Source organism: Thermosipho sp. (in: thermotogales) (genome assembly GCF_020054775.1).
GTDB classification, from domain to species: domain Bacteria; phylum Thermotogota; class Thermotogae; order Thermotogales; family Fervidobacteriaceae; genus Thermosipho; species Thermosipho africanus.
The window spans coordinates 1-44,449 of record NZ_JAIHAP010000010.1 but is presented as its reverse complement, the minus strand read 5'-3'; the positions used below and the strand labels follow the sequence as shown (position 1 = coordinate 44,449).

The 44,449-nt window shown below is 31.1% G+C and carries 43 protein-coding genes, 2 pseudogenes and 2 riboswitches; of the genes and pseudogenes, 16 read left to right on the top strand and 29 right to left on the bottom strand.

What is annotated here, in order from left to right; translation table 11 throughout:
* The 4 genes and pseudogenes from JG780_RS03465 to JG780_RS03450 all read left to right on the top strand — a co-directional run.
* Positions 1 to 305: pseudogene (locus JG780_RS03465) on the top strand (hypothetical protein); the annotation flags it as partial.
* Between the two features lie 95 nt (positions 306 to 400).
* Positions 401 to 1,534 carry a sodium ion-translocating decarboxylase subunit beta gene (locus JG780_RS03460; RefSeq protein ID WP_287569209.1) on the top strand — a complete coding sequence of 378 codons (1,134 nt, stop codon included), beginning with the start codon at positions 401 to 403 and terminating at the stop codon, positions 1,532 to 1,534.
* Between the two features lie 14 nt (positions 1,535 to 1,548).
* Entirely contained in the window at positions 1,549 to 1,776 is a 228-nt protein-coding gene (locus JG780_RS03455) for a 4Fe-4S dicluster domain-containing protein (protein WP_114702373.1), read from the top strand.
* Positions 1,769 to 2,929 (top strand): 2-oxoacid:acceptor oxidoreductase subunit alpha, encoded by a 1,161-nt coding sequence (locus JG780_RS03450; protein ID WP_114702374.1) that lies wholly within the window; start codon positions 1,769 to 1,771, stop codon positions 2,927 to 2,929. The genes JG780_RS03455 and JG780_RS03450 overlap by 8 nt, the downstream gene beginning before the upstream one ends.
* A 70-nt stretch (positions 2,930 to 2,999) precedes the next feature.
* Here JG780_RS03450 and hutU read toward each other — a convergent pair whose 3' ends face one another.
* From hutU to JG780_RS03315, 27 genes are all read right to left on the bottom strand, one after another.
* Positions 3,000 to 4,649, bottom strand: coding sequence for a urocanate hydratase (hutU, locus tag JG780_RS03445; RefSeq protein WP_004103679.1), 1,650 nt, complete (start codon positions 4,647 to 4,649; stop codon positions 3,000 to 3,002).
* Positions 4,650 to 4,668: 19 nt separating this feature from the next.
* The gene (locus JG780_RS03440) at positions 4,669 to 5,892 is read right to left on the bottom strand and encodes a M20 family metallo-hydrolase (RefSeq protein ID WP_287569207.1); all 1,224 of its coding nucleotides are present in this window, start codon (positions 5,890 to 5,892) and stop codon (positions 4,669 to 4,671) included.
* Positions 5,889 to 6,440, bottom strand: a complete 552-nt coding sequence (locus JG780_RS03435) for an NUDIX hydrolase (RefSeq protein WP_287569206.1) — start codon at positions 6,438 to 6,440, stop codon at positions 5,889 to 5,891. Before JG780_RS03435 ends, JG780_RS03440 begins: the two co-directional genes overlap by 4 nt.
* 14 nt (positions 6,441 to 6,454) lie before the next feature.
* Positions 6,455 to 8,116 carry an outer membrane protein assembly factor BamB family protein gene (locus JG780_RS03430; RefSeq protein WP_287569205.1) on the bottom strand — a complete coding sequence of 554 codons (1,662 nt, stop codon included), beginning with the start codon at positions 8,114 to 8,116 and terminating at the stop codon, positions 6,455 to 6,457.
* A 1-nt stretch (position 8,117) separates the two neighbouring features.
* Complete coding sequence (locus JG780_RS03425; protein ID WP_287569204.1) at positions 8,118 to 9,287, bottom strand: class I SAM-dependent rRNA methyltransferase; 1,170 nt, start codon at positions 9,285 to 9,287, stop codon at positions 8,118 to 8,120.
* A 2-nt stretch (positions 9,288 to 9,289) separates the two neighbouring features.
* Entirely contained in the window at positions 9,290 to 10,378 is a 1,089-nt protein-coding gene (locus JG780_RS03420) for an iron-containing alcohol dehydrogenase family protein (RefSeq protein ID WP_287569203.1), read from the bottom strand.
* Positions 10,375 to 11,817, bottom strand: coding sequence for an aminomethyl-transferring glycine dehydrogenase subunit GcvPB (gene gcvPB / locus JG780_RS03415; protein WP_287569202.1), 1,443 nt, complete (start codon positions 11,815 to 11,817; stop codon positions 10,375 to 10,377). The genes JG780_RS03420 and gcvPB overlap by 4 nt, the downstream gene beginning before the upstream one ends.
* Before the next feature lie 19 nt (positions 11,818 to 11,836).
* Positions 11,837 to 13,156: an aminomethyl-transferring glycine dehydrogenase subunit GcvPA gene (gene gcvPA, locus JG780_RS03410; RefSeq protein ID WP_287569201.1), complete on the bottom strand. Its 1,320-nt coding sequence runs from the start codon at positions 13,154 to 13,156 to the stop codon at positions 11,837 to 11,839.
* Between the two features lie 20 nt (positions 13,157 to 13,176).
* Positions 13,177 to 14,487, bottom strand: coding sequence for a glycine cleavage system aminomethyltransferase GcvT (gene gcvT, locus JG780_RS03405; protein ID WP_287569200.1), 1,311 nt, complete (start codon positions 14,485 to 14,487; stop codon positions 13,177 to 13,179).
* Between the two features lie 117 nt (positions 14,488 to 14,604).
* A complete protein-coding gene (locus JG780_RS03400; protein WP_004103663.1) occupies positions 14,605 to 15,897 on the bottom strand; it encodes a nicotinate phosphoribosyltransferase in 1,293 nt (430 codons plus the stop codon).
* A gap of 15 nt (positions 15,898 to 15,912) precedes the next feature.
* Positions 15,913 to 17,367, bottom strand: coding sequence for an apolipoprotein N-acyltransferase (gene lnt / locus JG780_RS03395; protein WP_287569199.1), 1,455 nt, complete (start codon positions 17,365 to 17,367; stop codon positions 15,913 to 15,915).
* A gap of 11 nt (positions 17,368 to 17,378) precedes the next feature.
* The gene (locus tag JG780_RS03390) at positions 17,379 to 18,512 is read right to left on the bottom strand and encodes a DegT/DnrJ/EryC1/StrS family aminotransferase (RefSeq protein WP_287569198.1); all 1,134 of its coding nucleotides are present in this window, start codon (positions 18,510 to 18,512) and stop codon (positions 17,379 to 17,381) included.
* Positions 18,513 to 18,746: 234 nt separating this feature from the next.
* Positions 18,747 to 19,433 (bottom strand): SGNH/GDSL hydrolase family protein, encoded by a 687-nt coding sequence (locus tag JG780_RS03385; RefSeq protein WP_287569197.1) that lies wholly within the window; start codon positions 19,431 to 19,433, stop codon positions 18,747 to 18,749.
* Positions 19,434 to 19,475: 42 nt separating this feature from the next.
* Positions 19,476 to 20,636 (bottom strand): aspartate aminotransferase family protein, encoded by a 1,161-nt coding sequence (locus JG780_RS03380; protein ID WP_287569195.1) that lies wholly within the window; start codon positions 20,634 to 20,636, stop codon positions 19,476 to 19,478.
* Between the two features lie 4 nt (positions 20,637 to 20,640).
* The gene (locus tag JG780_RS03375; protein ID WP_287569194.1) at positions 20,641 to 21,840 is read right to left on the bottom strand and encodes an aspartate kinase; all 1,200 of its coding nucleotides are present in this window, start codon (positions 21,838 to 21,840) and stop codon (positions 20,641 to 20,643) included.
* 4 nt (positions 21,841 to 21,844) lie between these two features.
* On the bottom strand, positions 21,845 to 22,546 hold the full coding sequence (dapD, locus tag JG780_RS03370; protein WP_287569193.1) for a 2,3,4,5-tetrahydropyridine-2,6-dicarboxylate N-acetyltransferase: 702 nt from the start codon (positions 22,544 to 22,546) through the stop codon (positions 21,845 to 21,847).
* A complete protein-coding gene (locus JG780_RS03365; RefSeq protein WP_287569192.1) occupies positions 22,543 to 23,196 on the bottom strand; it encodes a 4-hydroxy-tetrahydrodipicolinate reductase in 654 nt (217 codons plus the stop codon). Before JG780_RS03365 ends, dapD begins: the two co-directional genes overlap by 4 nt.
* Positions 23,193 to 24,074, bottom strand: coding sequence for a 4-hydroxy-tetrahydrodipicolinate synthase (gene dapA / locus JG780_RS03360; RefSeq protein ID WP_012579388.1), 882 nt, complete (start codon positions 24,072 to 24,074; stop codon positions 23,193 to 23,195). The genes JG780_RS03365 and dapA overlap by 4 nt, the downstream gene beginning before the upstream one ends.
* Positions 24,067 to 24,780 (bottom strand): diaminopimelate epimerase, encoded by a 714-nt coding sequence (dapF, locus tag JG780_RS03355; protein WP_004103649.1) that lies wholly within the window; start codon positions 24,778 to 24,780, stop codon positions 24,067 to 24,069. Before dapF ends, dapA begins: the two co-directional genes overlap by 8 nt.
* Positions 24,777 to 25,745, bottom strand: coding sequence for an aspartate-semialdehyde dehydrogenase (locus JG780_RS03350; protein ID WP_114702389.1), 969 nt, complete (start codon positions 25,743 to 25,745; stop codon positions 24,777 to 24,779). Before JG780_RS03350 ends, dapF begins: the two co-directional genes overlap by 4 nt.
* Positions 25,746 to 25,813: 68 nt before the next feature.
* Positions 25,814 to 25,991, bottom strand: a riboswitch (Lysine riboswitch).
* A gap of 37 nt (positions 25,992 to 26,028) precedes the next feature.
* Entirely contained in the window at positions 26,029 to 27,171 is a 1,143-nt protein-coding gene (locus JG780_RS03345) for an aspartate-alanine antiporter-like transporter (RefSeq protein WP_012579385.1), read from the bottom strand.
* 86 nt (positions 27,172 to 27,257) lie between these two features.
* Positions 27,258 to 27,944 carry a succinate--CoA ligase subunit alpha gene (locus tag JG780_RS03340; RefSeq protein ID WP_249030989.1) on the bottom strand — a complete coding sequence of 229 codons (687 nt, stop codon included), beginning with the start codon at positions 27,942 to 27,944 and terminating at the stop codon, positions 27,258 to 27,260.
* An 82-nt stretch (positions 27,945 to 28,026) separates the two neighbouring features.
* On the bottom strand, positions 28,027 to 28,218 hold the full coding sequence (locus JG780_RS03335) for a hypothetical protein (RefSeq protein WP_211305589.1): 192 nt from the start codon (positions 28,216 to 28,218) through the stop codon (positions 28,027 to 28,029).
* Positions 28,219 to 28,226: 8 nt separating this feature from the next.
* Positions 28,227 to 28,352: a hypothetical protein gene (locus tag JG780_RS03330; RefSeq protein WP_258167430.1), complete on the bottom strand. Its 126-nt coding sequence runs from the start codon at positions 28,350 to 28,352 to the stop codon at positions 28,227 to 28,229.
* A 66-nt stretch (positions 28,353 to 28,418) separates the two neighbouring features.
* Entirely contained in the window at positions 28,419 to 28,550 is a 132-nt protein-coding gene (locus JG780_RS03325) for a hypothetical protein (protein ID WP_282956776.1), read from the bottom strand.
* 216 nt (positions 28,551 to 28,766) lie between these two features.
* The gene (locus JG780_RS03320) at positions 28,767 to 28,979 is read right to left on the bottom strand and encodes a hypothetical protein (protein ID WP_287569191.1); all 213 of its coding nucleotides are present in this window, start codon (positions 28,977 to 28,979) and stop codon (positions 28,767 to 28,769) included.
* 60 nt (positions 28,980 to 29,039) lie between these two features.
* Positions 29,040 to 29,221: riboswitch (cobalamin riboswitch) on the bottom strand.
* A 49-nt stretch (positions 29,222 to 29,270) separates the two neighbouring features.
* Positions 29,271 to 29,903: a queuosine precursor transporter gene (locus JG780_RS03315; RefSeq protein ID WP_004103639.1), complete on the bottom strand. Its 633-nt coding sequence runs from the start codon at positions 29,901 to 29,903 to the stop codon at positions 29,271 to 29,273.
* A 219-nt stretch (positions 29,904 to 30,122) separates the two neighbouring features.
* On the opposite strand from JG780_RS03315, the gene JG780_RS03310 reads away from it, so the two are divergent.
* The 12 genes and pseudogenes from JG780_RS03310 to disA all read left to right on the top strand — a co-directional run bounded on the left by JG780_RS03310 (position 30,123) and on the right by disA (position 41,557).
* A complete protein-coding gene (locus JG780_RS03310) occupies positions 30,123 to 30,887 on the top strand; it encodes an oxygen-binding di-iron domain-containing protein (RefSeq protein ID WP_287569190.1) in 765 nt (254 codons plus the stop codon).
* A 365-nt stretch (positions 30,888 to 31,252) separates the two neighbouring features.
* A pseudogene (locus JG780_RS10740) lies at positions 31,253 to 31,732 on the top strand (methyl-accepting chemotaxis protein); the annotation flags it as partial.
* 15 nt (positions 31,733 to 31,747) lie between these two features.
* Entirely contained in the window at positions 31,748 to 31,954 is a 207-nt protein-coding gene (locus JG780_RS03300; protein ID WP_004103623.1) for a DUF3783 domain-containing protein, read from the top strand.
* A gap of 24 nt (positions 31,955 to 31,978) precedes the next feature.
* Complete coding sequence (infB, locus tag JG780_RS03295; RefSeq protein WP_287569189.1) at positions 31,979 to 34,069, top strand: translation initiation factor IF-2; 2,091 nt, start codon at positions 31,979 to 31,981, stop codon at positions 34,067 to 34,069.
* 2 nt (positions 34,070 to 34,071) lie between these two features.
* Positions 34,072 to 35,448, top strand: coding sequence for a pyruvate carboxylase subunit B (locus tag JG780_RS03290; protein WP_287569188.1), 1,377 nt, complete (start codon positions 34,072 to 34,074; stop codon positions 35,446 to 35,448).
* Positions 35,445 to 36,263 (top strand): 2-amino-4-hydroxy-6-hydroxymethyldihydropteridine diphosphokinase, encoded by an 819-nt coding sequence (gene folK / locus JG780_RS03285; RefSeq protein ID WP_287569187.1) that lies wholly within the window; start codon positions 35,445 to 35,447, stop codon positions 36,261 to 36,263. Before JG780_RS03290 ends, folK begins: the two co-directional genes overlap by 4 nt.
* Positions 36,242 to 36,544 (top strand): flagellar protein FliT, encoded by a 303-nt coding sequence (locus JG780_RS03280; RefSeq protein WP_004103616.1) that lies wholly within the window; start codon positions 36,242 to 36,244, stop codon positions 36,542 to 36,544. Before folK ends, JG780_RS03280 begins: the two co-directional genes overlap by 22 nt.
* Entirely contained in the window at positions 36,541 to 37,179 is a 639-nt protein-coding gene (locus JG780_RS03275) for a class II aldolase/adducin family protein (protein WP_114702396.1), read from the top strand. Before JG780_RS03280 ends, JG780_RS03275 begins: the two co-directional genes overlap by 4 nt.
* 37 nt (positions 37,180 to 37,216) lie before the next feature.
* Complete coding sequence (locus JG780_RS03270; protein ID WP_287569186.1) at positions 37,217 to 38,896, top strand: acyl-CoA mutase large subunit family protein; 1,680 nt, start codon at positions 37,217 to 37,219, stop codon at positions 38,894 to 38,896.
* A 19-nt stretch (positions 38,897 to 38,915) separates the two neighbouring features.
* Positions 38,916 to 39,794, top strand: coding sequence for a pyridoxal 5'-phosphate synthase lyase subunit PdxS (pdxS, locus tag JG780_RS03265; protein WP_004103611.1), 879 nt, complete (start codon positions 38,916 to 38,918; stop codon positions 39,792 to 39,794).
* A 3-nt stretch (positions 39,795 to 39,797) separates the two neighbouring features.
* Complete coding sequence (gene pdxT / locus JG780_RS03260; protein WP_004103609.1) at positions 39,798 to 40,364, top strand: pyridoxal 5'-phosphate synthase glutaminase subunit PdxT; 567 nt, start codon at positions 39,798 to 39,800, stop codon at positions 40,362 to 40,364.
* A 104-nt stretch (positions 40,365 to 40,468) separates the two neighbouring features.
* The gene (disA, locus tag JG780_RS03255; protein ID WP_211305590.1) at positions 40,469 to 41,557 is read left to right on the top strand and encodes a DNA integrity scanning diadenylate cyclase DisA; all 1,089 of its coding nucleotides are present in this window, start codon (positions 40,469 to 40,471) and stop codon (positions 41,555 to 41,557) included.
* 14 nt (positions 41,558 to 41,571) lie between these two features.
* Here disA and encB read toward each other — a convergent pair whose 3' ends face one another.
* Positions 41,572 to 41,883: an encapsulin nanocompartment ferritin-likeEncB family encapsulin nanocompartment ferritin-like cargo protein cargo protein gene (gene encB / locus JG780_RS03250; protein ID WP_114702400.1), complete on the bottom strand. Its 312-nt coding sequence runs from the start codon at positions 41,881 to 41,883 to the stop codon at positions 41,572 to 41,574.
* A 55-nt stretch (positions 41,884 to 41,938) separates the two neighbouring features.
* On the bottom strand, positions 41,939 to 44,449 hold a 2,511-nt coding region (mfd, locus tag JG780_RS03245; RefSeq protein WP_287569185.1), incomplete at its 5' end, for a transcription-repair coupling factor.

Genomic DNA, 44,449 nt, shown 5'->3' with positions numbered 1-44,449 from the left:
TTGAAATTGAAAATTTTGAAGAAAGTCCTAGTTATTACTATTCACTTTACTTAAAAATAAAAGAAAACTTGGAAGATGCTAAGAAGATTAATAACTTTGTTGCTAGTTTATCAAGTATAAAAGATTTTAATTTTTTAAAAGTATTATCTAAAATAGCACTATGGATATGCGAAGAATTTAGTTGTGATTATAAATTTGCAAAGGTATTATCTTCAATATTATCTTCAAAAGTTGCAAATTATAATTATGAACTTACGTATTACTTTATATTGTTGAGTTTAAATGATGCTATAAAGCAAGAATGAAAATTTTTAAGAATAATGGAGGTTAATATTTCTTTCATTATTTTAGATAGTGATATATAATAAGATTAGAAATAAAAATAAAGGAGGAGTTGGACTTGTTAGAATCACTAATGGCTTTTTTTCAAAGTACGGCATTTATGAATTTAACGATTGGTAATATAGTTATGTTTGCTGTTGCGGGTATTTTAATATATATAGCAATAGCAAAAGATGCTGAACCATTGTTATTAATACCTATAGCTTTTGGAATTATTCTTGCAAATGTACCTCCAGATGTGACGGGAATTTTAAATCCTCCTACAGAAACTTCACCTGGCGGTGTGCTCTGGTATTTGCAACAGGGCTTGGTTCTGGGAATTTACCCTCCATTGATATTTTTAGGTATAGGTGCTTTAACTGACTTTTCATTTATGCTTTCTTATCCAATTACAATTTTCCTTGGTGGAGCGGCACAGATGGGGATATTTATAACATTTCTTTTAGCTAAATTTTTTGGTTTTAGTCTAAAGCAAGCTGCTTCGATAGGAATTATTGGAGGAGCAGATGGACCTACCTCAATATATATTACTTCTAAATTTGCACCAGAACTATTATCAATAATTGCAATTTCGGCATATTCATATATAGCACTAATTCCTGTTTTACAACCTATGGTTTCAAAAATGCTTACAACAAAGGAAGAAAGAAGAATAAGAATGAAACCACCTAGAAAAGTAACAAAAACTGAAAGGGTACTATTTCCAATTGTAACAACTATAATAGTTGCTTTGATAATTCCAAAATCGTTGCCATTGATAGGTATGCTTATGTTTGGAAATCTTTTAAGAGAGGCTGGAGTTGTTAAGAGATTAGTAGAAGCTGCAAGTAGGTATATTTTAGACACAGTAACAATTTTATTGTGTGTTTCAGTTGGTGCATCTGCAAGAGCGGATATTTTCTTAACACCTAAATCTCTTTTAGTATTTGGAATGGGCGCGGTAGCATTTGTTACTGCAATAACTTTTGGAATTTTATTTGCAAAATTGATGAACTTGTTTTTGAAAGATAAAATAAATCCATTAATTGGTGCAGCAGGAGTATCCGCGGTTCCAGATTCTGCAAGGGTTGCGCAAAGAATTGCACAAGAAGAAGATCCAACAAACTTTATTTTAATGCATGCAATGAGCCCAAATGTTGCTGGTGTTATTGGTTCAGCTGTTGCCGCAGGAATATTCTTATCATTAATTTAGTGAGGTGGTTTTAGATGGCAAAAAGAAGTTTTAGAGTAGATATAAATTATGATTGGTGTAAAAGCTGTGGGATTTGTTATCATACGTGTCCAACAAAAACTATCAAGGAGGGAGAACTTAAAAGACCGGTAGTTGAAGATCATTCTACCTGTATTGGCTGTCTTATATGTGAAAATTTGTGTCCAGATTTTGCTATAAACATTGTAGATATAACTGAAAAAGTAGGTGAAAAAAATGGGTAAACTTGTTTTTTGGCAAGGAAACGAAGCTGCAGCCTATGGGGCTTTAAAGGCAGGATGTAGATTTTACGCAGGATATCCTATAACCCCATCTTCAGAAATTGCAGAAACCATGGCAAGAGAGCTTCCAAAAGTAAATGGTGTCTTTATACAGATGGAAGATGAAATAGGGAGTGCAGCAGCTATAATAGGTGCTTCTCTTGCTGGTGTAAAATCAATGACTGCAACAAGTGGGCCGGGTTTTAGCTTAATGCAAGAAGCATTAGGATACGCAATAATGACTGAAACGCCTTGTGTATTTGTAAATGTGATGAGGGGAGGACCTTCAACAGGTTTACCAACTAAACCTGCTCAAGGCGATATAATGCAGGCAAGATGGGGAACTCACGGGGACCATGCCATAATAGCTTTGTATCCTTCAACTGTTGAAGAGGTATATAGATATATGATAGAAGCATTTAATTTAGCTGAAATATATAGAACTCCAGTAGTATTTTTGATGGATGAAACACTTGGTCATATGAGAGAAGCTTTTGAGTTGCCTGATTTAAAGAATGTTGAGATTGTAAATAGAATTTCTGAAAAAGAACTAGAGGAAGAAGAAATATTTGTTCCATATGTTGAAAGTGAATATGCAGAGCCAAAACCAACTGCATTAGTTGAAATGGGAAAAACAAGATTCCATGTTTCGGGCCTTGTCCACGATGAATCAGGTTTTCCAAATGCAGCATATGAAACAGCAGAAAAACTTATTAAGAGATTATCTAACAAAATTAAATTACATATTGACGAAATTTCAATATATGACGAATATTTAACAGAAGATGCAGAAGTTTTGGTAATTGCATATGGAATAGTTGCAAGAAGCGCAAAAGAAGCAGTGAAAATTGCAAGAAATGATAAAATGAGGGTAGGATTGTTTAAACCAATAACAATATGGCCACTTCCAGTTCACGAACTTAGAAAAAGGCTTTCAAAAGTTGAAGCTGTAGTAATTCCAGAAATGAATTTGGGACAATATGGAAGGGAAATTTTAAGATTGGTAAAACCAGGAACGAAAGTTAAATTTATTAATAAAGTAGGTGGAGAATTAATTACGCCTGAAGAAATACTTGATGGAATTAATGAAATTCTAACAGAAGGATATGATTACTAGCAGTTAAATAAAAGTAATTAAAAAAATGGCTTTGGGTAAACCCCAAAGCCATTTTTTATATTAAGAAATTTTAATCAAGCATTGGCATTCTTAAATTATGTTTTTTAGCAGTTTCGATTGCAATTTCATAGCCGGCATCAGCATGTCTTACAACTCCCAAACCAACATCATTTGTTAAGACTCTTTCAAGTTTTTTGTGTGCTAGGTCTGTTCCATCTGCAACTATAACCATACCAGCGTGTAAGGAATAACCAATACCAACACCACCACCATGATGGAATGATACCCATGTTGCACCACTTGCTACATTTAACATGGCATTTAAAATTGGCCAGTCTGCAATTGCATCACTTCCATCTTTCATAGCTTCAGTTTCTCTATATGGACTTGCTACTGATCCAGTATCATGGTGATCCCTTCCAATGACTATAGGTGCTTCTAATTCACCTTTTTTGACCATTTCATTAATTGCAAGTCCAAATTCCGCACGTTCTCCTTGCCCAAGCCAGCAAATTCTTGCAGGTAATCCTTGCCATTTTACTTTCTTTTGTGCAAGTTCTATCCATTTTCTTAGGTGATCATCATATGGGAATAACTCGAGAACTTTCTTATCGGTTTTGTAAATATCCTCAGGATTTCCAGATAGAGCAGCCCATCTAAATGGTCCTTTTCCTTCGGCAAATAAATCTCTAATATATTCGGGTACATATCCTGGGATATTAAATGCATCTTTTACACCGTGATCATATGCAAGTCTTCTAATATTATTACCGTACTCAAATACTTTTGCACCTTGTTTTTGCATTTCAAGGATTGCATTAATATGTTTTACAACGCTCTCATAAACTAATTCTAAGTATTTCTGAGGATTTTCTTTTCTTAATTTTAATGCTTCCTCAAATGACATTCCAGCTGGAACGTATCCAGTTAGTGGATCGTGGGCTGCAGTTTGGTCAGTAACTATATCAGGGATTATTCCTCTTTTAACAAGTTCAGGATGAACATCTGCTGCATTGGCAAGAAGTGCAACAGATAATGGTCTTTCTTCTTTAACTGCTTTTTGAACCATTTCAAGAGCTTCATCTAAGTTATCAGTCCAAGTATCAAGATATCCAGTATTAAGTCTTCTTTCAATCATTCTTTTGTCTATTTCAACTGCAAGTACAACACCATCATTTAATGTTACTGCAAGAGGTTGAGCTCCACCCATTTCACCGAGTCCAGCTGTAAGTACCCATTTTCCTTTTAAAGTTCCACCAAAATATTTTTTTGCAACTGCATAAAAAGTTTCATATGTTCCTTGCAAAATACCTTGAGTTCCTATATATATCCAGCTTCCAGCGGTCATTTGACCATACATTATAAGGCCTCTTTCTTCTAATTCTCTAAAATATTCCCAATTTGCCCATTTTGGTACCAAGTTTGAATTTGCAATCAAAACACGAGGAGCCCATTCACTTGTTTTAAATACTGCAACTGGTTTTCCACTTTGTACAAGTAATGTTTCATCCATTTCCAAAGTTTTTAGTGTTTCCACTATTTTATCAAAACATTGCCAGTTTCTTGCAGCTCTACCAGTTCCACCATACACAATTAGATTTGCAGGGTCTCTTGCAACTTCTGGATCAAGGTTGTTCATAAGCATTCTCATTGGAGCTTCCGTTTGCCAACTTTTACACGATAATGTTGTCCCCCTAGGTGCTCTAATAATTCTTTCCATAGTTTTTCCCCCTTTTCTTTTATGAATTTGCAATTAAATAGGCATAGACCTTGGTATCTTCAATTAAGTTTTTAATTACAACATATTCATTAGGTTGATGGGCAGTTTCATCAATAGTGGCCCAAACAGCAGCTGGTAAACCTTCATTTCTTAAAATTGCAGCACAAGTTCCACCACCAATTCCTCCTACTCTTGGTGTTATATTTCTCATTTCTTTAATTGCATTTATTAATTTAACTACTATTTCTGAATTTTTATCAGTAGGAGGGGCCGCTTGTTCAAATTGGAGTTTTTCAATTTGGATTTTTACTCCATTTTCTTTTTCAAATTTTTCACCTAAACTTACAATGTTTTTAAAAATTTCCTCTAAATTATATTTTGGTAATATCCTACAATCAAAATAGAAAATATCTGTACCAGGAATGGTATTTACATTTTCAACGTTGGGTTCTTTTTTAGTTGGTTCAAATGAACTTTTTGGATAATCAAAAAGTAGATCTTCTTCGTTATAATTTGAATTTAAATATTCATCTAAAATTGTTAAAAATCTTGCTCCGTATCTGTGAGCATTTTTAGCAATATCAGGCCTTGAAGCATGAGCTTGTTTTCCGGAAACAATTACTTTAAACCAAAGTATTGATTTTTCGGCTATTTCAATAAATGAACCGTCAGGTTCTCCTGAATCAGGTACAATAAACAAATCATTTTTACTAAAAAGATTTTGTTTAACAAGATATTTAATACCGTAATCGGAACCAGTTTCTTCATCAGAAACAAAAGCTAAAGCAATATTATCTTTTGAACGAATACCTAGATCCATTATTGTCTTCAAACCATATAAAGATGCAATTAAAGAAGATCCATTATCTTCCGCGCCTCGCCCGTAAATTTTTCCATCTTTCTCTACAGGTGTAAAAGGATCATTTTCCCACAAACTTAAATCTCCAGCTGGTACTTTGTCCATATGTGTAATTATCCAAATTGTTCTTTTTCCAACTGTTCCATTATATCTGGCAACGATATTTGGCCTGAATCCATACGGAACAATTTCATCTTTAGCATCATACCTTTCAATTGAATCAAAACCCCAGTCTTTTATTAAACTTTGAAGCCATTCAGCCATTTCTTTTTCACCTGGGCCTCCGGATCTTGGGTTCACTGAGTTGATTGAAATAAACTTTTTCATCGAATTTTTAATGTCTTCTTGAATTTCTTCAACTCTTTTGATAATCTTTTCTTTCATTGTTTTTCCCCCTTTTCATTTATTTTTTTATATGCTTCGTGTGCAATTAAAGCTGTCATTCCCCAGATAATATGATCATTATATTCAAAAAACATAACTTTGTATTTTCCACTTCTCCATTTATAATCCTTTCCATTTGGAATTAGATGAAATGGGAAAGAACTAGGAGGAATGACTTTTACTTTTAAGTCATATGTATACTTAGGTGATTTAAAAATTTCAATTGGCACTTCAATAGTTTTTTCGACTTCATATTTGTTTATATTTAAATTAGAGCTTTCTAAAATACCAATAAAGGGATGTATAATAATATTAAATGGAGTATAAACTGGAGGAAGATTTGAAATTATATTTGGTCGTACACCAATTTCTTCTACTGTTTCTCTTATTGCAGCACTTTTTGGACTTTCTCCATATTCTATTTTCCCACCTGGAAAAGATATTTCCCCTGGTTGTATTCTTAGTAAATTTGATCTAATTTCGAATAAAAAATATTTTTTATTAACGACAGGAACTACAACAGCATATTCTTCTGCACCTATAAACATATTAGTCACCTCAGTTAGAAATTTACAGAAGATGAGTTTAAATTATTTTTGTAAATGCTGTACCAAGAATCACTTGGCATGTCATTTGTTGATAATGCATAAATATTTTTTCCGATTATAAATAAATTTCCAATATTGTCCATTACCAGAAATTTTGAGTTTTCAAAAAAGTTATTGTATACTATATTATAATTTTTTAAATCAATTACATACAATTTATTACCGCTTGATAAAACATATAGAAATTTATTTCCAACAATACCATCTTGAATATTTTCATCAAGTGTCAATATCAAGTTATCATTTTTATAGATATTATTTTCTTTGAATGTATATCTATTATTTAGTATGTCGAGTAACATGAAAGAATTTTCAGGGGGAATTTGAGGGTTTTCTAATGAAAAAGCTAAGTTTTTGACATTTCCAACAAACTTATCTTTTTTATTGTTTTTCCATATATACCCCATACCATCTACAATGTAAACACTTCCTGATAATGAAACGAAAGGTCCAGAAATAGGCCATTTCCCAACATCATAGTGGTTCAAAATTTTACCGTCTTTAATTTCATATAAAACTCCATTGTCGGATACCACATAAATTATTTGACCGTCAAAAGCAGCCCCTAAAGTTAGATCAGAATCAAGTTCTACTTTCCACATTAGGTTTCCATTAAAATCAAATTGATATACGTAATCATCCCAGCATGTAACTAAAAGCCCATCATTATTTAGAGTAAGATGTCCAGTAACAATGAAAGGTAAAGTATAATTCCATGTAATTTTTCCATCTTCGATTTTGAATATTTTCCCATTTGTTGCGGCTACGTAGAGAGTACCATCTTTGGCAACGGGTTTTGATGTTATCTCTTGATCTAGGTTTATTTGCCATAAAAGCTTAACTTTATTATCTGTAAAGTTAATTTCATGACTAACATTAATAAAAGCAATTATTTTGAATGGATAAGTTGTAACATTAAAATCTTTTGTAATTAGGTAATTACCTACTATTATATTTTCACCATCAGTGATTATTTTATTGCCATTAACATTTTTGGAGAATATTAGTTTATTATTTTCATCGTAAAATTGCAATAAGTTATTTTTTAAAATAACATGATAACCGTTGTATACATAATCATCAGCTATATTGAATTTTTTTATGAACTTTGGAAATTTAGGATTTTCAATATCAAAAATTGATAAATCTGAAGAAGAAAAAACTGCAAGTTTTCCATTTGCAATTCTAATTTTATGTATTTTTCCATTATTAGGACTTAGCGACCATACAATTTTTCCGTTATCCAAAGCAACAACATTCCCCATATTTATACCAAATATAACGTCTTTATAAACAAAAGGATGTTCAAGATTCGAAATGATTCTTATTAATTCAAGTTTTCCATTTTCGAATTTATATAATCTATTGTTAGATAAAAAATAACCTTCTCCAATGTAGATTGGAGATTCTATATAAATTTCCTTTTTTGTAAAAATATCAACTATTGAATCATTATAAATTGCATAAATTTTGTTGTCTAAAAAGCAAATATCCTTAAATTTTCCATCCAATATTTTGTCGGTTGATTTATAAATTCCTCCATCAGTAAGAAAATAAATTTGAGAAAATAGGAGCAGTGTAAGAAAAACAAATAATATAGATAATAGTTTCTTCATTTTACACACCTTTCATATTTTCAAGTTGTAAAAGTAAAAATTTAAGATATTTTGTTTCAAGAATATTTAATACATAAGGATGATCGTATGGTTGATCTCCACGAAAGAGAATTCTTGCCAATTTTCCAGCATCAACTGCTGCTGAAAATATAATATTTTTAAAATCTTCTTCCGTAATTACTTGAGTACATGAAGAAGTTGCAAGAATTCCATTATTTTTAAGTATCTTCATTGCTCTTAAATTTATCTCTTTGTAGCCCCTTTTTGCATTAGCTTTGCTATTTGCATTTTTTGCAAAAGCTGGTGGGTCAATTGAGATAATATCAAATATTTTTGAATTGTTGTCATAAGATTTCAAAATATCAAAGGCATTTCCGATTATAGTATCGTAATTTTTAAAATTGTTTTTCTTGGCAGTAATGTTTACCACTTCAATTGCTCTTTCAGAATAATCTAAAAACGTTACATGTTTTGCACCAAACTTTAGCATATGCATTCCAAAATTACCAGTGTAACAAAATGCGTCTAGACATATGGCATCTTTTGAATAATTTTTTAGTGATAAAGCATTAAATCTTTGATCTAAAAATGCACCAGTTTTTTGTCCTAAAGTATCAGCGAAGAATAAAATATCATTTACTTTATAAGGTATTAATTCAGGCCCTGATTTATAGATCCAACCAACAGATTCTTGAAGTCCTTCTTTTATTCTTGAGGAACTTTCTGATTTTTCAAATATTCCTTTTGGAGAAAAAGTATTTATCAATATATCTAATATTTCGTTTTTAAACTTTTCCATTCCAAGAGTGTTAATTTCAATTACTATATAATCTCCAAATTTGTCGGCTATGATTCCAGGTAAATTATCGGCTTCTGAAAAAATAATTCTAAAGCTTTCTTCTTTTGGATTTCTTCTAAGTAATGCTTCTTTTATTCTTTTTTCAAAAAAACTTTTGTTTATTTCTTCATTTAATCTTGTTAAAATTCTAATCCTTATTTTAGAGTTAAAATTAATGTAACCTTTACCAACAAAACGCCTTTCGTGGTTAAAGACACTAACAATATCACCATTTTGAGGTGTTCCATCTATGTGTTCGATTTCATTTTCATAAATCCATGGATGTCCATTTTTAACTCTATTTTTAATTTTTTTCTTTAAATAAACTTTCATTATTACCCTCCAAACAAACCAGATTCTTCAAAGAACCATTTATAAGCTTTTATAATTTTCTCTTTGGTATAATTTCCAGGTGTAACTTTTACATGGGAAGAATTTTTAACTCTTTCAGCCCATTTTTCAATTTCATCATCACTAACTTCAAAATTTAAATTAATTTCTAGTTTTTTAAGAAAATTGAGGATATTTCCCATGATTGCTTTAATTTCTTCGGCTTTTTTTGAGCCTGAGTTTTCTATTTCAAAAGGTAGAAAAACTGCCGTGGCAAGACCATGTTTAATATTTTTATCGGTTGTAAGAGAGTAACCTAATGAATGGGCTATTGTTGTTCCAGTAACACTTATAGCTACCCCTGCATACATTGATGCAAGCATTAAATTTCTTCTTAATGAATAATCAGAAAGGTTGTTAACAAGTTTTGGTAAATCTTGAGAAATAATTTCGATTGCTTTGAATGCGTAAAGATCTGAGAAAGAGTTTGACTTCAGAGAAAGTGCAGATTCAACTGCATGAGACAGGGCGTCAAGACCTGTAGAAATCGTAAGTTCTTTTGACATGGTTAAAGTATATTTGGGTTCAAGGATTGACAGTGTAGGGAATACTATTTCATGCTTGAATCCTTTTTTTACGTTATTGATAGTTAGTACAGAATATTGTGTTACTTCACTTCCTGTACCCGAGGTTGTTGGAATACAGATTATTTTAGATGCAGTTTTGTATTTACCTTGATCATAAAGGTCTTCAATTGAAATATCGTTTTTACACAAGACAGCGATGGCCTTGGCGGCGTCCATTGGACTACCACCGCCAAGACCAACAATTACATCCCAGTTTTTACCAAATTTCCTTATAATTTCTTCTATCATTTCTTTAGGAGGGTTTTCAAGTGTTTCGTCAAAAATTTCATATTTTTTGTTCAATTTTTCAAAGATATTTGTTAATTCCTCAAGACTTCCATTTTTTTTAGAGCTTTTTCCTGTTATTATTAAAAAGCTTTCACCAAGTTTTTTTATTTCATCTACTGATTCATTGTAGTTGTCTTCGAAGAAAACCTTTGTTGGAAGAAAGAACCTCAATACTATCACTCCTCAAAATTATATTTAAATACAGGTTTTCTTGAAGCGCTAACATCGTCGAGGCGTCTTACAGGAGTATTATATGGTGCACCTTTTACAAGCTCGGGATTTTCACGTGCTTCATTAAATATTTTTTCAAGTATTTGAGCAAATTTATCTAATGTATCTTTACTTTCAGTTTCAGTAGGTTCAATCATAAAGTCTTCATGGACAATTAATGGGAAATACATCGTTGGAGCGTGGATTCCGTAGTCTAATAATCTTTTAGCAATATCTAATGCTTTCACACCGGTTTCTTTTGTTAATTTTTCACATGTAGATACAAATTCGTGCATACATATTCCTGGATATGCTATATCCATTATTTTGCTTACTTTAACTCTCAAATAGTTGGCGTTTAAAACAGCCATTTCTCCAGCTTTTTTCAATCCATCTTTTCCCATTGTTTTAATATATGTATATGCTCTAACCATGACTGAGAAATTTCCAAAATAGCTTCTTATAAATCCTATACTTTCAGGTTTATTATAATTTAATGTGTATTTATCCTCAATTTTAACTATTTCTGGAACTGGTAAAAACTTAGCAAGGTGTTTTTTTACACCAACTGGTCCGCTTCCAGGTCCTCCCATTCCATGAGGAGTACTAAATGTTTTATGAAGATTTAAGTGGACAATATCGAATCCCATATCTCCAGGTCTTGTTCTTCCCAAAATTGCATTTAAATTTGCTCCATCATAATAGAGAAGAGCCCCTTTATTATGTGCCATTTGTGCAATTTTTAATATATCTTTTTCAAATAATCCAAGAGTATTTGGGTTTGTAAGCATGATTACTGCAACAGTTTCATCTAAGACTTTTTCAAGTTCATTTAAGTCAACTCTTCCATCTGGTCCTGATTTTATTTCAATTACATCAAATCCAGCCATTCTAGCTGAAGCTGGGTTAGTTCCATGTGCACTATCGGGCACAATTACCTTTGTTCTTTTGGTATCACCACGACTTAAGTGATAGGCTCTTGATATTAATATTCCAGTTAACTCACCATGAGCCCCTGCAGATGGTATTAACGTCATATCATCCATTCCAGTAATTTCACAGAGCATTTCTTTGAGATCGTACATTAACTTTAAAGCACCTTGAACAGTTTCATGTGGCTGAAATGGATGGATCATACTAAATTCTTCAAATGAGGCCACTTTTTCATTTACTTTTGGATTGTATTTCATTGTACATGAACCAAGTGGGTAAAAACCAACATCTACTGAATAATTTTTTGCAGAAAGATTGGTATAATGTCTTACAACATCGACTTCGCTAACTTGAGGAAGTCTTGGCAAGGATTTTCTTAAAAGATGCTCTGGAAGATTTATTTCGTAATCTTTTATATTATTGTCAGGTAGCTGAAAACCTATTCTTCCTTCTTTGGAGATTTCAAAAATTGTCATTTATTTCCCTCCAATCCTATTAAAAATGTTTTAATAGCTCATCAATGCTTTCTTTTGTGTTTACTTCAGTACAGCATGCAAGAGCAGAATTTTTAAAGTTTGGCATTGCCTTTTCTAATGGTAGAGGACCAAGTATTCCATCATTGGCCATTGTTTTCCATTTCTCATAATAGTTTTCTCCTGCATTAAATACAAATTCGTTAAAGAAAGGTCCATTAAATGTCAAATTGTAACCTTTTTCAACTAATTTTTCTGCAAGATAGTGAGCAGCGTTATAAGACATTCTTGCTACTTTTCTAAGTCCTTCAGGCCCCATAATAGACATATAAATTGCATTTTTAAGGGCCATTAATGCATGGTTAGAACAAATGTTTGAAGTTGCTTTTGCTCTTCTAATATGTTGTTCTCTGGTTTGTAAAATCATAACGTAACCTTTTTTCCCATCAACGTCTTTTGTTTCACCAATTATTCTTCCTGGCATTTTTCTTACGTGTTTTGCTAAAGTTGTGAAGAAACCTATTCCAGGTCCGCCATAATTTGGGGTTATTCCAAGAGATTGACCTTCACCAACTACAATGTCAACACCAAATTTACCAGGAGCTTCCAATATAGAAAGCGCTATTGGTTCACTTACTACTATATAAACTACATTGTCTGGAAGTATTTCTTTTATCTGTTTTAAATCTTCTACAATTCCAAAAAAGTTAGGATAACCAACTACAACTGCCGATGTGTTATCATCAATCTTAGATTTTAGATCTTCTAGATCTATTGTTCCGTTTTCAGTCCATTTAACAGTTTCAATTTCAATATTTTGTGGAGTACAATATGTTTTGCTTGTAGCCAAAAATTCAGGGTTTATAGAACCAGCGGCAAGAATTTTTGTTTTATTATTAATTCTAACAGCCATTAACATTGCTTCAGCAAGGGCAGTTGCTCCGTCATACATTGAAGAATTTGCTACATCCATTCCAGTAAGTTCACACATCATGGTTTGATATTCAAATAAAGCTTGCAAAGTTCCTTGGGAAACTTCAGCTTGATAAGGTGTATAGGCGGTAACGAAATTTTGGTTATTGGATAATGTTTCAACTACAGTTGGAATGTAATGGAAATATATTCCAGCACCTGCAAAAACCTTTTCTGGTTCAAAGACTTTGTTGAGTTTACTTAATGATTTAATTTCTTTTAAAACTGAAAATTCATCTTTTCCATTTTCAAGATTGTATTCTTCAATTGTTTTTGGAACATCCAAATATAAATCTTCTATAGAATTAATACCTATTTCTTTTAACATTTCCTTTATTTCTTCTTCAGTATGTGGAATATATCTGTGCATATTCACTCATCCTTTCTTTTTTATTTTTTCTTTTTTGATCTTACACTTCCTCTATAAAATGGCATTTTTACTATTTCAGCTTTAACCAATTTGTTTCTAATTTCTATTTCAATTATATCTCCTGACTTATAACCAGTTTCTATTAATGCCATGCCAATTGATTCGTTTAATGTAGGTGAAAAGGTACCACTTGTAACTACACCAATTTCTCTTCCATTTTTGAAAACTTTGTAGCCGTGCCTTGCTATTCCCTTATCTATTAACTTGAAACCTTTTAATCTTCTTTTTAAACCTTCTTCAAGTTGCTTTTCTAAAGCAGCTTTTCCAACAAATTCTTTGTCAAATTTTACGGCCCATTTTATACCTGCTTCTAGTGGTGTTACTGTTTCATCCATGTCATTGCCATATAGTAGTAGTGAAGCTTCAAGCCTCAAAGTATCTCTAGCACCAAGTCCTGCGGGTTTAACACCTAAATTAAGTAATTCTTCCCATATTTTTACTATACCATCTTTATCAGTAGTATAAATTTCAAAACCATCTTCTCCTGTATAACCTGTTCTAGATATTAAAGCTTCAACATCTTTTACTTTTCCGAAAACAAATGTATAGTATTCTATATTTTCTAATTCTATATCAGTCAATTTTTGCAAAGTCTTTTGTGCATTTGGACCTTGTATTGCTATTAGTGCATAGTCATCTGATTTATTTTCTAACTTGACATCGAAGTTTAATGCTACGTTTTTCATCCATTCAAAGTCTTTTTCAATGTTTGCGGCATTTATAACAAGGAAAGCTTTTTCGTCTGAAATTTTATATGCAAGCAAATCGTCTATGAATCCTCCATTTTCATTACACATAGCTGTATAAACAATTTCACCATTTGAGAGATTTTTAAAATCATTGGTAATTAAATAATTAACAAAATTAGTTGAATCTTTTCCTTCAACTAATACTTGTCCCATATGAGAAACATCAAACATACCAACATCTTTTCTAACAGCAATTACTTCGTCTTTAATCCCAGTGTATTGAATAGGCATTTGAAAACCTGCAAACTCAACCATTTTGGCCCCTAGCTTTACGTGCTGCTCATACAATGGTGTATATTTCATATATAATTCCTCCTTTTTAAAAGAATTAAGCAAATTATTTGCTTCATCAAAAAGATCTTTAGGTACATAAATTTCAAAAAAAGAAGTTGAACCAAAATAAGCTTTGGGGAATGGTTCATCAGCTGATTTTATAACACAATCGATATTGTTTGTTTTTAGCATTCCTTCAATTAACCTTGCATTTATTTCACCATCAACCTCTAAAAGTTTTTTCCACACAATTTCATCTCCATTCTTATTCTAACACCAGAATTTAAAGTGTTAAAATTCAGTTATGAACAATAAAATGTAATTATTAAAAATATTTATATTCATTCTTTGTCATGTTAATTTATGTTAATTTTCCCAAAACCTTTTTGGAACTATACTTAGATGGGAATTATCTTTTTTATAACGACCAACTTTTGCACAAGGTTTTCCATTAACCTCAACTATGTCTGCTGTTACATCAATCTTTTTCTTTAATAATTTTGAGCCAACACCATATACATCTGCAGGAACTTGTAACTTTTCAAAAAGTCTTATTTTTTCTTCGTCAAAACCACCAGAAACTACAATTTTCAAATCCTTTAGTCCAACTTTATCAAATTCTTGTCTTGCACGCCAGACAAGTTCTGGGCAAACACCAAAAGAACTTTCATCTTTTGGAACTACGGATTTATCTCTTAAATTTCCTGAAGTGTCAAATCTTACACCCCAAATTTTGTTTTTACCTTCTCCAATAATAATAGATGGATCTGTCTGACCTAAAATGAATTTTTTCCCTGTGACATATTCATAAAAACTTTTTACTACTTTAAAAGTTGTGTTTATTACGTCGTTGTCCCAATCTACTAGGAATATTCTATTTACATGTTCTGGCATATATTTATCAAAAGCAATTGATGCAATATCTGTTTGCCCGTTATATGCAGCAATTAAAGCATGAGGAATTGTTCCCATAGATTCAATACCCCAATAGTCGGCATTTGCATCTGTTGAAACACCAAATGCTCCAGCCTTTAGTGCAGCATAGCCATCAGTGGCTTGAACCCAGAAATGATCAAAGCGAGCACTAAAAAACAGTATTGGCTTTCCATTGGCAGCTTTTACGACTCTTTTTACTGCGGTTGCTGTACTTGAAGCTCTTGCAATAACACCTAGCAATACAGTTTCAAGATAACCAAAATATGTAGGATCGCCTTCTATTGTTAGAATAGGCGTCCCTTCTTTTACATCATCTCCATCATAAGCTGCTCTTACTTCAATTTCATCCCACTTATCTACCCAGAGATCGTTTAGTTTTAATCTAAGCTGCCATTTGTTTTCAGTTAATTTAACTATTTCTTTTATATCTCCTTCAATACTAAGACTTTGCATTTTTTTATCTATTTCAAGCATATTTGAAAATAATTCTCTTGCTTTATCTTCATCTTTATAGTATCCAGTACAAAACTTTAGTATTGCAAGTGCTTCATCAATACCACATATAGTTGCATCTTGGCGTGGAAAGAATTGGTAATAAACCCTTGGATGGTGGTTATCCTGCTTTAAAATTTCAACATACCTTGTAAAATACTTATCAGAGTAATAGCCCATTCTTATTTTATCAATAGGTAATTTGAATACCTTTGGATGAAGTCTAGTCATAATCTTCCTCCTTTTTTATATCCTATTTTTTCTTCTGTCTCTGTAAAATAATGGAATTAATAAAGCTAAAAGTATTGAGAGAATAGAAAACCAATCACCGAATTTTTGATAAAGTGTTTTTGTGTTCTTTGGCTTTATGTTTAAAATTCCGGTAGTTTGATTTCTAAGTGGAAGGATTTTTTGAATTCTTCCAAAATTATCTACTACACCACTTATGCCTGTGTTTGAAACCTGTACTACATATCTTTGATTTTCTATTGCTCTAAAAACAATTTTTGAAAAATGTTGCCATAGAGCAGTATCATGCTTGTACCAACCGTCATTTGTAATGACAAATAGAACTTTTGCTCCATTATTTGAAAGATTTCTTGAAATTTCAGGGAAATAGCTTTCAAAACAAATTTGAATACCAAATTCAGGGAATCCATCGATTTTAAATGTTTTGAATTCATCTCCTGGAGTAAAATATGCTACTCCTTTTAAGAATTCAAACTTTTTAAAGAATTTTTCATATGGTAAGAACTCAACAAATGGAAAGAGTTTTATTTTATCGTACTTACCTACTAGATTTCCATTGGCATAAACTAAAGCACTATTTTTAGGTTGTGAGTCATAAGTTGGAAAACCTAAAATAATAGGTTTTCTTTTGCTTATATTTTTTAATTTTTCTTCAAGCTGAGAATTTCTGATATCTTCGGTTGCAAAAACTGCCTCTGGCAAGATATGAAGGTAGTTATTGGGAGTATTAGCAATTAAATTTTCAATGTTGTACATAATTTTTTCGCTTTTTGATGTGTATTTTATTTGTTGTTCGTAGTTTGTTTGAACTGCAACTATTGGAACATTAGCGCTATTAAGTGGAAGGTTAGTTGAAACTATCCAATTTGCAAGATATATAAAGCTAATTGTGATTATAATTACTTGTATTTTTGACTTTTTAATGTAGAGTATGTAATTAATGAGCACTATTAAAAACACTATTCCAAGAGTTCCTGTAATTGATGCGATTTGAATAATACCAATATCTTTATATAAGGCATCGGAAAGTCGAATACCAGTAAACCCTAGTTCACCAATTCCGCGTAAAAACTCTGAAAATGTAAATGCAGAAGATACAAATAGTGCTTTTGGAATATCACCTTTTATTCTGTCTATAAAATAACCATATAATGCACCAAATAATAGAAAAGGAATAGCTTCAACTAGACATAAAAGTAAATATACAAAGAAACCAGTTACAGAAGAAAATTTTCCAAAAAATTCTGGAAGATTTTTTGTAAGAATCGGAATTACCCAATACAATGAGATAAAAGTCAATAAGTATTCATATAAAAATGCATACAAAAATGAAAGTTTTCTATTTTCCATTGATTTAAATAAAAATATTAGTGAAAACCAAACAATACCGCCCCATAGAAAGCCTGGCATTGAAAGTGCTGTAAGAATTGATGAGATTATTGCAAAAATCATAACTATCCCACCTATGAGAATAATTCTATAGATTTTTTTAGATAATAAGCAACTTTGTCTTGTTCATCTTTTTTTAGATCTGTGTAAAATGGGATTGCAAGTGTTCTTTTTGAAAGTTCTTCTGTTATAGGTAACATACCTTTTTTGTATCCCAAATTTCTGTATAACGGCTGGAGATGTACTGGAGAAAAATAGTTTCTGGATTCTATGCCATTTTCACTTAAATATTTTATAACCTTATTTATGTCAACACCTTCAGGCAATTTTATAACATAAACAAACCAAGACATTTTTGTAACATAGTCTTTTATAGTTGGAATTTCTACGAAATCTAAAATCTTGTTATAATACATTGCAACTTTATTTCTTTTTTCAATAATATAGTCAATTTTTTTCATTTGTGAATACCCAAGAGCAGCAGACATTTCATCTAACCTATAGTTATAACCAATTATTTCATGAGAGAGCCAGCCATTGTTTGTTCTTCCTTGATTACGCATAGCCCTAGAAAGATGAGCTATTTCTTCGTCGTTGGTTACTATTATTCCTCCTTCACCAGTGGTTATTTGCTTGTTAGGATAAAAAGCGAAAGCACCAGCTTTACCAAAAGTGCCGCATTTTTTTCCTTTATATTCACTGCCCAAAGCCTCACATGAGTCTTCAATGATTTGAATGTTATATTTTTCTGCAATTTTTATAATTTTTTCCCAATTTAACGGATGACCAAATATATCTACAGCCATTAAAAATTTTACTTTTTTGGGGTCATATTTTGTTTTACCTGAATACACCATTTCCATGAACTCTTCTAGAGCATCTGGATCAATATTACCTGTATCCTTTTCAATATCTATAAATACTGGAATGCCTTTTTCAAAAAGGGCAACATTTGCGGAGGCAATAAAAGTAAACGAAGGAACTAATATAATATCGCCTTCTTGAAAAGATAAGGATTTTAATATCAAATGTAGTGCTGAAGTTCCGCTGTTGACAGCAATAGCGTATTTTACTCCGATATATTTTGCTACTATATCTTCGAATTTTTCTAAGTAAGGACCTAACGCTAGTCTACCACTTTTTAAAACGTTTAAAACTTCATCAATATCTTCTTTTGAAATTGAAGCATTTGAAAGTGGTATTTTCATTTAATTTCCCCCTAAATATTGAGTTTTAGTTCACTAATAAGTATAACACAGTTATTAGAAAATTTGCAGGTATTAACTTTATTAGAAAGATAAACTAAAATAACTTATGTTTTAGTCAATGGATGAATTTAGTGACTTAAGGAGGAAACATAGATAAGTTAGGCAGTTTAATAATAGTAATTAGGAGATTTAGTTGCGTTAATAAGAAAAAGTCTTTTTGTTTTTATTTTTTTATCATTTGCTGGAAATTTTTTCTTTTATTAACTCTGCTAACTTTCTTGCGGAATTATCATTAAGATGTACACCATCAATTGTTGTAACAAGATTTCTTTTTTTGCTGACAATATTTGAAATTTTTGGAGATCTAACAAAAATAGAATCAAGTACCATTTTAAATGGCTTTTTGGAAATAAAATATTTGTTTGTATTAGTTTTTAATTGAGATTTTTGCCAAGAATTGAAGTCAACTAATTTAAACGGGTAATCTTTACATAATTTATGAATTATTTTATTGTATTCGTCAACTTTTTTGTTTAACTCATTATTTAAATCTTCTCCTATACATGGTATATTTATGATTAAAACGTTTTTACCCACCAAAAGTTCTAATAAGTTTTTATAGTTTTTTTCAAATTCTTCGATGTTTTTTGAGGGTATTCTTCCAGAAGCAATAATTTTTTTAACTGTTTTTTGCCATTCTGGTGAGTAGTTATATAAGAATGGCAAAAGTATATCATTAGTTCCAATTTCAATTATGATATTTTCTACAGTTTGACTATTTAGAAAAATTCTAAGCCTATTGTATAGGCCAAGAGTAGTATCTCCGCCTTTTCCATAATTAAGAAATTCTTTTCCTAAATATTTTACGTATGACACTCCTGGTATTCCTTCTGTTATGCTGTCACCAAAACAGTAGTACATATTCTCACCTTGTTATTATTTATTGTTTATTGTAATTCTATTTTAACATGAATTAAGTTTTTTAATTACTTTTTCAAGTCTGTATAGCATTTCATCTATTTCATGATGCGTAATATTAAGGGCAGGGAGTAATCTAATAGTGTTACTTTTTACAACATTTAGTAGTATTTTTTCATTTAAACCATATTCAATGATTTTTTCTGAATAATTGTTATTATTCATCTCAATTCCTAGCATCAAACCAATTCCTTTAATTTCTTTAATTATTGGATAATTTTTCTTTAAAGTTAATAATTTATTTTTTAGGTAGCTTGATTTTTCTTTTACACTATCTAAAAATGTTTTTGTTATTCTATTGATAACAGTTTTTCCTGCAGCAAGAGAAACAGGATTTGGTGCAAAAGTTGAACCATGATCACCAACAGAAAAAACATCTTTATATTTCCCTGTAAATATAGCGGCAGATAGTGGAAGACCGCCACCAAGTGATTTTGCAACTGTTACGATATCCGGATTAAGATTAAAATTTTGATATGAGTAAAATTCTCCTGTTCTTCCTAAGCCAGCTTGAACTTCGTCTGCAACGACAATGTAATCATAAATATCTTTATACTTATTTATTACTTCTACAAAATCTTTGTCAACGGTATCAAGTCCACCACTTCCGTGTACACATTCAACAAAAATTGCAGATATTTTTTTTCCTTCATTTTCAATAAAATTTTCAAGTTTTTTTGAATCATTAAATGGTAAAAATGCAATTTTTGAAAGTAATGGTTCAAATTGTTCTCTTAAATTTTGAAATCCAGTTATAGAAAGTGAACCGATTGATCTTCCATGAAAATTATTTTCAAATGAAATAATAATTCCTTTTTTTAATTTCTTTATAGCTTTCAAAGCTGCTTCGTTAGCTTCTGTTCCTGAGTTTGCAAAAAATACAGTACCATCTTTTTTGGTTTCTTCTACAAGTCTTTTTGCTAGAAAAATTGCATTTTCATCGATAAAAAAGTTTGAAATGTGCGTATATTTTTTTATTTGCTTTGAAATTGCTTTGTTAATTTCTTCATCGCAATGCCCAAATGAAAGAACTCCTATTCCAGAAAATGTGTCAAGGTATTTTTCACCACTTTCATCATAAATCCATATTCCTTTAGCATTTTTAACTTTTATTGGTAATCTTTTGTAAGTGTTTGAAATAAACATGTTTTCATCCTCCAAGTGAAAATTCTTTTGCAAGTTCTTTTAATAATAGTTCAGATTTTTCTTTAGAAACTAAGACAGAAATTTTTATTTCTGAAGTAGTGACCAATTCTGGAATAATGTTATTTTCATAAAGAACTTTGAAGAATCTTGCGGCTACACCTGGACTTGATTTCATACCAACTCCAACAACTGATACTTTATCAAACATTCCCTGATAAGACATTTCAATTAATGGATTTGCTGCCTTTATTGACTTTTCTATAGTTTCTCTAAGATCATTTAATACTGAAAATGATAAATGGAATTTTTCATTATCAGCAAACATTGAAATCATGTCAATGTTTATTTTATTATTACTTAATGTTTCAAATATTTTTTCAATTATTTTTTTGTCTTTCGGAAGGTTATTTAAAGTTATTTTTATTTGATCCTTTTCTATAGTTGCACCTGTAACTACAGGTTGTTCTAGCCATTCTGGTAATTTATCAACCACCCAAGTTCCCTCCTCTTCAGAAAAAGTTGAAGCACAATATATTTTTATATTGTATTTTTTTGCAAGTTCAACAGCTCTAGAATGTAATACCTTTGCACCAAGAGAAGATAATTCTAACATATCATCATATGTTATGTATTTTAATTTTTTAGCTGATTTAACTATTCTTGGATCGCATGTATATACCCCATCTACATCACTGTAAATTTCACAATTGACATTTAACTTTGCAGCTATTGCAACTGCACTAGTATCGGAACCACCTCTTCCAAGAGTTGTAAGATCGCCATCTTCTGTTATACCTTGAAAACCAGTTACAATGATAACTTCATTTTTTTGAAGCTCATTATTTAATTTATCTATATCGATATCAATTATTCTAGCCTTTGTATGATCGGTTGTTGTTTTTATATTTAATTGGAAAGCGTTTAATGATTTTGATTTAATTCCAAGTTCATTTAATGCAATTGAAAGTAAAGCTACAGACATTTGTTCTCCAGTTGTTAAAAGCATATCCATTTCTCTAGGATGGGGATTTTTACTTAAAGATTTAGCAAGATTAATAAGGTTATCGGTAGTTTTTCCCATTGCAGAGACGATTACAATGACCTTATCGCCATTTTCTATTCTTTTTTTTATCCTATTTGCAACTTTTAAAATTTTATCCACATCTGCTACTGATGATCCACCATACTTTTGTACAACAATCATTTGATCACCTCAATTTTCTTAATCCTTCTACGATTTGTGTTTTTTGTTTTGTTTTTTCATCAACTTTTTTAATAATTTTTGCAGGAACACCAGCTACTACTGAGTTTGGTGGAACATCTTCTATAACAACAGCTCCGGCGGCGATTACACTGTTTTGCCCTATACGTATTCCTTCAAGAATTACTGCGTTTGCTCCAACCATTACGTTATCTTCAATAATTACTGGTTGAGCACTGGGAGGTTCAATTACACCTGCTATAACTGCACCAGCACCAATATGACAATTTTTACCGATTATAGCTCTTCCGCCAACTACTGCATTCATATCTATCATTGTCCCTTCGCCTATTTTTGCTCCTATATTAATAACTGCTCCCATCATTATTACTGCACCGTCGCCGATTTCGACTAAATCTCTAATTATTGCTCCAGGTTCAATCCTTGCATTGTATTTTGCTAAGTTAGCAAGGGGGATTGCAGAATTTCTTGCTTTGATTTCTAATTTGTATTTTTCGATATGTTCTTTGTTGTTTTCAATTAACTTAACTATTTCTTCATACTCACCAAATAAAATTCCAAAATTTTCAGTTCCAAAAAATTCAAAAGACTTAAAGTCTATATTTTTGAGATTCCCTGTTAAGTAAGCAACGGTTAAAGTTTTCTTTTTTGAATTTGCAATTAAGTTTATAATTTCCTGTGTATTCATATGATTGCCTCCTTTATAATGTCTTTGAATGTATAAAAACCACTTTTTTTATTTAAAATAAATTTTGCGGCTTTTAGCGCTCCTAATGCAAAAACTTTTCTTGAGATTGCTCTGTGTTTTATTTCAATTAATTCTCCTTCGTTTGAAAACAAGACAGTATGATCACCAGGGATCCCTCCTAATCTAAGAGAATGAATTTCTACTTCTCTATTTAAAGCATTTTTTAATAAAATAGCAGTACCCGAAGGCTTGTCTTTTTTCTTTGAATGATGAATTTCAGTTATTTCACAATCCCAATCATTAAGCATTTTGGTTGCTTTTTCTAAAAGTTCTAAGAGAATATTAATACCTATTGAAAAATTATATGATTGCACAACAGCAACTTTTTTTGATAAATTTTCTAATATTTTAAAATGCTTTTCTGTAAGTGCAGTAGTTCCAATTACCAGATTGCTATTGTATTTTTCACAATAACTTGAAGTTTTTTCTAGTGCATCCGGCGTAGAAAAATCTACAATAACTTCTGGAAAATCTTCTTCGATTATTTCGTCTTTATCAATGAGTAGAATTGGTGTATGTCCATCATTTGAGAAAACATCTAAAATTACTTTTCCCATTTTCCCTTTAAAGCCCACAACTCCAAATCTCATATAACACCACATCCTTTAAGTGTTTCAGTTATTATTTTCATTGTTGACTCTGAAGCTGGAACAAGTGGTAGTCTCAATTCATTATTTATAAATCCCATTATCGATAAAGCTGCTTTTACAGGGATTGGATTAGTTTCAATGAATAAGTTTTTAAATAGCTTATAATATGAAAAATGAATATTTCTAGCCTTTTCAATTTCCCCATTTTTTATAAAATTAAACATTTGAACCATTTGTAAAGGTATAATGTTTGATGCTACTGAAATTACACCATCTCCACCGCTTGCAAGTAGTTGAAAAGCCGTATCATCATTTCCGGAAAAGATTTTAAAATCTTTTAATTCTTTTAATAATAGTAAATCTTTATTGATTTGTTCAAATGATGAATTTGCTTCTTTTAATGCCTTAACATTTTTGCAGTCACTAGCAATTTTATATACGGTCTCTGGGAGTATATTTATGCCAGTTCTGCTAGGAACATTGTATACAATTATTTCTAAATCTGTATGTTCAGAGATATATTTATAATATTCATACAAGCCATTTTGGGTTGGCTTGTTATAGTAAGGGGTTACAATTAAAAGACCGTCTGCACCGTTTTTTTCGGCATTTTTAATTAATTCTATTGTATGATTTATTCCATTTGATCCTGCTCCAACTATAACTTTGGCTTTATTACCAGATACTTCCTTTGCTTTTTTTATCAATATTTCTCTTTCATCTAGAGAAATGTTTGGTGCTTCACCTGTAGTTCCTAAAACTATTATTGCATTAATTTGATTGTTAATTTGGAAATTTAATAGTTTTTCATAGCTTTCTATATCTAATTTTCCTTCTTTAAAAGGTGTCACAATTGCAGTTCCTATTCCTTCAAACATTTTCCACACCTCCTTCAAGGTAGATACCATCATTTAAGAAATGAACAAAAAGAGTTCCGCCACGTGCCTTTACTTCTATTTTTTCTAAGTTACTTTTGTTGAAGACATATGCACTTGCTGTTGTTCCGCTTCCGCATGCTAGAGTTTCAGCCTCAACACCCCTTTCAAAAGTTCTAATTTTAATTGTTTTTTCATCTAGCACTTGGACAAAATTAATGTTACTATTTAGCTTTTCTCTTAATTGTTTTCCGATTTTGTTAACATCTATAGTTTCTACGTTATCAACAAAAATTACAAAATGTGGTACTCCAACATTTAGAAGAAAACCACTGAAAGAATCGATTGTTAATTTTTGTGGCATATTTGATGCAGGCATTTTAATCATGACACCATTTTTGGTAAGCTTGCCTGTAATTTCTCCAGCATATGTATAAAATTTAACCAAATCTTCTTTAACATACCCTTTTTTCATCAAATAATATAAAAATGTTCTTGCTCCATTACCACAGAATGCAGCTCTATTTCCATCTTTGTTGAAATAATCCATAAAAAATTGGCCATCTCTTTTTTCAACAAAAATTACGCCATCTCTATCTTTTGAATTTTTAAGTACAAAGTTACTTTTTTCTTTGTCGTTTAGTTTTGTGTCTAAAATATCACATACTATAAATGAATTTCCTGTAGCCGTGAACTTTTCAACAATCATAACAATCCCACCATTAACATTAAAATTCTAATCGCATTTGTGGCTGCTCCTACTCTGATGTTATCTGCTACATTCCAAAAAGAAAATGTATATTCATCAATTTTTCTAAGTCTTGAGACATATACATAGTCACTTCCTGCTACATCGATAGGTGTTATTATTTCATTAGTAAGAATAACATTCTTTGAATTTTTAATTTGATTTTCAATGAATGAAATATCATTGAAAGGAAGTTTGGTTTTAACGACAATAGCTTCTGAATGTCCATAAAATACAGGAACTCTCACGGTAGTAGGATAGACATTTATTGAGTAATCATCAAGGATTTTTCTTGTTTCATTAATCATTTTATGTTCTTCGGTACTAAAACCGTCTTCTTCAATTTCACCGATTAATGGAATAACATTGTGAGAAATTTGCTTTGGAAAAACTGTTTTTGATTTATCTCCTTCTAATTGCCTTTGCAATTCTGAGATTGCTTTGTAACCTGCCCCTGAAACAGCTTGGTATGTTGAAACAAATATTTCGTTGATTTTGAACTTTTCATGAATTTTATATAGAGATAAAACCATTTGAATTGTTGAACAATTTGGATTAGCTATTATTCCCCTATAGTTTTTTAATAAATGTCCGTTAATTTCAGGAACAACTAAAGGAATTTCTTTTTCCATTCTAAAAGCGGATGAGTTATCTATTACAATATTTCCTGCTTTTGCAGCAATTGGTGCAAAGATTTTTGAAACAGTTGAACCCGCTGAAAATAGTAAAAAGTCGAATTTTTGTATCATTGAGTCTTCAGTCAATTCTTCAACGACAATTGAAGCGTTATTAAAAGTTAAAGTTTTTCCAGAAGATCTTTTAGATGCAAAGAGTTTTAATTCATTTACAGGAATCTTAAAATCTTCTAATACTTTAATCATTGTTCTTCCAACTTCACCTGTTGCACCTACTATACCAATTTTCATTTGGACACCTCCTAATAAAAAAACTCGCCTCGTGAAGAGGCGTTCGTTGAGAAAATATAAAATTATTCTCAACGATCGGCTCTCCACGGATATTTCCGTGACAGTGGCACAGGTATTCCCTGTACCCCCAGGCATGTAAGGTGGGAGAAACCTTACACCCTTCGGCGTCCTCGCCTTTCAGGCTCTCTCAATATTCTCCCCTTGAAAGAGAACCTTACTCATCTCGGACGCGCCTCCGATCGTATTTGTTAACTATTATAACAGAATTATTAGAAAACATATGTTACAAATTAGTTAATATAGAAAATAGTTTGTTAAATATAACCATTCCAAGTAGTGCGAAAGGATATGTTGCACCGTATCCTGCTGTTACAAGTTCACTTTTTGTTGAGTCCAAAGCAGCTCCTAGTCCTGGAGTACTTGTCATACCACCAGTTATTGCACCAGCAAGTATTATCCAATCAAGTTTGAAGATATATTTTCCTATTATATAACCAACTAAAATTGAAAAGATGGCGCAGACAAATGAAATCACCATAAGATATAAACTTTCTCTGTTGAAATTTGAAATTACCTTATAACCGCTTCTTAGACCAATCGATGATAAAAATATTACAAGACCTAAGTTTTGAAAGACCTTTAGTATATTTTTATTAAATTCAAAACTTAGATTGCCTATTTTTCCAAGTGAGCCTAAAAATAAAGAACTTAATAATATCCCGCCAGTGTTTCCGAGTTTTAAGGATGCAAATTTAAGGTTTAAATTTAAATTTCCAATTAGTATACCTAAAATTATAACTATTGAAAAGCTAATAAAATTAAAATTGTAATCTTTTGAATTATCGATACTTTCAAATTTATATGATTCTTTTTCTTTATTTATATTAATTTTAAAAATTATAGGAATAAAATAGATTGAAAATATTACTGCTAAAACACCGGGTATATAACCAACTGTATAGCCATAAATAATATCGGCAGAGCCTTCTTTTATGCTTTCAAGTGCACTAGCTAGACCAGGTGAGCTTGTCATACTACCAGAAAAAACTCCTAACAAATTGAGGTTGTTTAAATTGGTAAAGTAGGTAAAAAGTAATGTTGAAATAAATCCTGAAAAAGTTATTAAAAAACCCAAAATTATAAATTTAAAGCCGTGAGTTTTGAGAATTTTTTTAATATCTCTTGAAGCAATTAGGCCTATTGAAGATACAAATAAAATGAGTGAGAAATTAAAAAACGTGTTTAAAGTATTTTGAATATTAATTAATTCTTTTTGAGAGTTTATAAACAATGGAAATAGCCAGCCAAAAAAAAGACCAGCAAAAAGTGTACCTGAAGCACCTAGTTTAAAGTTTTTAAATTGAATTTTTCCAAGCAATAATCCACTTAAAATTGAGATGAATAATAGAAAAAATGGATTGCTCATTTTACCCCTCCAATAATTCTTCTATATATTTAGCAACGAAAATCCCCATATTATTTAATTTGTTTTCTTTATACTCTATTGAACCTTCATAGCCTTCGATAATAGCACCTGCATGTCCCATTCTTTTGCCTTTTGGAGCAGTTCTTCCGGCAAAAAAAGACCTGTATATTAGCATTATAACCTTTTTTTAGAAATTTTTCTATACCTATTATTTCATCATTACCGCCTATTTCACTGATGATAACAATTTTTCTTGGATTTAAATGCGTAACAAATTCTAAAGCTTCATCTATTGAAATTCCAATTATTGGATCACCGCCTAATCCAATTGCAATTTTAATACCAGTGGATTTTTTTGAAAGGTAATTGGATACTTCGTACATTAGAGTACCACTTTTTGAAATAATTGCTATATCTCCAGGTTTGAAATCTGATGATGGCATTATTCCAATTTTACTTACTCCTGGAAGAATAATTCCTGGACAATTTGGACCTACAAATGTTATATTTTTCTCTTTTACTTTTTTATATATTTCGATCATATCGTGAATTGGAATGTGCTCAGTTATTGTGATGATTTTTTTAATTCCTGAATCAATGGCTTCAAATATAGCACTTTTAGCATAAAGGGTCGGAACAAAAACCACGCTAGTATCACATTTATATTTTTTTACAGCTTCGAACATGTTATCAAAAACAGGAATATTTTCAATATTTGTTACTTTATTGTTTTTTGAAACTCCACAAACTATATTTGTTCCATATTCAATCATTTTTTTGTGTGAAATTTACCATATTTTCCAGTAATACCTTGAGCACAGACTTTTTCATTTCCATTAATCATGATACTTCCCCTTATTGCAATTTAATCATCTCGTACATATCATCAAAATAAGCTATGTTATTTTCATCTAATATTCGTTTGGCTTCGTTTTCATTGGGTCCGGTAATTCTTACAAGTATAGGAACATTTTTATTTTCGTTTTTGAATTTTACGATTGCTTTTGCTATTTCGTCGCATTTTGTAATACAACCAAATATATTCATTATGATTTTTATACATTTAGTGATTTTAGTGATCTCATTGCTTCTAAAGTTATATTTGAATTTGCTCCACCACCAAGATCCAAAAAGTTGGCAGGTTTTCCACAATATAGATTTACTGCATCCATTGTTGCCATAACTATTCCAGCTCCACAACCGATACTGCCAATATCACCATCTAATTTTACAAAATGAAATGGATATTAATCATTTACAAATTCTTGAGCCCATTTTTGTCTAAATAATGCATTGTCATCAAGATGCATTACACAATCAAGCGCGATTAACTTGCCATTTTCATCTTCTGCAAGAAGATTAATTTCAAGAAGAGTCAATTCTTTTTCAATAAATAATTTATATAGCTAATAACAATATCGTGAAATTTATCAGGCAGCTTTTTATAATCATTTATGTTTAGATTTAAAATATTATTTTTATTGTTTTCAATTTCTATACCACCACTTTCTGAGAAAAGAATTTTTATATCTGTTTAATATTTATTTTTTCTTCAACAAGAATTGCATAAGGTTTTTCACCATGGATATCTTTTTCTAATAGATTTTATGTATTGGTGAAAAATTCGTCTTTTGTGTTTGCAAATTTCCACCTGCTTTCATTCTGCTTTCAACAAGGACTTGACTTTTTAAAACTGCTGGAAGAAATTTTACTTGTAGACTGTCTGAGTTTTTAATTACATAGCCATTTGGTGTTTCATTCCCTGCTTCTTTTAAAAGTTTTTTACCAACAAACTCATGAATTTTCACTATCTCACCTCCAAAGTATTGAAATAAAAAATTTTTTCTCAATCTTCCCTCGAGATTGAGAAACGTTTTGGAATAAAGGCAGGTCTCCTGACTTCCGAATCATCCTACTCTCCACGCCTTCCCAGGAATACTTCCCAGTGGCATACTGTGGATTTCGTCCTCGGTTACAGTGGCGGGGCCGCGCTGGATTTTCACCAGCTTCCCTTTTAAGCCAAATAGGCACCTTTATTCCAAAATAATATTCACTTTTCTAGAGAATTATTATTTTAGAAAAAACCAATTAATTGCGTATTATTCTTCGAAAGCAAATTCATTTTTAATTTTTTTAACGCTCATATTTATTATTGGACTATTGAAAATTGATAGAGCTAGCTTTACTATATACTGTGATAATATCATATTAAACAATACGTTAAGATCATATGAGCCAAAAAAGGATACTACAACGAAAACTATAGAATCTACAAATTGAGTGATTATCATTGAAAAAGCATTTCTAAAAGTAATATTTTCATAGTTGAATAGTTTTTTAGGTAAGTTAAAAGCCCAAATATTAGTATATTGTGCTGAAAGATAAGCTAAAAAGCTTGCTAATATTATTCTTGGAGTTGAATTGAAAACTGTTATATAAGCATTATTTTTGTCAAAAATATTTGATGGTGGATAAAATATTACTAAATATGAATATATTACTAAAATAAGTGAGGCTAAAAATCCAACTTTGATAACCTTTTTTGCCATATTAGCTCCATAAACTTCAAATATTATATTAGATATTCCAAAGCTAAGTGGATAAATTAAAACTGATAAAGTGATAACAAATGGGCCAATATTAACTAGTTTTCCTGCTATTATGTTTGAGATGATAATGACGGCAGTAAACAATCCTGTTAAAAGTATTAACCTTTCCTGTGATTTTTCCATGATCAACCTCCTTATCTATATATTAACAATTCATTTAGCATCTTATTCTATAACATTGTGTAATAGATTTCAAGTAAAAATAAAGTTAATAACCTTAAATCTTTATAAATATGAAAGTTTGTATTGTTAATATTTTTTATAGTTCTAAAAAACTGAAAAATGTTTATTTTTCTGGTATAATAAATAGTAGTATAATAAATAGTAAAGGGGGTAAAAAGTATGAATAATATTTGTTTATATGATGATGGCAAGCATAAATATTACCTTCTTGGTTGGGAAGAGACAGAGGATCCAAATATGGTTCCAACTAATCAATATTTAATTATCCATGAAAATAAAGGTTTTTTATTAGATCCAGGTGGAGCTCATGTTTTTCCAAGGGTGCTTGCAAATGTATCTGAAATTATTGCTCCTGAAAATATAGAAGGAATATTTTATTCGCACCAAGACCCTGATGTTTCCTCTGGAATAACGATGTGGCTTACAATAGCAAGCAGAGCAAAAATTTATATTTCAGAACTTTGGATAAGATTTTTACCACATTTTGGCGTTTTTGATAAAAACAGAATAGTTGGACTAAAGGATAGAGGAGAAAAGGGGGTTAGATTTTCTGGATATACACTTGATTTTGTTCCGGCACATTTTTTGCATGCCCCAGGTCACTTTAATGTCTATGATCCAATCTCTAAAATATTATTTAGCGGTGATATAGGGGTTTCTTTACTACCATTTAGTCAAAGGGTGCAAATATATGAAGGCGACTTTAAAAATCTAGTAAGTGCAATGGAAGGTTTTCATAAAAGATATATGACTTCAAATGCTGCTTGTAAGATTTGGGTTGATAGAGTATCAGAATATGAAATTGATATGATTGCTCCACAGCATGGTGCCGTTTTAAAAGAAAGTGTTGCCAAAGAATTTTTGAACTGGTTTAAGACATTGAAATGTGGTAGCGATATAATTGAACAATTTTACGGGAGATGATAGATATGAAAATAGATGAAAAAACTTTAAATACTTTATCATCGGCTTTTTATGTACAGAATTTGATGTTATCTTTTATGGCACAGTTGGATGAAGTATTAGTTTCAAGGATAAATGATATAAAAGATGATATAGAAAAGATTACCAGTAGATTTGAAGAATTAAATGATAATATTTTTAAGCTTCTTGAGAGTTTTTCAAAAGAAAGTAAAAGTATAGTTGAAAACGTAGAATATGCTACAGAAGTTAATCAGAAAATTAATGATGATTTAAAAAGTCTTGGAACAGATGTTGATAATGTTTCATTAAAATTTAAAGATACAATAGGTAAAACATCAGAAACTTTTGAAAAATTTTCAAAAGTAGAAGAGCTTGTAAAAGCTATACAGAGGATTGCAAAACAAACAAATTTATTGGCATTAAATGCATCTATTGAAGCTGCAAGAGCAGGAGAATATGGAAAAGGATTTTCTGTTGTAGCATCTGAAATTCAAAAGTTGGCTGAAGAATCACAAGAAACATCCGCTAATATTTCAAAGATAATTTCTGAGATTTCAAATTCTGTAAATGAATCTATTAATTCGTTAAAACAAATAGAGGGATTATTTAGTGCAGTGCAAAATTCATTAAGCGAAGCATTAAATTATATGAAAAAGAATATTCAGGTGTTAGTAAGCTCCAAAAAATTGTATGAAGATACGAGTGAAAGTTTGGAAAATGAATATAAATTGTTGTCAAATGCAGTGGAAATTTTAGGTGAAACTTCTAAGGAATTTAATACGATTAGTGAAGTCATACGTTCAATAGTTAAAGCACAAAATTCTTTGAAAAATTTAAAGTTATAGAAAGGAAGGAAATGTATGAAAGAAAAGGCTTTTTTAATTATACATGGTTTTGAAAAGAGAGATGAATTATTTAAATTAATAAAGTTATTGAAAGATAATTTTCCAGAAAAGGAGCTGATTTTTGCAACGACGACTCCAACTAATTTAGAATGGAAACTATCAGATTTGATAGTTGAAATTGAAAAGGAGCATGAATTTATGAAAAAGACGAAGCAGAAGTAGAGAAAGGTTTTGGAGGTGATTCTATTGGCTCGATTAAGAGTATATGAGCTTGCAAGACAACTAGAAATGGATACAAGAGAATTGATGAAGGAGTTACATGAACTGGGAATAGAGATAAAAAGTCACATGAGTTATATTGATGAAGAAACAGTTAATCTTCTTCTTGAAATGTATGGAACCCAAGAGGAAGAAGAGGAACTTATTGAAGAGTATGAAGAATATGAGGAAATTGATGAAGAAGTTAATGGGAAACACTTTAAAAACAAAGAAGGTTCTTTAGAAAAGTTACAAACAAACAAAAAGAAAAATTCAGTAAAAATAACTGAAGAAGATCTAAAATTGGACAAATTTGCTGAAAAAATTGGAATTCCACAAAACAGGATTATACAGGACTTTTTTATGAAAGGTGAAATCCTGAAACCAGGTCAGTCGCTCAATCTGCAACTTGCGAAAAAAATTGCCAGAATGTACGATGTAAGGATTTCATTTGAAACTGAGGAAAAAGAAGAAGTTATAGAAAATCCTTTAATTGAGATAGAAAAATACTTTGAAGAAAAATACAAAAATCCCGAAAATTTGAAAGAAAGACCACCAGTAGTTACAGTAATGGGTCACGTTGACCATGGTAAAACAACATTACTTGATTATATAAGAAATACAAGAGTAGCTGAAAGAGAAGAGGGTGGTATTACCCAGAGCATTGGTGCTTATCAAGTTGAAGTTAATGGCAAGAAAATTACGTTTATTGATACACCAGGACACGAAATTTTTACAGAAATGAGAGCACGTGGTGCTCAGGCTACTGATATAGTTGTTTTAGTTGTTGCTGCTGATGATGGTGTAATGCCTCAGACTATTGAAGCATATAACCATGCAAAATCTGCAAATGTTCCAATTATAGTTGCAATTAATAAAATTGATAAGCCAAATGCAAATGTTGAAAAAACTAAGCAAGAACTTGTAAACAAACTAAATCTCATTCCAGAGGAATGGGGTGGAGATACAATAGTTGTTCCAATATCTGCAAAGAAAGGTCAAAATGTTGATACATTACTTGAAATGATCCTTTTAGTTGCTGAAATGCAAGAAATTAAGGGAATTCCTGATGGACCTGTTAGAGCTGTAACTATTGAATCAAAACTTGACAAAGGTTTTGGACCAGTTGCAAACGTGATAATTAAAGATGGTATTTTAAAGATTGGTGATTATATAATCTCAGGAAAAGTAATGGGAAAAGTAAAAGCTCTTGTTAACGATCAGGGAAAGAGAATAAAAGAAGCTGGACCATCTACTCCAGTTATGATAGTTGGGTTTGAAGAACTACCAGATTCTCATGGAATAGTATATAGTGTTGATTCACTTGATAAAGCAAGGGAAATTTCTGAAAAGATAAGGGAAATTGAACAGAAAGAACTTAGAAGAAAAAGACATATGAAATTGGAAGAAATTTTGAAGATGATGGAACAATCTGAGAGAAAAGAATTGAGATTGGTTTTAAAGGCAGATACTCAAGGTTCACTAATGGCATTATCTGGTGCTATAAATAAATTGCGGAGTGAAGAAATTAGTATAAATATAATTCACTCTGGTGTTGGTTCAATTACTGTAAGTGATGTTATGTTAGCTACTGCATCAGATGCAATTATTCTTGGTTTTAGGGTTAAGGCAGACAGTCAAGCAAGAAAAATGGCTGAAGCTGAAGGTATTCAAATTAAAACATACACGATTGTATATAAACTAATAGAGGAATTACAAGCAGCACTAGAAGGTATGTTAGAGCCAGAAGAAATTGAAGAAATAACTGGTCGTGGAGAAATTAAAAAGGTATTTAAGATAAAAAAAGTTGGCTCCATAGCGGGTGTTCAAATGATTGAAGGTTATGTGGAGAAAGATGGGCTTGTTAAAGTTTACAGAAGTGGTAAACTAGTTTATGAAGGAAAGATAGAATCTTTAAAGCATTATCAACAAGATGTAAAAAGAGTTGATGCACCTCAAGAGTGTGGAATAAAACTTGAAAATTTTGATGATATAAAAGAGGGAGATGAACTTGAATTTTCAGTATTAAAGAAAGTGGCAAGAAAACTAACTTTTGAGGAAGACAAAGGAGAGAAATAAAGATGTTTGTAGATACGACATTACGAGATGGTCACCAATCACTTATTGCGACAAGAATGAGTATTAATGATATGCTCCCAGCCTTGAATGACATGGATGATTTAGGATTTGAGGCGATGGAAGTCTGGGGCGGAGCTACTTTTGATGTGTGTGTAAGATTCTTAAATGAAGATCCATGGGAAAGAATAAAAACTATCAAATCACATTTGAAAAAAACTAAGACTCAAATGCTGTTAAGAGGTCAAAATCTTGTAGGTTACAGACATTATGCTGATGATGTAGTTGAATTGTTTGTCAAAAAAGCAATTGAGAACGGAGTAGACAAAATTAGGGTTTTCGATGCACTGAATGATATTAGAAATTTGGAAAAAAGTATTGAAATTGCTTTAGCCAATGGTGCTCATGTTCAAGGTGCGATTTCTTATACAATTAGTCCTGTTCACACACTTGAGTATTATCTTAATTATGCTCAACAGTTAGTTGAAAAAGGCGTTAATTCGCTTTGTATTAAAGATATGGCAGGGCTTTTAACTCCAAAATTTTCGTTTGAACTAGTTAGTGAGTTAAAAAAGAGATTTAATGTACCAGTTGAAGTACATACTCATTGTACAGCAGGGCTCGGTGATTTGAATTATCTAGCTGCAGTTGAAGCGGGGGCAGATTATTTAGATACGGCACTATCTCCATTTGCTCTTGGAACATCTCAACCACCGTTTGAAGCAATGTATTATGCTGTAAGGGAATATAGAAATTTACCTGATATAGATTGGAAGAAAATATCAGTTTTAGTTGAGCATTTTAAAGCAGTTAGAGAAAAGCATAAAGATTATGATGTTATGATGAAAAGCATAGATTATAGAATTTTAGTTTCGCAAGTTCCTGGTGGTATGTATTCAAATCTTGTCAAACAGCTATCAGAACAAAAAATGCTAAATAAACTTGAAGCAGTTTTAAATGAAATTCCAAGAGTAAGAAAAGATTTAGGTTATCCACCACTTGTAACTCCTACAAGTCAAATTGTAGGTGTTCAAGCAGTTTTAAATGTTCTAACAGGTGAAAGGTACAAGAAAGTGACTAATGAAGTAAAAAACTATGTTAAAGGAATGTATGGAAAACCACCTGCACCAATTGACGAAGAACTCAAGAAGAAAATTCTTGGTGATGAGAAACCAATAGATTGTAGACCAGCCGATTTAATTGAACCTGAGGTTGAAAGAGCAAGGAAAGAAATTGGGGTTTTAGCAGAAACTGATGAGGAGTTATTAATTTATATTTTACTTGGAGAAGTAGGAAGAAAATATTTATATAATAAGTATCAAGAAAAAATTAAAGTTGATCTTCAGCTTGTTGATGAACTTGGGGGAGGTTATCCTGTTTGATTGTAGGTTTGGGAAATGATATTGTAGAGATAAATAGGTTTGATCTAAAACTTGTTGATAGAATTTTAACAGATATAGAAAAAGAGAACAAAAAATTAAACGCCCAATATCTTGCTGGGCGTTTTTCTCTAAAGGAAGCATTTTTTAAAGCAATTGGTACTGGAATATCTAACAATTCATTTAAAGATATTTCTTTTTTAAATAACAAAAACGGGAAGCCCTATTTTGTTATGCATAAAGATTTTAAAGGATTTAATTTTTGTCATATTGCACTTTCTCATGATAAGTTTGCAAATTCTATGGTAGTTCTTGAAAAAATTAAAGGAAAGATATTTTTAGGCCTTGGTAGTAATATAGGAAATAGAGAAGAAAATTTAAAGAAAGCCTTAGAATATATCGAAAACTTTGGAATAAACATTTTAAGAGTTTCAAGTATATATATAACAAAACCTTACGGCTATCTTGAGCAGGATGATTTTTTTAATATAGCAGTAGAGGTTGACACTGATTTATCTCCATTTGAATTATTAAATACAATTATGGAAATAGAAAGGATAATGAAGAGAAAACGAGAAATAAAGTGGGGACCGCGAAATATAGACATTGATATATTATTTTATGGAAACTTGGTTGTAGAAAATGAAAATCTTAAGATTCCTCATTATGATTTCAAAAATAGAGATTTTTTCATAGCTCCCATGTATGAAATTGCAAAAGATTTTGTGGATCCTATTTTTGATATGAGTATGAATGAATATTACTCTAAACTTGAAAAAAATTGGGAGGTAATAAATTGGCAGATGAAGAAATTATAAAGATTGAGGAAATGATTGATAAAGCTATAGAGGAAGAGAATTTTCAGTTACTAAATGAACTTCTCGAGAAGAGAGAAAATCTTTTAAAAAAAGGTATAAGTGAAGAACTTGCAAAATTGATATTAGAAAAAGATAAACAAAGAAAGAATAAGATTTTAGAAATGATGGAACAACTAGGAGTTCAAGCAAAGAATATAAAATTAGGTGAGAAGGCTTTAAAAGGCTATGGTGGTATTGAAGGCCTAAATAATACTGGTGGGAGGTTTAAAGGAAGAGGATGAAAAAGAAAATATTAGAAGCTTCAAAATTTATTGTTGAAAATGGTTTAGTAAAAGGAACATGGGGTAATATATCTATAAGATATGAAGATAAAATATATATAACCCCTTCTGGAATTCCTTATGATATCTTAACTGAAGATATGATAAGCGTTGTAGATTTAAGAGGGAATCATCTTGGAGGCTTAAAGCCTTCATCAGAGCTTCCAACTCATCTAGAAATTTATAGAACTCGCGAAGATGTTAATGCAATTGTTCATACTCACCCCATTTTTTCAACAACAGTTTCATTGGTTGCAGATTATATCCCTCCATTAATAGAGGACTCTGTTATGATATTAGGTTCAAAAATATTGGTAGCCGAATATGCACTTGCTGGTACCCAAGATTTAGCCATAAATGTTGTAAAAGCACTTGGAAATAATAATGCTGTTTTGCTTAAGAATCATGGACTTATTACCGTAGGTGTAGATATTAAAGAAGCTTTAACTGCAAGTTTAGTTTGTGAAAAAACAGCTGAAATATATTTATATGCTTTGAATATTGGCAAATTTTCAACGCTTAGTGAAGAGGACGCGATTATGCTTAGGAATAAGTATTTGAATAGTTATAGACAGATTGAGAAAGATGTAAGATAATAATGTTGGAAATAGTAAGCAATGAGGGGGTTAAATGATGTTTGAAAAAGAAAAATTGGAAAAGATAAAACAGGGAATGGAAAAGTATCAACAAAATGTTGAGAAAGCTGTACAAAGGTTTCCGGAAAGAAAGGAAAAATTTACTTCTACATCAGGATATGAAATTAAAAGGTTGTATACCCCATTAGATGTTGCAGAACTTGATTATGAAAAAGAGTTAGGTTTTCCAGGAATGTTTCCATATACGCGTGGTGTTCAGCCAACAATGTATCGTGCAAGATTTTGGACAATGAGGCAATATGCAGGTTTTGGAACCGCTGAAGAATCAAACAAGAGATATAAATATCTTTTAGAACAAGGACAAATGGGACTTTCAGTTGCATTTGATCTTCCAACACAGATTGGATATGATTCTGATGATCCAATGGCAGAAGGTGAAGTTGGAAAAGTTGGTGTTGCAATAGATTCTCTTGAAGACATGGAGGTTCTTTTTGATGGAATTCCATTGGATAAAGTTAGTACTTCAATGACAATTAATAGTACTGCAGCAATTTTACTTGCTATGTATATTGCAGTAGCTGAAAAACAAGGTGTGCCAATGGAAAAACTTTCAGGTACTATACAAAATGACATATTAAAAGAATATATTGCGAGAGGAACTTATATATTTCCACCACAACCTTCAATGAGAATTATTACTGATATTTTTGATTTCTGTTCTAAAAACATGCCTAAATGGAATCCAATAAGCATTAGTGGTTATCATATAAGAGAAGCAGGTGCAACTGCAGTTCAGGAAGTTGCATTTACTTTAGCTGATGCTATAGCTTATGTAGAAGCTGCAATAAAGGCAGGATTAGATCCAAATGTTTTTGGTCAAAGGCTATCTTTCTTCTTTGCTGCACACAATAACTTCTTAGAAGAAATTGCAAAGTTTAGAGCAGCAAGAAGACTTTGGGCAAAAATAATGAAGGAAAGATTTAACGTTACAAATCCTAAAGCAATGCTTTTGAGATTCCATACTCAAACAGGTGGTTCGACGTTAACAGCTCAACAGCCAATGAATAATATTGTAAGGGTTACAATTCAGGCCTTAGCTGCAGTTTTAGGTGGTACTCAATCTCTACATACAAATAGTTATGATGAAGCTTTAGGACTTCCAACTGAGGAATCTGTAAGAATAGCACTTAGAACTCAACAAATAATTGCATACGAATCTGGTGTAGCAGACACAATTGATCCACTTGCAGGCTCTTATGCAATTGAAGCTATGACTAGTGAGATAGAGAAAAGGGCAATGGAATATATTGAGAAGATTGATCAGATGGGTGGAATGGTAAAAGCAATTGAAATGGGTTATATACAAAAAGAAATACATGAGAGTGCATATAAAGCACAACTAGCAATTGAAAATGGAGAGGATATAATTGTAGGTGTAAATAAATTCCAAATTGAAGAAGATCTTTCTCAAAAAGAAGTGTTAAAGGTTGATCCAGAATTAGAAGAAAAGCAAAAACAAAAATTAAAGAAACTAAAAGTAAAAAGAGACAATGAAAAGGTTAAAAAGGTTTTAAATAATGTAAAAAAGGCCGCATCGAGTGATGAAAATTTAATGCCGTATATTTTAGAAGCAGTTAAAGCTTATGCTACTGTTGGTGAAATTAGTAATGCTTTAAGAGAAGTATTTGGTGAATATACTGAGACAATAATAATTTAATTATACGGAGGTGTTTTAAATGACACAAAAGGGAACATGGATGGTAAAAGAAGGTTTTGCTGAAATGTTTAAGGGTGGAGTAATAATGGATGTTACAACTGCAGAGCAAGCAAAAATAGCAGAAGAAGCTGGTGCAGTTGCAGTTATGGCACTTGAAAGGGTTCCGGCAGACATTAGAAAAGCTGGTGGCGTTGCAAGAATGGCTAGCATTAGTAAAATTAAAGAGATTATGGAAGCAGTTTCTATCCCTGTAATGGCTAAAGTTAGAATTGGTCATATTGCAGAAGCAAGAATATTAGAAGCTTTAGGAGTAGACTTTATTGATGAATCTGAAGTTTTAACTCCAGCAGATGATAAGTATCATATAAACAAATGGGATTTTAAAGTTCCATTTGTTTGTGGAGCAAGGAACTTGGGAGAAGCATTAAGAAGAATTGCTGAAGGTGCTGCAATGATAAGAACGAAGGGAGAAGCAGGCACAGGAAACGTTGTTGAAGCTGTGAAGCATATGAGAACTGTAATGGATGAGATAAGAATGGTTCAAAATATGCCTGATGAAGAATTGGTCACTTTTGCAAAAAATATTGGTGCTCCTGTAAATCTGGTAGCAAAAGTTAAAGAATTAGGAAGACTTCCTGTTGTTAATTTTGCCGCAGGTGGTGTTGCAACTCCAGCAGATGCAGCATTAATGATGATGCTTGGTGCCGATGGAGTTTTTGTTGGAAGTGGAATATTCAAATCGAAAGATCCAGCAAAAATGGCAAAAGCAATTGTTATGGCTGTTACTTACTGGAATGATCCAGAAATGTTGTTAAAAATTTCTGAAGATATTGGGCAACCAATGGAAGGTTTAGAGATAGAAGAACTTGATGTAAAGCTCCAAGAGAGGGGTTGGTAAAAGTTGAAAATAGGCGTTTCTGGGATCCAAGGAGATTTTAGGGAACATAAAGTTATGCTTGAAAAACTTGGAGTAGATGTTAAGGTAGTAAGAAAACCTGAAGAGTTAGATGAAGTTGATGGTTTAGTTATTCCTGGTGGTGAATCAACTACAATGATTAGAATTATGAAAATGGTTAACTTATATGAAAAGCTTAAACAAAAAATTAAAGAAGGATTTCCGGTATTTGGTACATGTGCTGGAATGATTTTACTTTCAAAAGAAGTTGTAAACTTCCCTCAAGACTCTCTAGGAGTAATTGATATTAAGGTGGAAAGAAACGCATATGGTAGACAAGTTGATAGTTTTGAAGAACAGATTGAGGTAAAAGGATTTGAAAAAACATTTAATGCAATTTTTATACGTGCGCCTAAGGTAGTAGATTACGGTGAGAATGTTGAAGTTTTAGCAACTTATATGGATAGTCCAGTGCTATTAAGGCAGAATAATGTTCTTGTAGCATCATTTCATCCAGAATTGACTGAAGATACAAGAATTCACGAATATTTTTTGAATATGGTAAAAAAATAATGTGAAGATTAATAAGTAAATTTTTAAGGCTCCAATTTAATAAATTGGGGCCTTTTTTTCGTTTATTGATATGATATAATATTTTTTAGATAAGAAATTGTTAAATGGGGGTTAATAAATTGAGTATTCCACAGGAGTTAATTTCAAAAATAAAACTTCTTGCTCCAGGAACAAAATTAAGAAAGGCGCTTGATGACATAGTATTAGCAAATTTTGGAGCCTTAATTGTTTTTATTTCAGAAGAAAAATATGAAAAATATTCTGATATTTTTCAGGCTGGATTTAAATTAGAAATCCCATTTTTACCAGAAAAGTTATATGAACTTGCAAAAATGGATGGAGCGATAATAATCGATGATAATGTAACTAAGATATTAGGAGCAAATGTACATCTTGTACCAGACCCAAGTATACCAACTAGTGAAACAGGAACAAGGCATAGAACAGCCGAAAGAGTCGCCAAACAGCTGGGTGAGCTTACAATAGCAGTTTCAAAAAGAAGAAATGTTATTAGTCTTTACTACGGAAGTTATAAATATATTATTAACGATATTAATTTTTTAATTACACGGGTTAATCAAGCTTTAAATACATTAGAAAAGTATAGACAGAATTTTGATAAGATGATTTTAAATTTGGATGTTTTAGAGATTGAAAATAGAGTTAATCTAATTGATGTTGTAGAAATTATCAATAAAGGGATTGAAATTTTGAAGATAAAAGAAGAAGTTGAGCCGTATGTTATTGAACTTGGTGTTGAAGGAAGACTTGCATCAATGCAATTGTTAGAAATAATTGTCGAAATGGAAGATATATTAAAAAATTTGATCCTTGATTATTCTAAAGAAGATATTGATGAAGAAGACGAAGCAATGCAAATTCTAGAAGTTTTAAAGGGGTATAAAGAAAGAAAACCTATTTCAACTGCCAGACTTTTGGGATATGAAGATATAGCTAACATAAACCAATTAAATGATTATCATGTTCAATCTAGAGGTTATAGGTTGTTAAGAAATGTTGCAAAAATTCCAATGACAATTACTCACAATGTGGTAAAGGCGTTTGGGAATGTGTTCTCTTTGAGTAATGCAGATTTTTCTGCTTTAAAGGAAGTTGAAGGTATTGGTGAGAAAAGAGCAAGTGCAATTATTGATAGTATAAATTCAATGAGAAAAAGGATATCCCAAGGTTAGACTTGGGATATCCTTTATTTTTTCTCTTTTAATTTCTTTATTTCTTCTTCAACTTCTTTAGCACCCTCCAAATAGAATTGTTCTTCATCTGGAGATAATTCTTTCAGAAGTCTTAAAAATTCGCCAGCATGCACTTTTTCCTCATTTGCTATGTCATATAAAACTTCTTTTGCAAGTTGGTTATCTGTTGATTCAGCAAGTTGAGTGTATAACTGAATTGCTTCATATTCTGCTGCAATCATGTATCGAATAGCTCTAACTAATTCTTCATGTGAAAGTTTTCTATCATTTTTTAATGATGAAAATGGATTGGAAAATTCTGGCATAGCATTCACCTCTATTTATTAGACTTAAACCAATTTTACCATAAAACTTTAGAATTTATGATTTTGATAATTTTTCAATTTCGTTTATAAATTCTTCCTCTGTTGAATAGATAATATATGCTTTCTCTTTTTCATTGTAAATGTTTGGTAGACTAAAATTAATTTTTTTGCTGGTATAAACTACTATATTATCTTCATATAATTCTATCTTATTAATAGATAATTTAGAAGCAATTATACGCATCCTTGCGTACTTTAGTAAGTTTATAACACTTTGTGGAACTTTTCCAAAGCGATCATTTAATTCATCAATTAAATCAAAAATCATTTGTTCATTTTCAAATGAAGATATTCTACGATATATTCTAAGTCTTTCTATTGGATTTGCAATATACTCTTCTGGTATTATAATTGAACCTTTTAGACCAATTATTTCTGTTTTAATTTCATTAGTGATTTTTCCGTATTCTTTGTTTAGTACTTCTTCTAGTATTTCAAAGTAGTAGTGAAAACCAATATCGTTTATAAATCCATGCTGTTCAAGTCCAAGAATATTTCCAATTCCTCTGATTTCCATATCTTTAAGTGCTATTTGAAAACCACTACCTGGTCCCATAATTTCTTTAATTGCTTTTAATCGTTCTTTGGCTACTTTATTTATTTTTGAAGGATGAAAAAAATATGCAAAAGCTCTTTTATCTGAGCGACCAACTCTACCTCTTAATTGATAAAGCTGAGCGAGTCCATATCTATGTGCATCATCTACAATTAGTGTATTTGCATTAGGAATGTCTACGCCATTTTCGATAATTGATGTTGCGACAAGAACATCTAATTTTCCATGGTAAAATTCTTCGATTACTTTTTCCATTCTCTTTTTTGGCATTTGACCGTTTGCAATATCTATAGATACTTCTGGAACTATTTCTTTTAACTTTTTAGCTACATCTTCTATATCATTAACTCTATTATGTACATATAAAACCTGACCGCCTCTATTAATTTCTCTCATTATAGCTTGTCTGATTATTTTTTCATCGTAAGTATTTACATAAACCTGTATGTTTTTTCTTCCAAAAGGTGGTGTTTTAATAACAGACATGTCTTTTATACCACTTAACGCCATGTGTAAAGTTCTAGGAATAGGAGTTGCACTCATTGAAAGTATATTAACGTTTATCCTTAATTTTTTTAAGGCTTCTTTTTGTTGAACTCCAAATTTTTGTTCTTCATCTATTATTAAAAGCCCAAGATCAGAAAATTTTATTGATTTTAATAAGCCGTGTGTTCCAATAACTACATCAGTAATTCCTGTTTCAATTTTTTGTTTTACTTCATCCTTTTGTTTTTTTGTAAGAGAACTGTCATATAATTCAACGTTTATTCCAAATGGTTCAAACCTTTTTTTAAAGTTTTCATAGTGTTGACGGGCAAGTACTGTGGTTGGGACTAAAACAGCTACCTGTTTTCCGGAAATGGCAGCTTTAAAAGCAGCCCGCATTGCAACTTCTGTTTTGCCATATCCTGCATCTCCTGCGAGTAATCTATCCATATTTTTCTCAGAAGAAAGGTCTTCTGAGACTTCTTGTATAGCTTTTAATTGGTCTTGAGTTTCAATATGAGGGAATGTCTTAGCAAATTCTTTTTCAAGTTCACTATCGCCTGGTAAAGAAATTCCCTTAGTATTTTTTCTAAGTGCATTTATTCTGAGTATTTCTTTTACAATTTTTTCAATTTGTGATTTTGCCTTTTTAACTCTTTTTGACCAATTATTTTTCTTTAGATTATCCAGAGTTACATTTTCATTTGTTCCTATATATTTTTGTACTAAATCTAATCTGTCTGTAGGTACGAAAAGCTTAGAGTCGTTAAATTGTAAAATTAAGAATTCTCTTTCTAAATCTTTTTGAGTAATCTTGGTGGTACCTACAAATTTAGCAATTCCATATTCTTTGTGAACTACAATGTCTCCAATATTAAATTCATCTTCAGATAATACGGGAAGGCTATTAATTTCTTCTTCCTTTTTTTCATCGATTTTTGATTTTTGTATGTCTGAATTTAAATCAATTTCTTTTGCAATTTTTATTATTTCCTTAAAATCTATTCCTGAATATCTTATATAATTTTGTCTAAGATTAGGATCCATAATTAGTTGTCTTATTTCTCTTTCTTTTTTTGAAAAACTTTCTATTACTTTAGGTTTATTAAAGATTTGAAATTCGACATTATAATCTAAAAAAGTTCCATTGTATTTTTCGCCAATCATTGTTTCATGAATAACTGGTTCTATATATTCTCTTGCTGGAAGTATAAGAGCTTTTTCAATTTTTCTAATACTTTTTTGAGTAGAAGGATCAAAATGTCTAATATCTTCAATTAAATTATCAAATAATTCAATACGAGTTGGTACTTCGTTAGGACCATAAAAATCTATTATATCTCCACGTATTGAAAATTGACCGCCTTCCGTAACATTATATACTCTTTCATAACCAAGCTTTGAAAATAATTCTTCAGGTGATTCAAATATATCACCAACTTTTAATTCAATGACATATTTTTT

Coding starts and splice junctions, on each gene's coding strand:
- JG780_RS03455 (WP_114702373.1), top strand. CDS start 1,549: ATGGCAAAAAGAAGTTTTAGAGTAGATATAAATTATGATTGGTGTAAA.
- JG780_RS03450 (WP_114702374.1), top strand. CDS start 1,769: ATGGGTAAACTTGTTTTTTGGCAAGGAAACGAAGCTGCAGCCTATGGG.
- hutU (WP_004103679.1), bottom strand. CDS start 4,649: ATGGAAAGAATTATTAGAGCACCTAGGGGGACAACATTATCGTGTAAA.
- JG780_RS03440 (WP_287569207.1), bottom strand. CDS start 5,892: ATGAAAGAAAAGATTATCAAAAGAGTTGAAGAAATTCAAGAAGACATT.
- JG780_RS03435 (WP_287569206.1), bottom strand. CDS start 6,440: ATGTTTATAGGTGCAGAAGAATATGCTGTTGTAGTTCCTGTCGTTAAT.
- JG780_RS03430 (WP_287569205.1), bottom strand. CDS start 8,116: ATGAAGAAACTATTATCTATATTATTTGTTTTTCTTACACTGCTCCTA.
- JG780_RS03425 (WP_287569204.1), bottom strand. CDS start 9,287: ATGAAAGTTTATTTAAAGAAAAAAATTAAAAATAGAGTTAAAAATGGA.
- gcvPB (WP_287569202.1), bottom strand. CDS start 11,817: ATGACAATTTTTGAAATCTCCAAAGAAGGAAGAATAGGTTTTCAGCTA.
- gcvPA (WP_287569201.1), bottom strand. CDS start 13,156: ATGCACAGATATATTCCACATACTGAAGAAGAAATAAAGGAAATGTTA.
- JG780_RS03400 (WP_004103663.1), bottom strand. CDS start 15,897: ATGACTAGACTTCATCCAAAGGTATTCAAATTACCTATTGATAAAATA.
- lnt (WP_287569199.1), bottom strand. CDS start 17,367: ATGATTTTTGCAATAATCTCATCAATTCTTACAGCACTTTCAATGCCA.
- JG780_RS03390 (WP_287569198.1), bottom strand. CDS start 18,512: ATGAAAATACCACTTTCAAATGCTTCAATTTCAAAAGAAGATATTGAT.
- JG780_RS03385 (WP_287569197.1), bottom strand. CDS start 19,433: ATGTACTACTGTTTTGGTGACAGCATAACAGAAGGAATACCAGGAGTG.
- JG780_RS03380 (WP_287569195.1), bottom strand. CDS start 20,636: ATGTTTATTTCAAACACTTACAAAAGATTACCAATAAAAGTTAAAAAT.
- JG780_RS03375 (WP_287569194.1), bottom strand. CDS start 21,840: ATGATTGTTGTACAAAAGTATGGTGGATCATCAGTAGCAGATGTGGAT.
- dapD (WP_287569193.1), bottom strand. CDS start 22,546: ATGAATACACAGGAAATTATAAACTTAATTGCAAATTCAAAAAAGAAA.
- JG780_RS03365 (WP_287569192.1), bottom strand. CDS start 23,196: ATGAGATTTGGAGTTGTGGGCTTTAAAGGGAAAATGGGAAAAGTAATT.
- dapA (WP_012579388.1), bottom strand. CDS start 24,074: ATGTTTGAAGGAATAGGAACTGCAATTGTGACACCTTTTAAAGAAGGA.
- dapF (WP_004103649.1), bottom strand. CDS start 24,780: ATGATTGTTGAAAAGTTCACGGCTACAGGAAATTCATTTATAGTATGT.
- JG780_RS03350 (WP_114702389.1), bottom strand. CDS start 25,745: ATGAAAATTGGTATAGTAGGTGCAACAGGTGAAGTTGGAAGAACAATG.
- JG780_RS03345 (WP_012579385.1), bottom strand. CDS start 27,171: ATGAGCAATCCATTTTTTCTATTATTCATCTCAATTTTAAGTGGATTA.
- JG780_RS03340 (WP_249030989.1), bottom strand. CDS start 27,944: ATGATTGAATATGGAACAAATATAGTTTGTGGAGTTTCAAAAAACAAT.
- JG780_RS03335 (WP_211305589.1), bottom strand. CDS start 28,218: ATGAATATATTTGGTTGTATTACAAAATGCGACGAAATAGCAAAAGCA.
- JG780_RS03330 (WP_258167430.1), bottom strand. CDS start 28,352: ATGGCAACAATGGATGCAGTAAATCTATATTGTGGAAAACCTGCCAAC.
- JG780_RS03315 (WP_004103639.1), bottom strand. CDS start 29,903: ATGGAAAAATCACAGGAAAGGTTAATACTTTTAACAGGATTGTTTACT.
- JG780_RS03310 (WP_287569190.1), top strand. CDS start 30,123: ATGAATAATATTTGTTTATATGATGATGGCAAGCATAAATATTACCTT.
- JG780_RS03300 (WP_004103623.1), top strand. CDS start 31,748: ATGAAAGAAAAGGCTTTTTTAATTATACATGGTTTTGAAAAGAGAGAT.
- JG780_RS03290 (WP_287569188.1), top strand. CDS start 34,072: ATGTTTGTAGATACGACATTACGAGATGGTCACCAATCACTTATTGCG.
- JG780_RS03275 (WP_114702396.1), top strand. CDS start 36,541: ATGAAAAAGAAAATATTAGAAGCTTCAAAATTTATTGTTGAAAATGGT.
- JG780_RS03270 (WP_287569186.1), top strand. CDS start 37,217: ATGTTTGAAAAAGAAAAATTGGAAAAGATAAAACAGGGAATGGAAAAG.
- pdxS (WP_004103611.1), top strand. CDS start 38,916: ATGACACAAAAGGGAACATGGATGGTAAAAGAAGGTTTTGCTGAAATG.
- disA (WP_211305590.1), top strand. CDS start 40,469: ATGGGGGTTAATAAATTGAGTATTCCACAGGAGTTAATTTCAAAAATA.
- encB (WP_114702400.1), bottom strand. CDS start 41,883: ATGCCAGAATTTTCCAATCCATTTTCATCATTAAAAAATGATAGAAAA.